This is a genomic window from Roseovarius sp. 217 (assembly GCF_000152845.1).
Lineage (GTDB): Bacteria > Pseudomonadota > Alphaproteobacteria > Rhodobacterales > Rhodobacteraceae > Roseovarius.
This window is the reverse complement of sequence record NZ_CH902584.1, coordinates 3188967-3243314: the sequence shown is the minus strand read 5'-3', so window position 1 is coordinate 3243314 and position 54348 is coordinate 3188967. Positions and strand designations below refer to the sequence as shown.

At 62.7% G+C, this 54348-nt stretch carries 62 protein-coding genes and 2 tRNA genes (2 of these 64 running past the window's edge); 28 read left to right on the top strand and 36 right to left on the bottom strand.

Annotation, left to right across the window (positions count from 1 at the left end; genetic code table 11):
* A protein-coding gene (locus ROS217_RS15555) for a hypothetical protein (protein WP_009818740.1) crosses the window boundary here: on the bottom strand, positions 1-153 show its 5' end (the start). Its footprint begins 1050 nt before the window's first position; 153 of the gene's 1203 nt are visible here — the first part of the coding sequence; it begins with the start codon at positions 151-153; the stop codon falls past the left edge of the window.
* A 54-nt stretch (positions 154-207) separates the two neighbouring features.
* On the bottom strand, positions 208-960 hold the full coding sequence (locus ROS217_RS15550; protein WP_009818739.1) for a cytochrome c biogenesis CcdA family protein: 753 nt from the start codon (positions 958-960) through the stop codon (positions 208-210).
* 87 nt (positions 961-1047) lie between these two features.
* Between ROS217_RS15550 and ROS217_RS15545 the strand changes: the two genes are divergently transcribed.
* On the top strand, positions 1048-1284 hold the full coding sequence (locus tag ROS217_RS15545; RefSeq protein WP_009818738.1) for a sulfurtransferase TusA family protein: 237 nt from the start codon (positions 1048-1050) through the stop codon (positions 1282-1284).
* Positions 1285-1387: 103 nt separating this feature from the next.
* Here ROS217_RS15545 and ROS217_RS15540 read toward each other — a convergent pair whose 3' ends face one another.
* From ROS217_RS15540 to purC, 6 genes are all read right to left on the bottom strand, one after another.
* Positions 1388-4129: an Rne/Rng family ribonuclease gene (locus ROS217_RS15540; RefSeq protein WP_040651562.1), complete on the bottom strand. Its 2742-nt coding sequence runs from the start codon at positions 4127-4129 to the stop codon at positions 1388-1390.
* A 402-nt stretch (positions 4130-4531) separates the two neighbouring features.
* Complete coding sequence (locus ROS217_RS15535; protein ID WP_009818736.1) at positions 4532-5854, bottom strand: sigma-54-dependent transcriptional regulator; 1323 nt, start codon at positions 5852-5854, stop codon at positions 4532-4534.
* A gap of 18 nt (positions 5855-5872) precedes the next feature.
* The gene (locus ROS217_RS15530; protein WP_040650650.1) at positions 5873-7633 is read right to left on the bottom strand and encodes a sensor histidine kinase; all 1761 of its coding nucleotides are present in this window, start codon (positions 7631-7633) and stop codon (positions 5873-5875) included.
* 47 nt (positions 7634-7680) lie between these two features.
* Positions 7681-8349 carry a phosphoribosylformylglycinamidine synthase subunit PurQ gene (gene purQ, locus ROS217_RS15525; protein WP_009818734.1) on the bottom strand — a complete coding sequence of 223 codons (669 nt, stop codon included), beginning with the start codon at positions 8347-8349 and terminating at the stop codon, positions 7681-7683.
* Positions 8349-8588: a phosphoribosylformylglycinamidine synthase subunit PurS gene (purS, locus tag ROS217_RS15520; protein ID WP_009818733.1), complete on the bottom strand. Its 240-nt coding sequence runs from the start codon at positions 8586-8588 to the stop codon at positions 8349-8351. The genes purQ and purS overlap by 1 nt, the downstream gene beginning before the upstream one ends.
* Before the next feature lie 13 nt (positions 8589-8601).
* Positions 8602-9363 (bottom strand): phosphoribosylaminoimidazolesuccinocarboxamide synthase, encoded by a 762-nt coding sequence (gene purC / locus ROS217_RS15515; protein ID WP_009818732.1) that lies wholly within the window; start codon positions 9361-9363, stop codon positions 8602-8604.
* 162 nt (positions 9364-9525) lie between these two features.
* Here purC and ROS217_RS15510 point away from each other — a divergent pair, with 162 nt between their 5' ends.
* From ROS217_RS15510 to ROS217_RS15500, 3 genes are all read left to right on the top strand, one after another.
* Positions 9526-9840 (top strand): DUF1476 domain-containing protein, encoded by a 315-nt coding sequence (locus ROS217_RS15510; RefSeq protein ID WP_009818731.1) that lies wholly within the window; start codon positions 9526-9528, stop codon positions 9838-9840.
* Positions 9841-10002: 162 nt separating this feature from the next.
* The gene (gene bmt, locus ROS217_RS15505; RefSeq protein WP_009818730.1) at positions 10003-11013 is read left to right on the top strand and encodes a betaine--homocysteine S-methyltransferase; all 1011 of its coding nucleotides are present in this window, start codon (positions 10003-10005) and stop codon (positions 11011-11013) included.
* 14 nt (positions 11014-11027) lie between these two features.
* On the top strand, positions 11028-11273 hold the full coding sequence (locus tag ROS217_RS15500; protein ID WP_009818729.1) for a hypothetical protein: 246 nt from the start codon (positions 11028-11030) through the stop codon (positions 11271-11273).
* Here the strand turns inward: ROS217_RS15500 and ROS217_RS15495 are convergent.
* Complete coding sequence (locus ROS217_RS15495) at positions 11255-12358, bottom strand: PA0069 family radical SAM protein (protein ID WP_083781589.1); 1104 nt, start codon at positions 12356-12358, stop codon at positions 11255-11257. The two genes, ROS217_RS15500 and ROS217_RS15495, sit on opposite strands and share 19 nt — an antisense overlap.
* A gap of 117 nt (positions 12359-12475) precedes the next feature.
* On the opposite strand from ROS217_RS15495, the gene ROS217_RS15490 reads away from it, so the two are divergent.
* Both ROS217_RS15490 and ROS217_RS15485 read left to right on the top strand, forming a co-directional pair.
* Positions 12476-13462 (top strand): SGNH/GDSL hydrolase family protein, encoded by a 987-nt coding sequence (locus ROS217_RS15490; protein ID WP_009818727.1) that lies wholly within the window; start codon positions 12476-12478, stop codon positions 13460-13462.
* A gap of 240 nt (positions 13463-13702) precedes the next feature.
* Positions 13703-14407, top strand: coding sequence for a corrinoid protein (locus tag ROS217_RS15485; RefSeq protein WP_009818726.1), 705 nt, complete (start codon positions 13703-13705; stop codon positions 14405-14407).
* A gap of 52 nt (positions 14408-14459) precedes the next feature.
* Here the strand turns inward: ROS217_RS15485 and ROS217_RS15480 are convergent, their stop codons facing one another.
* Positions 14460-14957, bottom strand: a complete 498-nt coding sequence (locus tag ROS217_RS15480) for a hypothetical protein (protein WP_009818725.1) — start codon at positions 14955-14957, stop codon at positions 14460-14462.
* 104 nt (positions 14958-15061) lie between these two features.
* Here ROS217_RS15480 and ROS217_RS15475 point away from each other — a divergent pair, with 104 nt between their 5' ends.
* The gene (locus tag ROS217_RS15475; RefSeq protein WP_009818724.1) at positions 15062-15721 is read left to right on the top strand and encodes a DUF1638 domain-containing protein; all 660 of its coding nucleotides are present in this window, start codon (positions 15062-15064) and stop codon (positions 15719-15721) included.
* Positions 15722-15779: 58 nt separating this feature from the next.
* Here the strand turns inward: ROS217_RS15475 and ROS217_RS15470 are convergent, their stop codons facing one another.
* On the bottom strand, positions 15780-16190 hold the full coding sequence (locus ROS217_RS15470) for a SufE family protein (RefSeq protein ID WP_009818723.1): 411 nt from the start codon (positions 16188-16190) through the stop codon (positions 15780-15782).
* 126 nt (positions 16191-16316) lie between these two features.
* Between ROS217_RS15470 and ROS217_RS15465 the strand changes: the two genes are divergently transcribed.
* Positions 16317-16835 (top strand): hypothetical protein, encoded by a 519-nt coding sequence (locus ROS217_RS15465; RefSeq protein WP_040650646.1) that lies wholly within the window; start codon positions 16317-16319, stop codon positions 16833-16835.
* A 52-nt stretch (positions 16836-16887) separates the two neighbouring features.
* On the opposite strand, the gene rnd is transcribed toward ROS217_RS15465, so the two are convergent.
* The 3 genes from rnd to purM form a co-directional block, all read right to left on the bottom strand.
* Positions 16888-18048 carry a ribonuclease D gene (rnd, locus tag ROS217_RS15460; protein WP_009818721.1) on the bottom strand — a complete coding sequence of 387 codons (1161 nt, stop codon included), beginning with the start codon at positions 18046-18048 and terminating at the stop codon, positions 16888-16890.
* Positions 18049-18154: 106 nt separating this feature from the next.
* Positions 18155-18748: a phosphoribosylglycinamide formyltransferase gene (gene purN / locus ROS217_RS15455; protein WP_040650644.1), complete on the bottom strand. Its 594-nt coding sequence runs from the start codon at positions 18746-18748 to the stop codon at positions 18155-18157.
* Positions 18745-19791, bottom strand: coding sequence for a phosphoribosylformylglycinamidine cyclo-ligase (gene purM / locus ROS217_RS15450; protein ID WP_009818719.1), 1047 nt, complete (start codon positions 19789-19791; stop codon positions 18745-18747). The genes purN and purM overlap by 4 nt, the downstream gene beginning before the upstream one ends.
* A 109-nt stretch (positions 19792-19900) precedes the next feature.
* Between purM and ROS217_RS15445 the strand changes: the two genes are divergently transcribed.
* Together ROS217_RS15445 and ROS217_RS15440 are read left to right on the top strand one after the other, a co-directional pair.
* Positions 19901-19977 (top strand) — tRNA-Ile (locus ROS217_RS15445).
* Positions 19978-19996: 19 nt separating this feature from the next.
* Complete coding sequence (locus ROS217_RS15440; RefSeq protein ID WP_040650642.1) at positions 19997-20335, top strand: TfoX/Sxy family DNA transformation protein; 339 nt, start codon at positions 19997-19999, stop codon at positions 20333-20335.
* A 46-nt stretch (positions 20336-20381) separates the two neighbouring features.
* On the opposite strand, the gene ROS217_RS15435 is transcribed toward ROS217_RS15440, so the two are convergent.
* Genes ROS217_RS15435 through ROS217_RS15425 form a run of 3 tightly spaced genes read right to left on the bottom strand, consistent with a single transcriptional unit; the run spans position 20382 to position 23385 of the window.
* Entirely contained in the window at positions 20382-21524 is a 1143-nt protein-coding gene (locus tag ROS217_RS15435; protein WP_009818717.1) for a trans-sulfuration enzyme family protein, read from the bottom strand.
* A gap of 17 nt (positions 21525-21541) precedes the next feature.
* Complete coding sequence (locus ROS217_RS15430) at positions 21542-22273, bottom strand: maleate cis-trans isomerase family protein (protein WP_009818716.1); 732 nt, start codon at positions 22271-22273, stop codon at positions 21542-21544.
* Entirely contained in the window at positions 22273-23385 is a 1113-nt protein-coding gene (locus tag ROS217_RS15425; protein WP_009818715.1) for an anhydro-N-acetylmuramic acid kinase, read from the bottom strand. Before ROS217_RS15425 ends, ROS217_RS15430 begins: the two co-directional genes overlap by 1 nt.
* Before the next feature lie 63 nt (positions 23386-23448).
* Between ROS217_RS15425 and tyrS the strand changes: the two genes are divergently transcribed.
* Positions 23449-24702 carry a tyrosine--tRNA ligase gene (gene tyrS / locus ROS217_RS15420; RefSeq protein WP_009818714.1) on the top strand — a complete coding sequence of 418 codons (1254 nt, stop codon included), beginning with the start codon at positions 23449-23451 and terminating at the stop codon, positions 24700-24702.
* Between the two features lie 40 nt (positions 24703-24742).
* On the opposite strand, the gene aroB is transcribed toward tyrS, so the two are convergent.
* Together aroB and ROS217_RS15410 are read right to left on the bottom strand one after the other, a co-directional pair.
* Positions 24743-25861 carry a 3-dehydroquinate synthase gene (aroB, locus tag ROS217_RS15415; protein WP_009818713.1) on the bottom strand — a complete coding sequence of 373 codons (1119 nt, stop codon included), beginning with the start codon at positions 25859-25861 and terminating at the stop codon, positions 24743-24745.
* Positions 25858-26439 carry a shikimate kinase gene (locus ROS217_RS15410; protein WP_009818712.1) on the bottom strand — a complete coding sequence of 194 codons (582 nt, stop codon included), beginning with the start codon at positions 26437-26439 and terminating at the stop codon, positions 25858-25860. The genes aroB and ROS217_RS15410 overlap by 4 nt, the downstream gene beginning before the upstream one ends.
* A 90-nt stretch (positions 26440-26529) precedes the next feature.
* On the opposite strand from ROS217_RS15410, the gene ROS217_RS24400 reads away from it, so the two are divergent.
* Genes ROS217_RS24400 through ROS217_RS15400 form a run of 3 tightly spaced genes read left to right on the top strand, consistent with a single transcriptional unit; the run spans position 26530 to position 29166 of the window.
* A complete protein-coding gene (locus tag ROS217_RS24400) occupies positions 26530-26679 on the top strand; it encodes a hypothetical protein (protein WP_009818711.1) in 150 nt (49 codons plus the stop codon).
* 34 nt (positions 26680-26713) lie between these two features.
* Positions 26714-28198, top strand: a complete 1485-nt coding sequence (locus tag ROS217_RS15405) for a hypothetical protein (protein WP_009818710.1) — start codon at positions 26714-26716, stop codon at positions 28196-28198.
* Entirely contained in the window at positions 28195-29166 is a 972-nt protein-coding gene (locus tag ROS217_RS15400; RefSeq protein WP_009818709.1) for a site-specific tyrosine recombinase XerD, read from the top strand. The genes ROS217_RS15405 and ROS217_RS15400 overlap by 4 nt, the downstream gene beginning before the upstream one ends.
* Here ROS217_RS15400 and ROS217_RS15395 read toward each other — a convergent pair.
* On the bottom strand, positions 29103-29921 hold the full coding sequence (locus ROS217_RS15395; protein ID WP_009818708.1) for a metallophosphoesterase family protein: 819 nt from the start codon (positions 29919-29921) through the stop codon (positions 29103-29105). The genes ROS217_RS15400 and ROS217_RS15395 overlap by 64 nt on opposite strands.
* Positions 29922-29991: 70 nt before the next feature.
* On the opposite strand from ROS217_RS15395, the gene ROS217_RS15390 reads away from it, so the two are divergent.
* A complete protein-coding gene (locus ROS217_RS15390) occupies positions 29992-31299 on the top strand; it encodes an HlyC/CorC family transporter (protein ID WP_009818707.1) in 1308 nt (435 codons plus the stop codon).
* Between the two features lie 9 nt (positions 31300-31308).
* On the opposite strand, the gene ROS217_RS15385 is transcribed toward ROS217_RS15390, so the two are convergent.
* Positions 31309-31884, bottom strand: coding sequence for a hypothetical protein (locus tag ROS217_RS15385; RefSeq protein WP_009818706.1), 576 nt, complete (start codon positions 31882-31884; stop codon positions 31309-31311).
* A 144-nt stretch (positions 31885-32028) separates the two neighbouring features.
* On the opposite strand from ROS217_RS15385, the gene ROS217_RS15380 reads away from it, so the two are divergent.
* The 8 genes from ROS217_RS15380 to ROS217_RS15345 all read left to right on the top strand — a co-directional run bounded on the left by ROS217_RS15380 (position 32029) and on the right by ROS217_RS15345 (position 37720).
* Entirely contained in the window at positions 32029-32466 is a 438-nt protein-coding gene (locus tag ROS217_RS15380; RefSeq protein ID WP_009818705.1) for a TerB family tellurite resistance protein, read from the top strand.
* A gap of 65 nt (positions 32467-32531) precedes the next feature.
* Complete coding sequence (locus ROS217_RS15375; protein WP_009818704.1) at positions 32532-32972, top strand: TerB family tellurite resistance protein; 441 nt, start codon at positions 32532-32534, stop codon at positions 32970-32972.
* Positions 32969-33724, top strand: coding sequence for a phosphate/phosphite/phosphonate ABC transporter substrate-binding protein (locus tag ROS217_RS15370; RefSeq protein ID WP_009818703.1), 756 nt, complete (start codon positions 32969-32971; stop codon positions 33722-33724). Before ROS217_RS15375 ends, ROS217_RS15370 begins: the two co-directional genes overlap by 4 nt.
* A gap of 123 nt (positions 33725-33847) precedes the next feature.
* A complete protein-coding gene (locus tag ROS217_RS15365; RefSeq protein WP_009818702.1) occupies positions 33848-34624 on the top strand; it encodes an ABC transporter ATP-binding protein in 777 nt (258 codons plus the stop codon).
* Between the two features lie 27 nt (positions 34625-34651).
* Positions 34652-35365: a transporter substrate-binding domain-containing protein gene (locus ROS217_RS15360; protein ID WP_009818701.1), complete on the top strand. Its 714-nt coding sequence runs from the start codon at positions 34652-34654 to the stop codon at positions 35363-35365.
* Positions 35366-35448: 83 nt separating this feature from the next.
* On the top strand, positions 35449-36330 hold the full coding sequence (locus tag ROS217_RS15355) for an ABC transporter permease (protein ID WP_009818700.1): 882 nt from the start codon (positions 35449-35451) through the stop codon (positions 36328-36330).
* Positions 36327-37133 carry an ABC transporter permease gene (locus ROS217_RS15350; RefSeq protein ID WP_009818699.1) on the top strand — a complete coding sequence of 269 codons (807 nt, stop codon included), beginning with the start codon at positions 36327-36329 and terminating at the stop codon, positions 37131-37133. Before ROS217_RS15355 ends, ROS217_RS15350 begins: the two co-directional genes overlap by 4 nt.
* Complete coding sequence (locus ROS217_RS15345) at positions 37133-37720, top strand: nucleotidyltransferase family protein (RefSeq protein ID WP_009818698.1); 588 nt, start codon at positions 37133-37135, stop codon at positions 37718-37720. The genes ROS217_RS15350 and ROS217_RS15345 overlap by 1 nt, the downstream gene beginning before the upstream one ends.
* On the opposite strand, the gene ROS217_RS15340 is transcribed toward ROS217_RS15345, so the two are convergent.
* Genes ROS217_RS15340 through ROS217_RS15325 form a run of 4 tightly spaced genes read right to left on the bottom strand, consistent with a single transcriptional unit; the run spans position 37717 to position 43213 of the window.
* Positions 37717-40371: a DUF2339 domain-containing protein gene (locus ROS217_RS15340; protein ID WP_009818697.1), complete on the bottom strand. Its 2655-nt coding sequence runs from the start codon at positions 40369-40371 to the stop codon at positions 37717-37719. The two genes, ROS217_RS15345 and ROS217_RS15340, sit on opposite strands and share 4 nt — an antisense overlap.
* A gap of 3 nt (positions 40372-40374) precedes the next feature.
* Positions 40375-41376, bottom strand: a complete 1002-nt coding sequence (locus tag ROS217_RS15335) for a YcjF family protein (RefSeq protein ID WP_009818696.1) — start codon at positions 41374-41376, stop codon at positions 40375-40377.
* Positions 41373-41819, bottom strand: a complete 447-nt coding sequence (locus ROS217_RS15330; protein WP_009818695.1) for a GNAT family N-acetyltransferase — start codon at positions 41817-41819, stop codon at positions 41373-41375. The genes ROS217_RS15335 and ROS217_RS15330 overlap by 4 nt, the downstream gene beginning before the upstream one ends.
* A complete protein-coding gene (locus tag ROS217_RS15325; RefSeq protein ID WP_009818694.1) occupies positions 41816-43213 on the bottom strand; it encodes a YcjX family protein in 1398 nt (465 codons plus the stop codon). The genes ROS217_RS15330 and ROS217_RS15325 overlap by 4 nt, the downstream gene beginning before the upstream one ends.
* Before the next feature lie 215 nt (positions 43214-43428).
* Between ROS217_RS15325 and ROS217_RS15320 the strand changes: the two genes are divergently transcribed.
* Positions 43429-44049, top strand: a complete 621-nt coding sequence (locus tag ROS217_RS15320) for a thiamine phosphate synthase (RefSeq protein WP_009818693.1) — start codon at positions 43429-43431, stop codon at positions 44047-44049.
* A gap of 58 nt (positions 44050-44107) precedes the next feature.
* Here ROS217_RS15320 and ROS217_RS15315 read toward each other — a convergent pair whose 3' ends face one another.
* The 3 genes from ROS217_RS15315 to ROS217_RS15305 form a co-directional block, all read right to left on the bottom strand.
* Positions 44108-44890, bottom strand: coding sequence for a lysophospholipid acyltransferase family protein (locus ROS217_RS15315; RefSeq protein ID WP_045681061.1), 783 nt, complete (start codon positions 44888-44890; stop codon positions 44108-44110).
* 47 nt (positions 44891-44937) lie between these two features.
* A complete protein-coding gene (locus ROS217_RS15310) occupies positions 44938-45705 on the bottom strand; it encodes a GNAT family N-acetyltransferase (protein ID WP_009818691.1) in 768 nt (255 codons plus the stop codon).
* 107 nt (positions 45706-45812) lie between these two features.
* On the bottom strand, positions 45813-45995 hold the full coding sequence (locus tag ROS217_RS15305; RefSeq protein ID WP_040651557.1) for a DUF3553 domain-containing protein: 183 nt from the start codon (positions 45993-45995) through the stop codon (positions 45813-45815).
* Between the two features lie 25 nt (positions 45996-46020).
* On the opposite strand from ROS217_RS15305, the gene ROS217_RS15300 reads away from it, so the two are divergent.
* The gene (locus ROS217_RS15300) at positions 46021-46620 is read left to right on the top strand and encodes a histidine phosphotransferase family protein (protein ID WP_009818689.1); all 600 of its coding nucleotides are present in this window, start codon (positions 46021-46023) and stop codon (positions 46618-46620) included.
* Here the strand turns inward: ROS217_RS15300 and ROS217_RS15295 are convergent.
* The 8 genes from ROS217_RS15295 to ROS217_RS15260 form a co-directional block, all read right to left on the bottom strand.
* Positions 46610-47875 (bottom strand): glutamate-5-semialdehyde dehydrogenase, encoded by a 1266-nt coding sequence (locus tag ROS217_RS15295; protein WP_009818688.1) that lies wholly within the window; start codon positions 47873-47875, stop codon positions 46610-46612. The genes ROS217_RS15300 and ROS217_RS15295 overlap by 11 nt on opposite strands.
* 22 nt (positions 47876-47897) lie before the next feature.
* On the bottom strand, positions 47898-49004 hold the full coding sequence (gene proB, locus ROS217_RS15290) for a glutamate 5-kinase (protein WP_040650638.1): 1107 nt from the start codon (positions 49002-49004) through the stop codon (positions 47898-47900).
* Positions 48992-50035, bottom strand: coding sequence for a GTPase ObgE (gene obgE, locus ROS217_RS15285; protein ID WP_009818686.1), 1044 nt, complete (start codon positions 50033-50035; stop codon positions 48992-48994). The genes proB and obgE overlap by 13 nt, the downstream gene beginning before the upstream one ends.
* A gap of 33 nt (positions 50036-50068) precedes the next feature.
* Positions 50069-50608: a GNAT family N-acetyltransferase gene (locus ROS217_RS15280; RefSeq protein ID WP_009818685.1), complete on the bottom strand. Its 540-nt coding sequence runs from the start codon at positions 50606-50608 to the stop codon at positions 50069-50071.
* A gap of 186 nt (positions 50609-50794) precedes the next feature.
* Positions 50795-51064, bottom strand: a complete 270-nt coding sequence (gene rpmA / locus ROS217_RS15275) for a 50S ribosomal protein L27 (protein ID WP_009818684.1) — start codon at positions 51062-51064, stop codon at positions 50795-50797.
* Positions 51065-51075: 11 nt separating this feature from the next.
* Complete coding sequence (locus tag ROS217_RS15270; RefSeq protein ID WP_009818683.1) at positions 51076-51690, bottom strand: 50S ribosomal protein L21; 615 nt, start codon at positions 51688-51690, stop codon at positions 51076-51078.
* Positions 51691-51890: 200 nt separating this feature from the next.
* Positions 51891-52697, bottom strand: a complete 807-nt coding sequence (locus tag ROS217_RS15265; protein ID WP_009818682.1) for a hypothetical protein — start codon at positions 52695-52697, stop codon at positions 51891-51893.
* A gap of 2 nt (positions 52698-52699) precedes the next feature.
* On the bottom strand, positions 52700-53488 hold the full coding sequence (locus ROS217_RS15260) for a DUF2059 domain-containing protein (RefSeq protein ID WP_254656437.1): 789 nt from the start codon (positions 53486-53488) through the stop codon (positions 52700-52702).
* 190 nt (positions 53489-53678) lie between these two features.
* On the opposite strand from ROS217_RS15260, the gene ROS217_RS15255 reads away from it, so the two are divergent.
* From ROS217_RS15255 to ROS217_RS15245, 3 genes are all read left to right on the top strand, one after another.
* Positions 53679-53768: transfer RNA gene (locus ROS217_RS15255), tRNA-Ser, on the top strand.
* A 189-nt stretch (positions 53769-53957) separates the two neighbouring features.
* A complete protein-coding gene (locus ROS217_RS15250) occupies positions 53958-54149 on the top strand; it encodes a YodC family protein (protein ID WP_009818680.1) in 192 nt (63 codons plus the stop codon).
* Positions 54146-54348, top strand: partial view of a DUF6953 family protein gene (locus ROS217_RS15245; RefSeq protein WP_009818679.1) — the 5' portion only. The gene runs 55 nt beyond the window's last position; only the first 203 of its 258 coding nucleotides appear in the window; its start codon is at positions 54146-54148; its stop codon lies beyond the right edge, outside the window. Before ROS217_RS15250 ends, ROS217_RS15245 begins: the two co-directional genes overlap by 4 nt.

Here is a 54348-nt window from a genome sequence, read left to right as displayed (position 1 = left end):
TTTGGCAGGCAACACACTGATTTCATATCCGGAAATAGAGGATTGCTCCGCACCTTCCTTGCGATAGAGCTCGCGGTAGCGGCGCGGTGGAATGGGGTCATAGCCCGGAATATAGAACACGCGCCGACGGCGCACGGGGGCCTTGCTGCTCATGTCCAACCTCTTGTTGAGCAGAGCCTAACGTGAAAATCGGGCAAGCGTAAGGTGTTATCCGAGCACCGCAAGGGCCGGGAATGTTTCCAGCAGCCAAAAGGAAAAGGCCGAGAAACCGCCGGTCAACATCAAGAGACCGATGGTCCAGAGCAGGAGGCCCATGACCCGCTCAATCTGCTCCATGTGGCGCTTCATCCAGCCCATAAGCCCTTGAAGACGCGGCAGAAATGCAGCGACCAGCAAGAACGGCACACCCAACCCGATGGCATAGATCGCCAAAAGCGCGGTGCCACGCGCAACCGATCCCTCGGAGGCCGCCAACGACAGGATCGCGCCGAGTTGCGGGCCGATACAGGGCGTCCAGCCGAACGCGAACGCAAGGCCAAGGACATAGGCGCCAAAGGACGATCCCCCCTTGTCCCCCGCATCAATCCGCGCCTCGCGGTCGAGGAATTTGATGCGGTAGACACCCACGAAATGCGCACCGAAGGCCATCACAAGAACGCCCGCTATCGTATTGAAATAGCTTTGATATTGCAGAAACACAGTCCCGATCGCCGAGGCGGTGAACCCCAAAAAGATAAAGACCGTCGACAGGCCAAGCACGAAAAACAGCGCCGGGACCACCGCGCGGGCGCGACTGCTGCCGCTTTCAGAGAGGTCACTCAGGCTGATGCCGCTCATATAGGCAAGGTAAGGCGGGACGATGGGAAGCACACAAGGGCTTAAAAATGAAATGATTCCAGCAGCTAAGGCCACGAACATGGCGGGCAACAGGGCTGCGTCTATGATTTCGATTCCAAACATGGGTCAGACATAGCCCGCCCGAGGACCGGCGTCACCACGCAAAAAGTCACATCCTTGTGGACAGGCTGTAACAAGGCCGCTATCTGAATGGCCATGATACCGAATGACACGCTCGATGCCTGTGGGCTGCTGTGCCCCCTGCCCGTTCTCAAGCTGCGCAAGCGCTTGAAATCATTGGGCATTGGTGAGGTGATCGCGATGCAGGCCGATGATCCGGCCGCCATTATCGACGTGCCGCATTTCTGCGCGGAATCGGGGCATGACTTGCTCTCGGCGACAGATACAGACGGTGTCCAAACCTACCTGATCCGCAAGACCCTCTAGCGCCCGCTTGATCCGACAGACAAACGCCGCGCCCCAGATCTGAGGCGCGGCGTATGTAAAGCCTGTACGCTGCGTACGCGCGTTGCGTACGCAGCGAGAGGGATCACCCCAGAGACCACCAACCGCGACGTTTCGGCTTGCTGTCTTCCTCAACGGCAGGCGCTTCTGCGGCGGGTGCCGGGGTCGGCGCTGGCGTTGGCTCGGGTTGCGTTTCGGTAACCGGCGCATCCACAACCGGCATCGGATCTGGTGCCACGACGTCGGCAACAGCCGGGGCCGCTTCGGCCTTGGGCGTTTCCGGCGCGGGTGCCGTCACCACGGCATCGGCATCCGCGACCGCCTCGGGTTCTTTCTTTTTGCGCGGAGTTGGCGTGCGCTTGGGTTTGGGCTTGGGCTTGTCATCTGCCTTTGCAGTAGGCGCATCCTCAGAGGTCGACGCGTCATTGACCGCCGGCTCTTTCTTCTTGCGCGGCGCGCGGGTGCGCTTCGGCTTGGGCTTCTCCTCAGAGGCGTCGTCACTCTGGGTCTCAGCATCGGTCTGCGCCTCGGCGGGGGCCGTAGTCACAGTCTCGGGCGTCTCAGTCTGAGTGTCCGTCGCATCCGAGGCGACATCCTCGTCGTCGTCCTTGCCGTCATCAGCACCGTCATCACCGCCGTCCCCATTGCGATCAGAGCCGTTACCCCCCTTGGGCTTGCGACGGCGGCTGCGACGACGGCGGCTTTTCTTGGGCTTGTCCGAGCCATCACCACCGGTCTCCGAGGGTGTCTTGCCCTCATCGCTCTTGTCGGTGTCCGCCTCGTCCTCGTCCTCGATATCCTCTTCGATCTCTGTATCGTCGTCGATGTCATCCATCAGCGCCGAACTCCCGGACACGAACTGCGCCATCGGCACTTCGGGAACATTGCGGGTCGCGGTCTTGAATTTCTCCATCGTGAAATCCGGGCTGACCAGACGCGGGTCGCCTTCGATTCGCACCGACAGGCCATAGCGGCCCTCGATTTGCGCCACATGATCGCGTTTCTGGTTCATCAGATAGTTGGCGATGCCCACCGGGCATTTCACCAACACCTCGCGCGAGCGGCGGCGCACGCCCTCTTCCTCGATCTGGCGCAGGATCGACAATGCGAGACTGTCATCCGAGCGGATGAGACCCGTGCCATGGCACGCCGGACAGGGCTGCGTCGTCGCCTCGATCATGCCGGGGCGCAAACGCTGGCGCGACATTTCCAAGAGGCCAAAGCCCGAGATGCGACCCACCTGAATACGGGCGCGGTCGGTCTTGAGCTTATCCTTGAGGCGCTTTTCCACCGAAGCGTTATTGCGGCGCTCGTCCATGTCGATGAAGTCGATCACGATGAGACCGGCCAGATCGCGCAGGCGCAATTGGCGGGCCACCTCTTCGGCGGCCTCGATATTGGTCTTGAGCGCGGTTTCCTCGATCGAGCCTTCCTTGGTGGCACGGCCAGAGTTGACGTCGATGGCGACGAGCGCCTCTGTCACGCCAATCACGATATAGCCACCGGATTTCAACTGCACGGTGGGGTTGAACATGCCCGACAGATAGCTCTCGACCTGAAAGCGGGCAAAGAGCGGCTGTTGATCCACGTAATGCTTAACGTTCTTGGCATGGGACGGCATGATCATTTTCATGAAATCCTTGGCGATGCGATAGCCACGCTCGCCCTCGACCAGAACCTCGTCAATATCGCGATTATAGAGATCGCGGATCGAGCGTTTTATCAGATCGCCCTCTTCGTAGATTTTCGCAGGCGCAATCGAGCGCAGCGTCAATTCGCGGATCTGCTCCCAGAGGCGTTGCAGGTATTCATAGTCGCGCTTGATTTCGGCCTTGGTGCGTTTCGCCCCGGCGGTGCGCACGATAAGACCCGCGCCGCGCGGCACGTCGATCTCTGTGGCGATTTCCTTGAGCTTTTTGCGGTCAACGGCATTGGTGATCTTGCGGCTGATGCCACCGCCACGCGCGGTGTTGGGCATGAGCACGCAATAACGACCGGCAAGGCTGAGATAGGTGGTCAGCGCCGCGCCTTTGTTGCCGCGTTCTTCCTTGACGACCTGCACCAGCATGATCTGGCGGACCTTGACGACCTCCTGGATCTTGTAACGCCGCGCACGGGGCTTGCGCACCGGGCGGATATCCTCGCTGTCGTCTTCCTCGGCGACGGATTCGATCTCGTCATCCTGGGCCGCATGATCGCGGGTATCGGTTTCCGGTTCCTCGTCGCCAGCCTCTTGCGAGGTCGGCGCAGGGCGGTCCTCGGGCTCTTCGACCGGGGTTTCGGGGACGCGTTCCATCGGCGATGTGCCTTCGGGCACCGCCGCAGTCGCCGCCTCATCCTCAAGGTCGATGGTTTCCATCCCCGAGATTTCGGACGTGGTCACGGCATCGTCAGACTGGGTTTTTTCCGACCGCGAACGCGAGCGGGACCGCGACCGCGAGCGGCCATTGCCATTGCCGTTGCGATTATCGTTGCGGTTGTCGCCGCCGCCACTGTTGCGGCGCGGACGATCCTCGTCCTCGTCGTTCTGGGCGTTGGCGAGGGCCTCTTCTTCGGCCATCAGCGCTTCGCGGTCAGCGACCGGGATCTGGTAGTAATCGGGATGAATCTCTGAAAAGGCCAGAAATCCGTGGCGATTGCCGCCGTAATCGACAAAGGCAGCCTGAAGCGAGGGTTCAACCCGCGTCACCTTGGCCAGATAGATGTTGCCAGCTAGCTGGCGTTTGTTTTCAGACTCAAAATCGAATTCCTCGACCTTGTTTCCGTCGACCACCACAACCCGAGTTTCCTCGGCGTGGGTGGCATCAATGAGCATTTTCGTAGCCATGTTTTCCGTTTGCATCGCGGCGCGGCGGCCGGCCCCGGAGGAGCGGCGCGTTGCGGCAAATGTCTGATAAGGGCGATAGCGGGCGCGCGTCGATCGGTGCCGGTTGCGGCCCCTGCTCTGACGTGGTGATGTCTCGCGCGCTTCATCGCGGTTCTTCTTCTCCGGCCCCTTGCGGCGCCAATTCAGAGCCTGTCCACCGATTTACAGGGTTCAGGCTTGTATGTGGCCCCGGAATCGGGGCCCAATCGGTCTGCCCAATCATGTCGGAGTGATCCTGACGGAGGATTGAAACAGCGAATCTCACCTGGCGCGGGGCGCATTTGCCCTTTTACCATACTGTCACAGTAAAGCGTCACAGGCGGCAATGACAATGGAGAAAATGAAATTGCCGCCCCGACTGCCTTAAAGATAATCAGAGCGCTGCAGGCTGTACTTGGCCATTTTTTCGTTCAGCGTGCGGCGCGGCAGGCACAATTCGTCCATTACGGCGGCAATAGAGCCCTTGTGGCGGCGCATGGTGTTGTCGATCAGCATGCGCTCGAACGCCTCGACATATTCCTTGAGCGGTTTGCCTTCGGTGGTCATCACCGGCTGCATGTCCTGATGGTCCGACATGAGCAGCGAGGTGATCGTGCCGGACCCGCGCCGCGCCTGAAGCACCGCGCGTTCCGCCACGTTGAAGAGTTGGCGGACATTGCCGGGCCAGGGTGCCTGCAAGAGCTGCGTGGCCTCCTGCGCGCTGACCTGCGGAGCCTCGCAGCCATAGTCATCGGCGAATTGCTCGGAAAACCGGGTGAACAGCGTGAGAATATCCTCGCCGCGTTGCCGCAACGGCGGCACGGTGATCCGCAGGCTGGCGAGGCGGTAAAAGAGATCAGGGCGCAGAGCGTCTTCGCAGGTGTGGCCCTCGTCCTGCATGTTCGAGATGCCCACAACGCGGGTCTCGGGCGGGTTGCCTTCGGCGTTGATATGGGTCAAGAGCCGCGCCTGAGCCGCGTCGTTCAGCGCCTCGATATCCTCGAGCACGAGCGTGCCGCCGCGCGCCTCTTCAAAGGCGGGCAAATGGGAGTCTTCGGGCTGCATCGGTCCAAAGAGGCGCTTGATCAGCCCCTCGTCATCAAAGGCGGCGCAGGCGATGGTGACAAATTTGCGTCCGGCCCGTGCCCCCACGGCGTGCAGCGCATGTGCCACAAGCGTTTTGCCGGTGCCGGTCTCGCCTTCGATCAGGACATGGCCATCAGCCTGCCCGAGATCCAGAATATCCTCGCGCAGCCGCTCCATCGCATTGCTGGTGCCGATGAGTTTCTTCATCAATTGCCCGCCGTCCGACAAATCCTTGCGCAGGGCACGCGCATCCAGCGTCATGCGCCGGGCATTGGTGGCCTTTTTCGCCAGTTCGGTCATCCGGTCGGGGTTAAACGGCTTTTCCAGAAAATCGAACGCCCCGATGCGCATCGCCTCGACCGCCATCGGCACATCGCCGTGGCCGGTGATCATGATGACCGGCAAAGAGCTGTCGGACCCCATCAGTTTCTTGAGGAACTGCATGCCATCCATACCGGGCATACGCACGTCAGTGACAACAATACCGGGGTAATCCGGGCCCAGAGATTTGAGCGCCTCTTCCGCCGAGGGAAACGCCTCTGTGTCATAGCCCGAGAGGGCCAGCCACTGGCTGATCGACTGGCGCATATCCTTTTCATCATCGACGATGGCGATTTTCATGGCTGCTGGCATTTCACTTTACTCCGCTGCACGAGTCTCTGCTGGCAATATGGGAAGCTGCATCTCGAATACAGCCCCCCCATCGGGCGCATTGCGCGCCACGAGACGTCCGCCAAGGTCGTTGACGATCCCCGAGGAAATGGCAAGCCCCAGCCCGACCCCGTCGCCGGGTTGCTTGGTGGTATAGAACGGCTCGAAGAGGTTCTTGAAATCGCCGATCCCCTCGCCGTTGTCGCGCACCGTCAGCACCGCCGTTTCCCCCGCCGCCAAGAGGATCTCGATGACGGCATCGGGCACCGTGTTGGTGGCGTCGATCGCGTTGCGCAAGAGGTTGACGATCACCTGTTCCACCCGCACCCGATCGCCCATGATCATCACCGGTTCATCCGGCAGGGTGCGGGTGATGGTGATCTTGCGCTGGCGCAATTGCGGCTCCATCATCGAGAGCGCAGAGGCCACGGCATCGGCCATGTTTACAGGGGAAAACTGCGTGCCAGACTGACGGGCATAGGACTTGAGCTGCTTGGTGATCGCCCCCATCCGTTCGATCAGATCGTCGATCCGCTGAAAGGCCGAGAGCGCCTCGTCGGGGCGGTTGCGTGACAGCAAGAGACGCGCCCCCGCAAGATAGGTTTTCATCGCCGCGAGCGGTTGATTGAGCTCATGGCTGACCGCCGCCGACATCTCGCCCAGCACCGCCAATTTCGAGCTTTGCTGGATCGTCTGTTCGGCCTGCGCAAGGTTCTCTTGCGCGCGCCTGCGCTCGGCGATTTCCCGCTGGAGGCGGGCATTCAATGCGCGAAGCTCTGCCGATTCCCGCTGAAAGAGCGCCATTCGGAGCGCCGCCTTGCGATTGAGGAAATAAAAGGCGAGCGCCAGAAGAATCGCGAATCCCATGATTTCGAGCGCGAGATAGCCGTTCACCTTGTCGCGCACCGCTGTGTAGGTGGTGAAACCGGCGATCCGCCAGCCGCGAAAGGCGACACGTCCTTCGACCCGCATCACCGCCTCGCCGCGCACATAGGCATCCGCCGGTAGCGCGGTCCAATCCGAGGTCGCCTGAATGGCGCGCTGGATGGCGCTGTTGACCGGCTCGCGGCGCAGCGCCTCGGCCTCTGTCAATCCGCGCCAGCGCGGTTCGGTGGCCAGAATGATCCGGCCTTCGGTATCCGTGACCATCACCGCATCGGAAATCCCGGCCCAGGCGCGTTCGTATTTGCGCAAATCGACCTCGACCACGATCACACCCAGCGTGCCATTCTGTGTCTCGATCCGGCGCGAATAGTAAAAGTTGAATTGCCCGGTTTCCTGCCGCAAAACATGGAAAATCGTATCGCGTGAGCGCATGGCATCAACGAAATAGGCCGCAGCCTTGTGGCTCTCGCCCAGACGCGACCGCTCTGTTGCCGCAACCGCGCGCCCGTCCTTGTCCAACAGCGTCAGACCCGCCGCACCGATTTCCTCGAGAAAGGAAATCAGGCGCTGCGTCGATTGCGCATAGTCCTGCGTGTTAAGCGCGGCAATCAACGCCGGATCGCGCGCCAGAAGCTGCGGCACGATGGCGTTCTGCCGAAGCTCCGACAAGAGGTTGCCGGAATAGAGCACCAGACGCAGTTCGGCACGATTGCGCGTGTTTTCGGTAAAGCGGTCAGTGAGCAGACGATTGGTCGTCAGCACCACGCCCACCGCCGCCACAAAGAGCAGGGCCAACACCAGCCGGGCGCGCCAGGATATGGTGCGCATACGAAGGCGTGTGCTGGACGGGACAGTCTTGCTCATGCGCTCAGAGTAAGCCGAGCCGCGCGGCACCTCAAGCGGTCACGCGCTCAGGCGTCGGCCAACTGGCCCACCACCCCGGCAAAAAGCGCCGCGCCATCGGTGCCCCCATGCAGCGGCTCTGCCATCCGCTCGGGATGCGGCATCATGCCGAGCACACGGCGGTTCTCGGACAGGATGCCCGCAATGTCGCGCGCCGAGCCATTGGGATTGTCGCAATAGGTAAAGGCCACGCGATCTTCGGCCATCAGCCGGTCGAGCGTGGCGTCATCCGCATAGTAATTGCCATCGTGATGCGCAATCGGCACGGTCAGATTGCTGCCCTTGGCATAGCCAGAGGTAAAGGCGCTGTCCGCGGTCGCAACGCAGAGCTCGACCGGCTTGCAGACATATTTCAGCCCGGCATTGCGCAAGAGCGCACCGGGCAGAATGCCGGTCTCGGTCAGGATTTGAAAACCATTGCAGACGCCCAGCACATAGCCGCCCTTGTCCGCATGCGTGATCACAGACCGGCAGATCGGCGAATTGGCGGCAATGGCCCCGCAGCGCAGATAATCGCCATAGGAAAACCCGCCCGGCACACCGACGATATCGACGCCCTGCGGCAGATCCGTATCCTTGTGCCAGACCATGGACACCTGCGCGCCCGCGCGCTCAAACGCCACGGCAAGATCACGGTCACAGTTGGAGCCGGGAAAAACGATGACGGCGGCGTGCATCAGGCGATCTCCACCGAATAGCTCTCGATGACCGTATTCGCGAGCAGCTTTTCACACATCGCGGTGACGGTGGATTTGGCCTTGGCCACGTCCGTCTCGGCCAGATCGAGTTCGATCACCTTGCCCTGACGCACCCCCTCGACCCCGTCAAAGCCCATGGAGCCCAGAGCGTGGCGCACCGCCTCGCCCTGCGGGTCTAGAACGCCGGATTTCAGCATGACATGCACGCGCGCTTTCATGGGAATATCCTCTTTAGTTGATCAGTTTGGGCCGGGCCATCGGCGTGCTGCCCTTGGGCATGACACCAAGGCGGGTGGCAACCTCAGTATAGGCATCGGTCAGACTGCCCAGATCGCGGCGGAACACATCCTTGTCGAGCTTGCGCCCGGTCTCGATGTCCCACAGACGGCAACTGTCGGGGCTGATTTCGTCGGCCACGATCAGGCGCTGGAAATCACCATCATAGACGCGCCCGATCTCGATCTTGAAATCAATCAGCTTGATGCCGACGCCGTACATGACACCCGTGAGGAAATCATTGACGCGCAGCGCGAGGCTCAGGATATCGTCCATATCCTGCTGGCTGGCCCAGCCAAAAGCGGCGATATGTTCCTCTGTCACCAGAGGATCGCCCAGCTTGTCATCCTTGAGGCAATATTCCACGATCGGGCGCGGCAATTGCGTGCCCTCGTCAATGCCCAGACGCTTGGCCATGGTGCCGGCGGCATAGTTGCGCACGATCACTTCCAGCGGAATGATCTCGACCGCGCGCACGAGTTGCTCGCGCATGTTGATCCGCTTGATGAAATGCGTCGGCACGCCGATGGCGTTGAGACCGACCATGAAATACTCGGACAGCATGTTGTTGAGCACGCCCTTGCCTTCGATCACGGCCTTCTTTTCGGCGTTAAAGGCGGTGGCGTCATCCTTGAAATATTGGATGATGGTTCCCGGTTCGGGGCCCTCATAGAGGGTCTTGGCCTTGCCTTCGTAAATTTTCTTGCGCCGCGCCATGGGAACTCCGTCGCTGAGGGTGGGGGGCGTGAGTCCCCCCATGCCGATGCGCTCTCATAGTGCATGGGCAATCACGTCGCAAGATGGCGTTGGCCCCTTGCCCTTTTGCCCGCCAGATTGCATATCGGTTCTGACGGCAACGCATGCAAGAGGACTGGCCCAATGACCACCTTTGACGACCGCGAGAAAGCATTCGAGAACAAATTCGCCCATGACGAAGAAATGGCGTTTCGCGCCGTCGCGCGGCGCAACAAGCTGCTCGGCCTCTGGGCCGCTGAACTGATGGGCAAGACCGGCGACGACGCCGATGCCTATGCCCGTGAGGTGGTCAAGGCCGATTTCGAAGAGGCCGGGCACGAGGATGTCGTGCGCAAGGTCGCCGTTGATCTGGGCGATATCGCCGATGCCGACACGATCCGTGGCAAGATGGACGAGCTGCTCAAGATCGCCAAGGGCCAGTTGGCCAAGGAAGTCTGAGCACCCTGATCTGACACCATATGGGCGTGCCACAGACTGGCGCGCCCTTTATTCTTGGCGCGTCAATTCATACGCGCCTCACCATTTACATGAAATTTATGCATTTGCACGCACGCGCCGTTAGTGGCACATCTGCGTGCTCAAAGATCACAGGACCATGACATGCCAAATGCCCTCACCAAGATGCTTGCCACGCGCGACTGGATTCTCGCCGATGGGGCCACGGGCACCAATCTCTTCAACATGGGTCTGCAATCGGGCGATGCGCCCGAAATGTGGAATGATCAGCATCCCGACCGGATCAAGCGGCTCTATACAGAGGCGGTGGATGCGGGCAGCGATCTTTTCCTCACCAATTCCTTTGGCGGCAATGCCGCGCGCCTGAAACTGCACGGCGCACAGGGGCGTGCGCGGGAATTGTCGCGCATCTCCGCCGAGATTGGCCGCGACGTGGCCGACCGCTATGACCGCCCGGTGATCGTCGCGGGCTCTGTCGGCCCAACGGGCGAGATCATGGCACCGATGGGTGCGCTCACCCACGCGCTTGCCGTCGAGATTTTCCATGAACAAGCCGAAGGCCTTAAGGAAGGCGGGGCCGATGTGCTCTGGCTCGAAACCATTTCGGCCCCCGAGGAATACAAGGCCGCGGCCGAGGCGTTCAAACTGGCCGATATGCCATGGTGCGGCACCATGAGTTTCGACACGGCCGGCCGCACCATGATGGGCCTCACCTCGTCCGATATGGCGACGATGGTGGAAAAACTGGGCAATCCGCCGCTGGCATTTGGCGCCAATTGCGGTGTCGGGGCCTCGGACCTCTTGCGCACCATACTCGGCTTTGTGGCCCAAGGATCTGACCGGCCTATCGTCGCCAAGGGCAACGCCGGGATTCCGAAATACCATGACGGCCATATCCATTACGACGGCACGCCCGATCTGATGGCGGATTACGCCGTGCTGGCCCGCGATGCCGGTGCCACCATCATCGGTGGCTGCTGTGGCACCATGCCCGAGCACCTGTCCAAGATGCGCGCCGCGCTGGAGAGCCGCCCGCGCGGCCCCCGCCCGACGCTGGATGAGATCACCGAGGCGCTTGGTGCCTTCTCATCCGGTGGTGATGGCACCGGCGACGATACCGCCGCCCCACGCCGCCCGCGCCGCAGACGGGCCTGAGCCTGCGACACGGGATGCTTCGCCTGATCTTTCTTGTCGCGGCTCTGCTGGCTCTGCTGGCATGGGGGCTGGGCTATCTCTGGATTTCCGGACTGGCCTGCGCCTTTGGTAGCCCGAGCGGCAACTGTTCGGTCCCGATGCCCTGGACCTTGCACGGCGAAGACCTGATGATCCTTGTCCTGATGCCCGGTGCCGTGGTCGCGGTCCTGCTTGGGCTGGCCTGTCTGAGCGGTCGGCGCGCTCAAAACAGCGACAACTGATCCCCCCGCGCCAAGGGCACTTCGAAGAGGTCAGAGCGTAACGCCCCCTGCGCCGCATCCAGCCCCAAACGCCGCGCCGCCAGATCAAAGCGGCGGGCGATCATCCGGGCATAGACCCCCTCGCCGCGCATCCGTCTGTGCCAGTCGGCGCTATACTCTTGCCCACCATGCATTTCCCGCAGCCGGTTCATCACGCGGCCCGCGCGGTCGGGATAATGCGTGGCCAGCCACTCCTGAAAGAGCGGCGACACCTCGCGCGGCAGGCGCAGCATGATCCAGCTCGCGGCCCCTGCCCCGGCCTCTTGCGCGGCGGTCAAAATCGCTTCGATCTCTGTATCCGTCAGACCCGGTATGACCGGCGAAACCATGACGCGCACCGGAATCCCCGCCTGTGCCAAGCGTCGGATCGTCGCCAGACGCCGCGCAGGCGACGGCGCCCGCGGCTCCAGCCTGCGCGCCAGCCCCTCATCCAGCGTGGTCACGGAAATCCCCACCCGAGCAAGCCCGCGCGCCGCCATATCGCCCAGAATATCCAGATCCCGCTCAATGAGCGTGCCCTTGGTCACGACCGCCACCGGATGGTTGAACCGGTTCAGCACCTCCAGACAGGCGCGGGTGATCTTGAACTGTTTTTCAATCGGCTGATAGGGATCGGTATTGGTGCCGATCGCCATCGTCGCCACCCGGTAGCTGCGCGCCCGCAATTCAGCCTCAAGCCGCGCCGGGGCCTCGGGGCGAGCGATCAACCGCGTCTCGAAATCGAGACCGGGGGATAACCCCAGATAGGCGTGGGTTGGCCGCGCAAAACAATAGACGCAGCCATGTTCGCAGCCGCGATAGGGATTGATCGAGCGGTCAAACGGCAAATCCGGCGAGCGGTTGTAGCTGATGATCCGGCGCGGACGTTCTTCGGTCACATGCGTGCGCAGCGGCCGCACCTCTTCGTCGCGGTCCCAGCCATCCGCCTCGTAGCTCACGGCATACGCCTCGAACCGGCCCGCCGCATTGCTGACAGCACCGCGCGCCCGAGGGCGCAGATCATGGGGCAGGCTGGGGTCCCGAGTCATGCTGCGAATATGGAACATATAGAGAACATACACAAGTGACGCAGCGGCCTGATGCGCAAACGGGAAATTGATTTGCGCTGCATCTGACGACCGTGTTCACTTTGCCGTGCAGAAATTTAATGTCTGGGAGGGATTATGATCCGCAATATTCTTATGGCCGGGGTGACAGCGCTGCTGCCGACGCTCGGCTCTGCTGCGCCCATTGGGCCGTTTTCCGATCTGGTTGTCTTTGGCGACAGTCTGAGCGATCCGGGCAACATATTTGCCCTCACCGGCGGCGCGGTGCCCGATTCCGCGCTCTATCCCAATGGCCAATTCACCAATGGCGACACCTGGGCGAGCAAGCTGGGCGCGAATTTCGCCTCGGGCACCAATTTTGCCTTTGGCGGAGCACGGGCCGTGGCAAACCCGGAACCCCTGGGCGGGGACACGGATGACAACACCGACACCATTCCCGATTTTGCGGCGCAGCGCGGTATTTTCAATGCGGCGAAGCCTGCTCTTGGCCTTGGACCCAACCCGCTGGCGGCGGTCTGGTTTGGCGGCAACGATCTGCGCGCAGGTCTGGCCAATCCGGCCAGTCTCGGCGCGGTCATCTCGGGGGCGGTCACCGAGATTGTCACCGGGGTGGCCGACCTCTTGTCGGGGGGCCTGACTGACGTTCTCGTCTTTGGCCTGCCGAACCTTGGGCGCATCCCCGAAGTGACCTCTCTGGATGCCTTTCTGGCCAGCATCGGGGCGGCCCCAGCCGGGACCGCAATTGCCGGCGCGACGGCTGCCACTCAGGGCTTCAATGCCGCGCTTCGATCCGGCCTCAACACCCTGACACCGCTCGGCAACGTGCAGTTTCTGGACACTTTCGCGCTGTTCGAGGACATCCTTGCGAATGCGAATGCGCTCGGGTTCACCAATACGACCGACGCGTGCATCCTGACGCTTGTCACGGCAAGCGACTGCTCCACGGATCAGGGGTTTGTCTTTCACGACAGCATCCATCCCACAGACCGGGCCCATGCGCTGATCGCGAGCGAGGTCCGCGCCGCTGTTGTGCCGCTTCCGGCAGGCGGGTTGCTGTTGCTGACGGCGCTCGGGGGCATAGCCCTCATACGCCGCCGCGCCTGACTACCCCGCCCCGCAGGACAGCCTGTCGGGGCGCATAGTCTGTCCGCACAGTCCCCATGTTGCGGAAATTCGAATATCTTCATGCCGACAATTCAGTCACATCCCGCGCGTTTTCCGGCTATAGGTCGGTTGCGGCGCGGGCAGCGTCGCAATTCGGAAAGTGGCCGAGGCGCAAATTGACGAAAGCTGCGCCCAGTCAACCCACGATGCGCGCGCGCAGAGAAACCAAGGATTCCCGCAATGTCTGACCAAGAAGACGAGATCATCCTCTCCGAGCTGGACGACGAAGAGCTTGTCCAACAGATGTTCGACGACCTCTACGACGGTCTGAAAGAAGAGATCGAAGAGAGCGTCAACATCTTGCTCGAGCGCGGCTGGGCCCCCTACCGCATCCTGACCGAGGCGCTGGTGGGTGGCATGACCATCGTCGGCAAGGATTTCCGCGACGGCATCCTCTTTGTTCCCGAGGTTCTCTTGGCTGCCAACGCCATGAAGGGTGGCATGTTCATCCTCAAGCCGCTTCTGGCCGAGACCGGCGCGCCGCGCGTCGGCAAGATGGTGATCGGCACCGTCAAGGGCGACATTCACGACATCGGCAAGAACCTCGTCGGCATGATGATGGAGGGTGCGGGCTTTGAGGTGGTCGATCTCGGGATCAACAACGCGGTCGAGAAATATCTTGATGCGCTCGAAACCGAACAGCCCGACATCCTCGGCATGTCCGCCCTGCTGACCACGACCATGCCCTATATGAAGGTCGTGATCGACACGCTGGTCGAACAGGGCAAGCGCGATGACTATATCGTGCTGGTGGGCGGCGCGCCGCTCAACGAGGAATTCGGCAAGGCCATTGGGGCCGATGCCTATTGCCGTGATGCCGCCGTGGCCGTCGAAACCGCCAAGGATTTCATGTCCCGCAAGCACAACCGGCTGGCTGCGGGCTGAGCCCGAAATCCCTGCGCGCCGACCGCTCGGCGCGCAGGGCTGACGGGCCGGATCAGCCGCGCTGAATGAGCCGCATCACGGCGACCATCACGATCCCGTAGACCACATGCCCCACCAGCGCCACCCAGGCGATGCCGGTGAAATTCAGGAACAGAGGCAGACCGGCAATCGCCGTGATGCCGCCAATGGCAAAGATCCACAGACCAAAGCCATAGACGAACGACGGAAGGAACCAGCCAGACCCCGGCCCGACAATCCTGTTCCAGAGCGGCGCAAAGATAAACAGCCAGCCCACCGGATAGCCGATCAGCCCAACCAGATAGAAATGCACGAAATAGCCTGCGAAATCGCCATTGGGCAGGCCCAGACTGCCAAGCAGGCTTTTGGCGAGCCCATGCGGCGAGAGGTTGGCAAAGCCAAGACCGGGGCTGATGACCTGGCCCCAGAGGTCGAAGGCATTTGTCGCGAAGAAACCCGCGATGAACATGAGACCCAAGGTCTGGAAATTGAGCGCCGGCAGTCCAGTGGACTTGGCAGATGATCCGATCATACGCATATGTCCTGTGTGAGAGTGCGTTAAGTTTCGGGTACTTTTACCCTGTTTCCCTACGCCGACAAAGCGATTGCGACACGATAACGAAAAGGTCAGACTCTGTGACAAACGCTGCCGCCCCCTTGCCCGATCCTGACCTGTTGACCTCTCAGGGGTTGGAGGCGCAGGGCAAGGGCCGCATCCTGCTGATCGCGTGCGGGGCGCTGGCGCATGAGATCCTCGCGCTCAAACGCGCCAATGGCTGGGATCACATGGACCTGCAATGCCTGCCGGCCAAGCTGCATCTCTACCCCGACCGGATCACCGAAGAGGTGGAACAGGCCGTGCTGGCGCATCGTGATGCCTATGACCGCATCTTCGTGGTCTACGCCGATTGCGGCACCGGCGGGCAGTTGCAGGCGAAATGCGCCGACCTCGGTGTCGAGATGGTGGCAGGCCCGCATTGCTATGCCTTCTACGAAGGTCTGGACCGCTTCGCCGCCCATGAGGATGAGATCAGCGCCTTTTACCTCACCGATTTCCTCGTGCGACAGTTCGATGCTTTCGTCTGGAAACCGATGGGTCTCGACCGGCACCCGCAGTTGCGTGACATGATCTTTGGCAATTACACCAAGCTGGTCTATCAGGCGCAGACCGACGATCCCGCCCTGCGCGCCAAGGCAAAAGACTGCGCTGCGCGGTTGGGTCTCGCCTATGAATACCGTTTCACTGGCTATGGCGATCTTAAAGCATCACTTGAGACACAGGCTACAACAACCTGATTCTAAATTCATCTTGCTTCAAATACTTCGGGGTATTGGGGGCAGCGCCCCCACGCTCTTAGGCCGCCTCTGCCGCGACCAGCCTGATCCGCTCGACCATCGCCCGCACCCCGTTCGAGCGCTGCGCCGAGAGGTGTTCATCCAGCCCAAGCCGTGCCAGTTCGGCCGGGGCATCGACGCGCCCCACCTCGACCACCGGCAACCCGTTGTAGAGCGCCCGCAACACCGCAATGAGGCCGCGCACGATCATGGCATCGCTATCCCCGTCAAAGCTGAACTGACCGGCCTCGATCCTGGGATGCAACCAGACCTGACTGGCGCAGCCATCGACCTTGGTCACCGGCACCTTGAGCGCATCGTCGAGCGCCGCCATCGCCCGGCCCCGGTCAATCACATAGCGATAGCGGTCTTCCCAATCCTCGAGAAACTCGAAATCTTCGACAATCTCTTCAAAGGCGGCGGTGGCCATGACACTCTCCCTGATCTCTGTCTCAGACCTAGGGCCGGTCCGGAAAAAGGTCCAGACCCCGCTTGCACCTTTTCAAGCTGGACGGGATAGGATAGTCGAAAGAAAAAGGGTACAGGGGCAGATGGTATGCAACGTCGGGTCTTTCTTTCATTGGTAGCAATGTCGGCTCTGGCAGGCTGTGGCGGTTATCGCCAGTCGCGCGCCAACCCACGCAATTGGTTCGGGCGCAGCCAGTCGCGCCCCCGTCCCACCGAAGCTGTGCCCGCCTCGACCAATCCGCTGATCCCCGAGCGCGAGGACACGATTTTCCGCCGCAACCGGGAAAGGGTCTACGAGGGCACACCCGTGGATCAAGTCACCCGCTTGGTGATCGAGCGCACCAGTGATGGTGCCATCCTGCGCGTCGAGGGGGTCAGCCTGCGTCAAGGTGCGTTTGACGTGCGTCTGGTCTCGGAGACCGAGAATGAGCCGGTGAATGGCGTGTTGGAGTTCCGGCTGATGGCCTTGCAACTCGAGGATCAGCCGCAGGGCTCAGAGCGCGCCCGCACCGTGACGGCAGCCGTCTTTCTGTCGAACCAAACGCTGCAGCGCTCGGAGGTAATCCGGGTCATCGGCGCACGCAACGAACAGGTCAGCCGACGCTGAACGCAGGCGGCGGTTTACCGCAGCACCGCCCGCCTTACCGGCTCAGAGAGGCTCAGAGATCCACCGTCTCGACGCCATGCCCCTTGACCGCCAGAGCCACCTCGCCCTTGCAGAGCCGGAGCGCATCGACCCCGAACACATCGAGCCGCCAGCCGCGCAAGGCGGGCAACTCGCGCGCCCCCGCCGCAATGGCATCGAGATCGGCAGCACTCGCAATCAGCTTGGCCGCCACGCCATAGCTCTCGCTCTTGGCCTTGAGCAGCACGCGCAAGAGATCGGCCAGCGCCGGGTTGACCTGTGCGCGGTCGTCCAGCACCTCGGGACGCGGCATCTGGTCGACGGGACATTCCAGCCCTGCCTTGACCGCCGCCAGAATACCATCGGCAATCTCGCCCTTGCGGGCCTCACGCAGCAACAGCCGTGACCGCCCCAGATCCTGATGCGTCACCGGCTTGGTCGAGGCCAGTTCCACCAGCGCATCATCCTTGTAGACCCGGCTGCGCGGCACATCGCGCGACTGGGCATACTCCTCGCGGAACCGGGCCAGTTCGCGCAGAATGGCGAGAAATTTGGGCGAGGTGTTGCGCGTCTTGATCCGCAGCCAGGCCTCGGCGGGATCGGTGCGATAGGTGGCGGGATCGGTCAGCACGCTGAGCTCTTCGGCCACCCATTTGTCACGCCCCGAACTTGCCAGTTTTTTGGCCAGAAATTCATAGACCACGCGCAGATGCGTCACATCAGCCAAGGCATAGGTTTTCTGCGCATCGGTCAGGGGGCGGCGCGACCAATCGGTAAAGCGCGAGCTTTTGTCGACGGTCTGCTTGGCGATCCGCTTGACCAGCGTCTCATAGCCCACCTGCTCGCCAAAGCCACAGACCATCGCCGCCACTTGGGTATCGAACATCGGATCGGGAATCACCCCGGCATCGACATAGAAGATCTCGAGATCCTGCCGTGCGGCGTGAAACACCTTGACCACCGACGTGTCGCGGAAAAGCTCATAAAGCGGCTCCATCGACATGTCCTCACCCTCGATCGGATCGACCAGAACGGCGCTGTCGTCGCCCTTGCCCGGCACCGCCAATTGCAAGAGGCAGAGCTTGGAGTAATAGGTGCGCTCGCGCAGGAATTCCGTGTCAACGGTGACATAGGAATGCGTGCGCGCCATGGCGCAAAATTCCGCCAGGTCTTCAGTCGTGGTAATGGTTTTCATAAGGGGTGATCTTTGCTCTTGTCGTTTATGCCCAGTCGTGTCCCCCACCCCAGCTATAGACCAGATTGGTCGAATTGCAAATGCTGGCAGAGGCCCCTGACCGGTCTCAGGGCAGATAAAGCGGCGTGCGGTTTCCGGCGGCAAACCGGCGCAGCACCGCCGGGTAGAGGATATGTTCCTGCGCCAGAACCCGGGCCGCCAGCGCGTCAGGCGTATCCCCGGCCAGCACCGGCACGCGGGCCTGTCCCAAAATTGGCCCCTCGTCCAGCTCCGCCGTGACCTCATGCACTGTGCAGCCTGCCTCTTGCTCGCCCGCCTCCAGCGCGCGGGCATGGGTGTGTAGCCCGCGATAGTTCGGCAAGAGAGAGGGATGAATATTGATCATCCGCCCCTGCCAAGGGGTCACGAACCCGGCTGTGAGAACGCGCATGAACCCGGCGAGGCAGATGATGTCGATGCCATAGGGGGCAAGACGCGCCTCGATCTCCGCTTCAAAGGCGGCGCGGTCGCCACCATGCGGGCGGTGATCCACCACCTCGGTCGCAATCCCCTGCCCTGCGGCCCAGGCAATCCCGCCCGCGTCACTGCGGTTCGACAGCACCAGCGCAGGCCGCGCCGGATGGTCGCCGGTCATGCTCGCCACCAGCGACCGCATGTTCGAGCCGCCCCCTGAGAGAAAGATCGCGACCCGCTTGCTCACAAAAGATGGCCCCGGTATGCCACGCCCGCGCCCGGCACCACCTGCCCCAGCCGACAGACCGTCTCGCCTGCCGCCTGCAACGCCGCCATGACCGCTTCGGCCTCGTCCGCCGCGACGACAGCGATCATGCCGATGCCGGAATTGAAGGTCTTGAGCAATTCCGCCTCGGCCATGTTGCCGGTCTCGGCCAGCCAGCGGAACACCCCCGGCAACGCCCATGCGCCAAGGTCAATCTCGGCCCCCAGCCCCTCGGGCAGAACCCGCGGCAGGTTCTCGGTCAGCCCGCCCCCGGTGATATGCGCAAGGCCATGGATGCCACCCAGCTTGAGCGCCTCCAATATGGGCCGAACATAGAGCCGTGTCGGCGTCAAGAGCACCTCGCCCAGACTGCCCTCGGCCCAGGGACAGGCAGCGTCCCACCCCAGCCCCGACATCTCGACAATTCGCCGCACCAGCGAATAGCCGTTGGAATGCACCCCGTTCGAGGCGAGACCCAGCAACACATCGCCCTCCGCCACATTGGCAGGCAATTCCGTGCCCCGCTCCATCGCGCCCACGGCAAAGCCCGCCAGATCGAAATCGCCCGCCGGATACATGCCCGGCATTTCCGCCGTCTCACCACCAATCAGCGCGCAGCCAGAGCCTTCGCAGCCCCGCGCGATCCCTTCGATGATCCGCGTCGCCTGATCCAGCTCCAGCTTGCCCGTGGCAAAATAATCAAGGAAAAACAGCGGCTCCGCCCCCTGACAGATCAGGTCATTGACGCACATCGCCACCAGATCGACGCCCACGCCCTCGACATGGCCGGTATCAATCGCGATCCGCAGCTTGGTGCCCACACCATCGGTCGCCGCCACCAGCACCGGATCGGTAAAGCCAGCCGCCTTGAGATCGAACAGCCCGCCAAAACCGCCCAGCCCCGACATGACGCCAGAGCGTTGCGTGCGCTTGGCTGCGGGCTTGATCCGCTCCACCAACGCGTTGCCCGCGTCGATGTCTACGCCCGCATCGGCATAGGTGATCCCGTTCTGTCGCTCGGTCATGGCCTGTCCCCATCGCTTGAATGCGCCACCCGTTAGCTGATTGGCAGGCCTCGTGCAATCTGAAAGCCTTGACCCTGCCCCGGCCCCGGCTTACCAACTGCCGCAGGTGGGGCCTGTAGCTCAATTGGTTAGAGCAGAGCGCTCATAACGCTTTGGTTGGGGGTTCGAGTCCCTCCGGGCCTACCAGATTAACGGAATGCCACCGATGCCTCTGCCCGTTTCCTCTATCCGCAACCTCGGTCCCGCCTCTGACGCAGGCTTTGCGCGTGCCGGCATCCATGACGCCGAGAGCCTGCGGGCAATGGGCGCAGATGTGGCCTATGAGGCGCTGTTGCGCGCTGGCACACAGCCGCATTTCATCGGCTATTATGCCTTGGTGATGGGATTGCAGGGGCGGCCTTGGAACGACTGTCAGGGCGCAGAAAAAGCAGCCCTGCGCGTCCGATTCGACGCAATCAAGGCGCGCGTCGCAGGCGAGATGACCGGACCAAACGCGACGCTTGAGGCGATTCTGAATGAGATCGGGACGGGGCTGCGGCGCTAGATTTGGTCTCAAGCCGCAACGGCGTGAGCCAGAACCCGGCGCGCGCCTAGCCCTCCAGCGCCTGCGCCAGATCGGCAATCAGATCCCCCGCATCTTCGATCCCCACCGAGAATCGCAGCAGGCCCTCAGGAATGCCGGTATGCGGCTCGATGGTGTGGCGATGCTCGACAAGGCTCTCGACTCCGCCCAGCGACGTGGCACGGTGGAAGAGCTGCAACCGCCCCGCCACCTCCAGCGCCCGCTCGCGCCCGCCCGCCACCACCGCCGACAAGAGATACCCATAGCCACCACACATCTGCCGCGCTGCAATCGCGTGACCCGCATGGCTGACAAGCCCCGGGTAATACACCGCCGCGATGCCCGCATGCCCCTCGAGATACGCGGCCACCGCCAGAGCATTCTCGCACATGCGCTCCATCCGCAGCGGCAGCGTGCGCATGCCCCGCATCAAGAGCCACGCCTCGAACGGCCCCATCACCGCTCCCGCATCATGCCGGTCGGTCACAATCTCCTGCCACATCGCATTGCCCGGCTCGCGGCAGGACAGCACACCTGCCAGAACGTCCGCATGCCCGTTGAGCGCCTTGGTGCCGGAATGCATCACAATATCCGCGCCCAGATCCAGCGCCCGCGTCAGAACCGGCGTCGCCGCCGTGCCATCAACCACCAGAATCGCCCCCGCCTTGTGCGACATCCCCGCCGCCGTGGCGATATCCACGGTCTTGAGCCAGGGATTTGACGGCGTCTCGATCCAGACCATATCCGCCGAAGAGCGACACGCCGCAGCCAGAGCCGCCGGGTCCGCCGCGTCGATCTCATCGAGCAGAATGGCCCGGCGTACGCAATAGGCCCGCACCCATTTCAGCGTGCCCCAGTAGATACCGGTCTGCATCACCACCCGCGCGCCCGAGGGCAGCGCGCGAAACACCGCCGCGACCGCTGCCATGCCGCTTGGGAACAGCAGCGCCGCCGCCGCCGCCTCCAACTGCCGGATCACCTCTTCGGCCTGCCGCACCGTGTCATTCTGATCGCGCCCATACATGTTGTCCGGTCGCAGCAGCGCATAGTCCGCATCGCGCCCATAGGTGGTCGAGAGCGAAATCCCCGGCACCACGCCTCCGGTCGCACTGTCGGTGGCCCCTGCCGCCTGTGCCGCAATCGTCGCGGGTTTCAGCTCGGTATTCTTCATCTGTCCTGTTCCCTTCTTTATATCGTAAAGAGCCGCCCCGGCCCCCAGCCGCGCGCCTCTACCCCGGCCCGGCGCAGCATGTCCCACAAGAGCGCCTGATTGGAGGTCACGACCGGCAAGCCCAACTCCGCCTCAACCGCGTCGATCACGCCAAATGTGCGCAAATTGGTGCAGCTGGCAAACACGGCTTCGACCCCCGGCACGCGCCCTGCCTCCAGCATCGCGCGCCGCGTGCTCGCTTCGGTGATCCGCGCCACCGTCCAATCCTCTTTTTGCCCATAGCTGACCGAATGGAGCACCTCGATCCCTGCCACACGCAGACACTCCGCCATCGGCCCGCTGACCGCCTCGACATAAGGCGTCACCATCGCGGCCCTTTTCACCCCAAGCGCGTGCAGCGCGTCAATCACCGCACTCAGCGGGTTCGTGACCGGCACGCCCGGATGCGCCAGATTGACCAGCCGCGCGACCTCCTGCGACCCGATGATCGTGGCCCCCGACGTGCAGGCATAGGCCAGCGCCCGCAAATCGCGTGGCAAGAGCGCCGCGGTGCGCGTCATCTCGGGCGCCATGCTCGCCAGATCCTCGGGCGTCACATCCGCCCGCGCCGGAATGCGCGCATGCATCAGGTTGACGTCACGCCCCGCCAGCACCATCCGCGCCTCATATTCCACGGTCTCATCTGTGCTGAGCAGGATCATCCCCAGCCGCAGCCCCGATCCCGCGCCCTGATCCAGTTCATACTCCATCACATCGCCTCCGATGGGTGGCCCAACCGACTGATCGTCCCGCCTGAGACAGCGGCGCGCACCCCCGTGGTGCTGGCACAAGACGTGGGCAAACCCCGCGCCACGCGAACGGCCAGATAGGCAAAGGCCTGCGCCTCCAGCATATCGCCATCCAGCCCCACCGCCTCGACCGGCTCCACGGGACAATCCAGCGCGGCACGCAGCATCTGCATCATCACCCCATTATGCCGCCCGCCCCCCGTCACCAACAGCCGCGCAGGCGGGCGTGGGCAATGTTCCATGCCCCGCAGCACCGCCGCTGCCGCCATGCCGGTCAACGTGGCCACGGCATCGGCATCGCCCAATTCCCCCACCAGACCGATCATGTCGGCAAAGGTGTCACGATCCAGCGACTTGGGCGGCATCCGAAGGAAATAGGGCTCATCAAGAAAAAGCTCCAACGCCCCCTGCACGACCTCGCCCTGACGCGCGAGCGCGCCATCTCGGTCAAAGGCTTCGCCGCGCCGCGTCAGCATCAGATCGTTGATCGGCGCATTGGCAGGCCCGGTATCAAACGCCAGAAGAGCGCCCTGTTCCTCCGGTCTTGCATAGCTTGGATCAATCCAGGTGATATTCCCCACCCCGCCAAGGTTCAGAAACGCCAGCGGCTCGGTCGCGCCGATCCACTTGGCACAGGCAAAATGAAAGAACGGGGCCAGCGGCGCCCCTTCGCCCCCCAGCCGGATATCCGCGCTGCGAAAATCCCACACCACCGGCAGGCCCAAATCCTCGGCCAGCCGCGCCCCATCGCCCAGCTGATGCGTGCCGCGCCCCTGCGGCTCATGCGCAAGCGTCTGCCCGTGAAACCCCACCAGTGCCGCGCCCTTGAATTGGCTCAAAACCTCCAGATGCGCGCCCTCAACCAGCGCTTGTGCCTCAGCCAGATCTTCGCCCGGCCATTTCCCCAAGGCGGCAGACAAAACCGCCTGCTCTTCGGCGCAATACCCACGATAAGCCGTTGGTCCAAAGGCAAATATTGTCTCGCCATCGGTCTCGACCATGGCCGCATCCACCCCATCCAGAGAGGTGCCCGACATCGCCCCCAACGCCCAGAGGCGTTCCGCCTTCAACATGGCCTTTTCCTTTGCCCACCGACTGCATATACATGCCGCGCAAACCAAGCCGGGACAAGCATTATGACCTATCGCCCCAAATCCGATTTTCTCAGCGTGATGATGTCGCGCGGCTATCTCGCCGACTGCACGGATTATCAGGGTTTGGACGAGGCCCTGAGCGCCGGAACCGTCACCGCCTATATCGGCTACGACGCCACGGCGAAATCCTTGCACGTCGGGCATTTGCTCAACATCATGATGCTGCGTTGGCTGCAAAAGACCGGACACCGCCCGATCACGCTGATGGGCGGCGGCACCACCAAGGTGGGCGATCCCTCGTTCCGCTCGGATGAACGGCCCCTGCTATCCCCGGCCCAGATCGACGAGAATATCGCCGGCATGAACCGCGTCTTTGCCCGCTACCTCGATTATGGCGAGGGGCCGCAGGATGCGCTCATGCTCAACAATGCCGACTGGCTCGACGGGCTGAATTACCTCGAGTTTCTGCGCGACATCGGGCGACATTTCTCGGTGAACCGGATGCTGGCGTTTGAATCGGTGAAATCGCGCCTCGACCGCGAGCAATCGCTCTCATTCCTCGAATTCAACTACATGATCCTGCAAGCCTATGATTTCCTTGAAATTAACCGCCGTCACGGCTGCCTCCTGCAAATGGGCGGCTCGGATCAATGGGGCAATATCATCAACGGCATCGACCTCACGCGTCGCGTGATCGACCATGAGGTGTTTGGCCTGACCTCACCGCTCCTGACCACCTCGGATGGGCGCAAGATGGGAAAATCGGCGGGGGGTGCTGTCTGGCTTTCGGCGGATATGCTGTCGCCTTACGAATTCTGGCAATTCTGGCGCAACACCACCGATGCCGACACCGGGCGCTTCCTCAAACTCTACACCGAATTGCCGATCGAGGACTGTGACCGCCTTGGTGCTTTGGAAGGCTCCGACATCAACGCCGCCAAAATCATCCTCGCCAATGAGATCACAACCCTCCTGCACGGGGCCGAGGCGGCACAGGCCGCTGAGGCCACCGCGCGCGAAGTGTTCGAACACGGCGGTGTGGGCGACGACCTGCCCACCATCGAGGTGACGGCTCAGGAGCTGGCCGAGGGGATTTCCATCGTGCAACTGATCGTGCGCGCCGGTCTTGCCAAATCCGGCAAAGAGGCCAAGCGCCTCATCACCGAGAATGGCGCGCGGCTGGATGACGAACCGTTAACCGACGCAGGATTGATGATCGACGCCGGCGCGCTCAAATCTCCCATCAAACTCTCGGCAGGCAAGAAACGTCACGCACTGGTCAAACTCGAAGGTTAAGATACCTCTAACCGTACGGTTTAACGCGAAAACCGTACGGTTATCCCCGCCCCCTGAGGGCATCGGTCAGCACGTCACGCACCACCTCCGGCGGCACGTCAGAGGTGATGAACGCCTCGCCGATGCCGCGCGCCAGAATAAAGCGCAGCTTGCCATCGACCACCTTCTTGTCCTGACCCATGAGCGCGATCAGCCCGTCGGCATCCGGCAAATCTCCTGCAATATCCGCAAGATCCACCTTCATCTTCATGTCCCGCAGATGCGCGCGAACCCGGCTCGGGTCTTCTTGGGAACACAGCCCCAACCGCGCCGACAGCTCAAATGCGAGCGCACAGCCAATGGCGACCCCTTCGCCATGCAAGAGCCGTGCGCCATCATACTGTGTGGCCGACTCCAGCGCATGACAAAATGTATGCCCCAGATTGAGCAACGCCCGGTCGCCCTGTTCGGTTTCATCGCGCGTCACAATCTCGGCCTTCATCTCGACCGAGCGTTTGACCAGATGGATACGCGCCGCTATATCCCCCGCTGCGGCGCGTGAGGCATTTCTTTCAAGCCATTGAAAGAATTCACTATCTCCGAGAAGCCCGTATTTGGCAACTTCGCCATATCCGGCCAGATAGTCGCGGTCTGTCAGCGTGCCCAGCACCTCTGTATCGGCCAGAACAAGGCTCGGTTGATGAAACGCGCCGATCAGGTTCTTGCCCTGCGGCGCATTAATCCCTGTCTTGCCGCCCACCGAACTGTCCACCTGCGCCAGCAAACTCGTCGGAACCTGAACAAACCGCACGCCCCGCCGCAACACCGCCGCCGCAAACCCCACCAGATCGCCGATCACGCCACCGCCAAAGGCGACCACCACGTCATTGCGCTCGACTTTCTGCTCCAGCAACCATTCCACCACCCGCTCAAAATGCGGCCAGGATTTGGTTGCCTCACCGGCGGGTAGCGTCATGTACACAGCCGAAATTCCATGCGTTTCCAATCCCTTGCAGAGCGACCCTAAATGCAGAGGCCCCACCGTGGCGTCCGTCACAATCGCCACGCGTGGACGCCGCAATAGCGGTGCAATCAGCGCCCCGGCCTGCCCCAACAGGCCCGGCCCGATATGAATGTCATACTCCCGCCCCGGCAGACCCACATGCACGATCTCGGTCATTCCACCAACTCCAATACGTCCTTGCGTTCGCTCAACGCCTTGAACACCTGCTCTGCCATCGCCTCGACACTATATTCGGTGCGCGCACGGACCCGGATTTCCGCAAGCGCATAGATCGGCACCCGCGCGTTATAGATTTCTGTCAGCGTCTCAAGTGGTTGAGCTGTGCGCAGTAAGGGTCTGGTATTCTTGCCCTTTACCCGCGACCACAAGAGCGGCAAATCGGCGTCGAGCCAGACCGAAACCCCCTTGCGCGCGACCAGAGCGCGATTGCGCTCGGCCAGAAACGCCCCGCCGCCAGTCGACAATATGGATCGTTGACCATCCAGCAGACGGTCAATCACCTCAGTCTCCCGCGCCCGAAAGAAAGCCTCGCCATCCCTTTGAAATATCTCGGCAATCGTCATATTCGCGGCTTTCTCGATCTCGGTATCCGAGTCGAGGAACGGCACGCCGATCTTCGCCGCCAGCGCCTTGCCCACGGCTGTCTTGCCTGCCCCCATCATGCCCACCAACACAACGGTTTTGCCCAGTTTCCAATGCCCCTTGGCCGACACGATCGGCGCTCCCTTGCCCATTCACAAAGTTTTTCACTCAATGACGTGATCTTGCACAAAAGGCCAGTTATAACTTGGGAAAAAGAACGGGCAAAACAGGCAGGGGATGACATGCTGCGATTGATCAAATGGCTGTTTTATTTGGCCATTCTAGGGTTTATCGCCCTCATGGCCTATGCGTATCTTGGCCCGTTTTTTGGCGCGGATTTCTCACCACCACAAACCGAGATTCGTCAGGACATCATACTTGAGACCGATTAGTGCGTTATTTTTGCTCGGATGTTGCGCGGCAAGCATGGCCGCAGCGCAGCAACCGCTGTCGGCGATTGACTGGTTGGATCAGGCCAGCACCGCCGCCGTGACCACCATTCCCCGCACGCCTCTGGGTGAACCACCCGCCAGCGACGGCGTGGATGTGCCGCCCGTGACCGTGACAGCCCTCGACGCGCCGCGCGCCGATGCGGTTGGCCTCTTGCCCAGCACGACCACCGGCCTGCCTGCGACACTCTGGGACAAGAGCGCCGCCAATGACCTCACCCGCGCCTTTGCCCACCTCGAGGCAGAGCCCATTCCCGCCATTCAGGCGCTCTATTACACGCTCCTTCTGGCAGAGGCGAATGCACCGCTGGATGCCGGCTCAGACGCAAAGTTTTTGCGTGCCCGCCTCGACGCCCTGACAGAGTTTGGCGCAATCGAGCCCGCGCAAGCCCTGTCAGAGCGCGCCGGGCCAATGACAGAAGTTCTTTTTGATCAATGGTTTGCCCTGTCACTCTTGCTGGGGCAAGAGGACGCCGCCTGCACCGCGCTGACACGCAAACCTCACCTGTCCTCGGATCTGAGCGCACGGATTTTCTGTGCGGCGCGTGGCGGTGACTGGAATACGGCCGCGCTTACCTATCACAGCGCCACCGCAATTAACGCTCTCTCAGAGACGGACGCGACCCTCCTCGCGCTCTATCTCGATCCCGCACTGATCGACGAGACAGACGCACCCGAGCCGCCACCCGACCTCACGGCGCTGCAATTCCGTCTCTTCGAGGCCATCGGTACGGCCCTGCCCACCCACAACCTGCCCCGCGCCTTTGCCATGGCAGATCTGCGCGGCACGTCGGGATGGAAGGCCGAGATCGAGGCCGCAGAGCGCCTTGCCCGCACCGGTGCCGTGCCCGCCGCGCGCCTGCTTGGCCTCTATACCGAACGCCGCCCGGCGGCCTCTGGCGGTGTCTGGGACCGGGTCGCCGCCGTGCAGGCGCTTGATCGGACGTTGAGCGAGGGTGCGACCGAAGCCCTGACCGAGGCCCTGCCAACCGCCTGGCGTGCGGCCCGCGAAGAGCATCTCGAAGTGGTCTTTGCCGAGCTATTTGCAGAGCGCCTCGCCGCGCTCGATATCCCCGTGAGCATTCGCTCCCAAGTCTTTGAAATAATGCTTCTTTCCTCCCAGTATGAACAGGCGGCGGCGTTGCTTGCAACACCCACACCGGACCAGACGTTCCTGATCGAAACCGCCCGTGGTAGCCCCCCGGCAGACACCGCGCTCAGCGCTCTCCAAGGCGCCATCGCCGCCGGATTTGCCAGCGAAGCGCCTGCGCCGGACCATCAGGCGCTGATCGACGCGGGCCGCTTGGGCGAAGCGATCCTGGCCGCAGCGCGGCAAATCAGTCACGGCGACGCCGCCCGCGACGCGTTGACCGGCGCCCTCGCCACCCTGCGCGCGGTTGGGCTCGAGGACACCGCCCGCCGTGCCGCCCTGCAACTTCTGCTGTTGGAGCGGCGCGGGTGACCCGCGACACCGCTTGGGTCGATCTCTTTCTCGAGGCCCAGGCGGCGGAGCTTGGAGCTGCGAAAAACACCCTGATGGCCTATGCGCGCGATCTGCGCGATTTTACGGATTGGGTTAAATATCAAAATCTTAGCCTAGATAACCTCATGCAACCCGACATCGAATCCTATCTGGTGCAGTGTGACGCTCAGGGCTTGGCACCGGCCACGCGGGCGCGCAGGCTCTCGGCCATCCGGCAACTCTACCGGTTCGCCTTTGAGGAACGGCTGCGCGCCGACAACCCCGCCATCCGCATCAAGGGACCGGGCAAGGCGCAGCGCCTGCCCAAGACGCTGACCGAGGATGAGGTCGGCCGTCTGCTTGAGGTGGCCCCCCAGCATGGCCGCACCGCCACGGAACGCTGCCGTAACGCCTGCCTCATGGCGCTGCTCTATGCCACCGGCATGCGCGTGAGCGAGCTGGTCTCGCTGCCCCTTGCCGCCGCGCGGGGCGACCCGCAGATGCTCTTGGTGCGCGGCAAAGGCGGCAAGGAACGCATGGTGCCCCTCTCGCCACCCGCCCGCACGGCGCTGGTTGACTGGCTGGCGCTGCGCGACGCCGAAGAAACCGCGCGCCGCAGCAAAGGGCTGGCACCCTCGCCCTTTCTCTTTGCTTCAGGCGGGACGGCGGGATATCTCACGCGTCATCGGTTTTACAATCTTATCAAAGAATTCGCGGTCAAAGCTCATGTTGATCCGGAGAAGGTCACACCCCATACCCTGCGCCACGCGTTCGCGACGCATCTTCTGGCCAATGGCGCGGATCTGCGAGTCATTCAGACCCTCTTGGGCCATGCCGATATCGCCACAACCGAGATTTACACGCATGTGCTCGAGGCGCGCTTGCAGGCGCTGGTGCAGGAACATCATCCGCTGGCACAGGCCGCCCGGCGCAAAACCGGCGGCAACACATCCTCCGACGGCCAATAGCCGCTCACGAGCGCGCGATCATAGCCCTGCACCAGCCCCGCCGCCTGCATCGCCGCATGGGCCGCGCTATGGTCATAGGCCAGCCGGTGAAACACCACGCCATCCGCCTCCAGAACGGCAAATCCGGTCTCGACCCGGCCATCATGCGGCGGCATGCCGATGGCCCCGGCATTGACCCAGGTCACCGCCCCGATCGCACGTTGGAACATCAGACCCGAGTGCCCCGCCAGAACCATATCAATATGGCCTGCAACCTCTTGAATAGCTGCGATTTCCTCTTGAAATACCGCCTCATCCGACACGGGCCATATAAAGCGGCTCACCTCCGACAATCCGCCGTGAATCACCGCCACCCGTCGACCTTCATGGGTGAAGAGGATGAGATCCGGCAAACCCGCCATCCACCCCCGTGGCTCGGCCCCGACAGACCGATCCGCATGGCGATACCATCCCGCCGACAAGAGATCACACTGTGTGCCCGCCTCGAATCCACAGCCGCAATCCATCGCATTCTCCGCCAACTGGCGCTCGCAATTGCCCGCGAGCACGGCACAGCCCGCCGCACGGATCATCCCCACGGTCTCAACCGGCTGCGCACAATAGGCCACGACGTCCCCGGTGCAGATCATCCGCTCGGGTGGGATGCCAAGGCCCCCGGCCTGTGCCAGAATCGCTTGCATCGCCTGCAAATTGGAATAGGGCCCGCCAAAAATCAGGACGGGACCGATCATCTCTCCCAATTCCGCGATCCGCATCGCCAATGCTCCCTTGAATGCACGAGGCGGACGCCTCATAACCCTGTAAACTACGAGGGACCGCACAAAGATGGAAGCCGCGCCAAGCGCAACCGACCTGACATTCTGGATCACCACCGGCGCGATCGTTGCGCTTCTGGTCATGTCCGCCTTCTTTTCGGGAAGCGAAACCGCGCTCACCGCCGCCTCGCGCGGCAAGCTGCGCGCGCAGGCCGAAAAGGGCTCGCGCGGGGCTGAAACCGCGCTTCGCATCACCGAGGATAACGAGCGGCTGATCGGCTCGGTGCTGCTTGGCAACAATATGGTGAACATCCTCGCCGCCTCGCTGGCCACCGCGCTCTTTACCCGCCTCTTCGGCGAGAGCGGTGTTGCCCTTGCCACGCTCGTGATGACGCTTCTGGTGCTGGTTTTTGCCGAGGTTCTGCCCAAGACCTACGCCATCACCAATGCCGAGGCCGCCGCCGCCCGCACCGCCCCCCTCATTGTGTGGGTGATCAAGATCTTTTCGCCCATCGTGACCGCCGTGCGCTGGTTCGTGCGCCGTATTCTGGCGCTCTTTGGCGTGCAGACCGACCCTGACAGCCATATCCTCGCGGTGCGCGAGGAAATCGCGGGCGCGCTCTATCTGGGTCAGTCCGAAGGCGTGGTCGAGAAAGAGGATCGTGACCGCATCCTTGGCGCGCTTGATCTGGGGGAACGCGCGGTCGAGGAAATCATGCTTCATCGCTCACGGATCGAAATGATCAACGCCGAGTCGGAACCGGATGCGATCCTCAACCAATGTCTTGAGAGCAATCACACCCGCCTGCCGCTCTACCGCGACGACCCCGACAACATCATCGGCGTGGTCCATGCCAAGGACCTCTTGCGCGCCATTCACAAACTGATCACCGCATCGGAACTGGGGGCCGCAGCCCTTAAGGATTTCGATGTCTGCAGCATCGCGCGCAAGCCGTATTTCGTGCCGGAAACCACCACGCTCGACGATCAGATGCGGCAATTCCTGCGCATGCGCAGCCATTTCGCCATGGTGGTCGATGAATATGGCACGCTTCAAGGGTTGATCACGCTCGAGGATATCCTCGAGGAGATCGTCGGCGAGATCACCGATGAATTCGACCCCGACGCCGAGCATGCGATTCGCAAGACCGAGGACAATCAGTTCCTCGTGGATGGGGCCATGACCATCCGCGACCTGAACCGCGCCACGGACTGGACCCTGCCCGACGAGGCCGCGAATACCGTTGCCGGTCTCGTGATCCACGAGGCCCAGATGATCCCCAAGGTGGATCAGGTCTTCATCTTTCACGGCTTCCGGTTTCAGGTCGTCGCGCGCAAGGACAACCGCATCACCAAACTCAAGGTGCGCAAGCTCTGATCGTCGGCTCTAGCGCGGCTCTTTGTATTTCAGAATATCGCGGTCCACGCCCAATCCGATGATCGGGCTCAGCAGATCACGCCAGAGACTAGGGCGCGCGGCCTTGACGGGGGCAAGGTCAGGCGGCAGCCGCAGGTCATTCTGCAACATCGGCGCAAGGATACGCTCGTCCAGCATCCAGCGCCCCCGCCGCCCCTCGCTGCGATCCGCCTGCTGATAGGTCAACCATGTCGACAGCTTGGCCTGACAGCGCGGGGACTGCCCCGGATAGACAAGGTAAAAGCCGCTGTTGATCCGCAAACAGATATTGTCCAGCACCCGTGCCACACCGCGCAGATCACCCGGAACATGGCTCTTGGGCATATAGTTGAACCGCGCCGGTTCGCCGTTGAAGAACACCGCCAAAGCGCTGCAAAGGTCAATCTCGCGTTGCGCCATGGCCCACCCCAGCACCGGCTCCGGCAGCAAGCACCAGTCATAGGCACAGAGCGCCTCACGAAAGGCCTCGCCGGACAGGGACCGCAGATGCGCGATCTGGTCTGCGGCTGTGCTTACGGACCAATCAAACGGACCGGGCTGCGGCATGGGAGGCTCCGTAAACTAAGGATAAGGCAGATCACACCCTTGTGAGTTCAGAAAGTGCGCTTTCTGCGGAACAACTGTGACACCATTTGGGCAGCCGCTAAATTCCACTTGGGATGGGCCAGTTTAGCGGATAGATTCAGACCCATGTTGACCCGCATTCTGCATGCCTTTTCCGCCACGAAACCGGCCCCCCTGCCAGAGCCGGACGAGAAACTTGCACTGGGCGCCCTTATGGTTCGGGTAGCGAAATCCGATCACCATTACGAGCTGGCAGAGATCAAGCGAATCGACCGCCTCCTGGCGCGCATTTACGGGCTTGGCCCGGTCGAGGCGGCCAAGATGCGCGCGCTCTCGGAACGGCTGGAACGGGCCGCCCCCGAAACCGACCGCTTTGGCCATATCATCCGCGAGACCGTCAGCCTCGAGGCTCGCCTGAGCGCGCTCGAGGCATTATGGGAGGTGGTCCTTTCCGACGGCGCGAGCCAGCCCGAGGAATTGCAGGTGATCGACGCCGCCCGCGAGACGATGGGTCTCAGCCATGCCGACAGCGACGCCGCCCGTTCCTTGGCCGAATCCCAGTAACGTCACGCGGATTTCCCTACGAATTCCCCATTGGCCTGCGCCACGTCGCCCCCTATACCTGTGCCATGTTTGCAGATTTCCTGAAGCGGCTGACTCAACCAGCCCCCGAGCCGATGACCGGCGGCGATGCCCGTCTGGCGCTCTGTGCCCTCCTTGTGCGTGTCGCACGCACCGATGGAGACTATTCCGCCTCCGAGATCATCCGCATCACGCGCATCATCTCTGCCCGCTATGGCCTGCCGCAGCCTCAGGCCGAGGCGCTGCGCCAAGAGGCCGAAACGCTCGAGAGCGAGGCCCCCGATACGGTCCGCTTTACCCGCGCGATCAAGGATGCGGTGCCACATGAGGACCGCATGGGCGTGATCGAGGCGCTCTGGCAGGTGGCCTTGGCCGATGGGCAGCGCGAGGCGGATGAGGACGCGCTCTTGCGGCTGGTCGCCAGCCTCTTGGGCATCACGGATCAGGAAAGCGCCCGCGCCCGTCACCGCGTCATGGGGCAATCATGATCGTCAGCCTGCCGATGTATGACCGCCCCGAGACGGCGGCAGCCAATGATGCGCTCTGGCAGGGCATACATGCGGTTTTGGGCGAGGGACCGGACACCCTCACGCGCGACGGCGAGTTTTGGGATCACTGGCTCAGCCCTGATCTGCTCCTCTCGCAAACCTGCGGCTATCCTTACCGCGCACGGCTGCATGGCCGCGTGACGTTGGTGGGCAGCCCCGTGCTCGACCTGCCCGACTGTCCGCCGGGGCTTTACTACAGCGTCTTTGTCGTTCGTGCCGATGACCCGCGCGAGCGTCCGGAGGATTTTGCCACCGCGCGCCTCGCCTATAACGACGCGCTCTCGCAATCCGGCTGGGCCGCGCCGCAAAACTGGGCCGCTGCGCGCGGATTTGCCTTTGGCAATCCCGTCCACACCGGCGCGCACCGCGCCTCGGCCATGGCCGTGGCCGAAGAGCGCGCCGACATCGCCGCGCTCGACGCGCTCAGTTGGCAATTAATGCAGGCCTATGACCCGTTCCCCAAACACCTGCGCGTGTTGGGCCGGACAGATCCGACACCGGCCTTGCCCTATATCACCGCACTCGGGCGCGATGCCGAACAGCTGCACGCGGCTTTGAGGGATGCAATCAATGCGCTCCCTGCCTCCTTGCGCACAACCCTTGGCTTAACAGGCGTGACCCATATCCCGGCTGAGGACTATCTTGCCTTGCCCAATCCCGCGTCACCACCTGCGCCACAGCCTCCGAATTGAGCTGACGGTACGTCAAATCGCACAAACCGTCCCCTAATCGCCCGTTTTGCAAGTTGCATCAGCCCATTTTTTCGGCCCTATTGTCACGGAAGCGTCAAAAACCACCGAAACGGAAGCACCCCTTTGTCCGACACGCCCCCGGTTATCGAGATCCGCAACCTGCACAAGGCTTATGGCGCGCTTGAGGTCATCAAGGGGGTCGATATTGCGGCCCGTCGCGGCGATGTGGTCTCGCTCATCGGCTCGTCCGGGTCCGGCAAATCCACCATCCTGCGCTGCGCCAACCTGCTCGAGGATAGCCAACAGGGCGACATCCTCTTTAAGGGTGAGCCGGTGCACTGGAAGGGGACGGGATTGGCCCGCCATCCCGCTGATCCCAAACAGGTGCTGCGCATCCGCACCAACCTCAGCATGGTGTTTCAGCAATTCAATCTCTGGGCGCATCTCACGATCCTGCAAAACGTGATGGAGGCGCCCGTCACTGTCTTGGGTCGAGATCGGCACGAAGCCGAAGGCGCGGCGCGCAAGTATCTTGACAAGGTGGGCATCGGCGACAAATGCGATGTTTACCCGGCGCAATTGTCCGGCGGCCAGCAACAGCGCGCCGCCATCGCCCGCGCCCTCTGCATGGAGCCCGAGGCGCTTCTCTTCGACGAACCCACCTCGGCGCTCGACCCCGAACTGGAACAAGAGGTGATCCGCGTCATCAAGGATCTGGCCAACGAGGGCCGCACCATGATGATCGTCACCCATGACATGCGCATGGCCGCCGATGTCAGCGATCATGTCGTGTTCCTGCACCAAGGCCTGATCGAAGAACAGGGCCCGCCTGACAGCCTCTTCGGCGCTCCGAAATCGGAACGCCTGCAACAATTCCTCAGCTCGACCAATCCGGCCTGAGGCGAAAACCAACCAAGGGAGAAAACCATGAAGAAACTGCTACTCACAACCGCCGCTCTGGCCCTCTCGACCGGCTTTGCCATGGCCGATACCGTCCGTCTCGGCACCGAGGGCGCCTATCCTCCGTATAACTTCATCAACGACAAGGGCGAGGTCGACGGGTTTGAGCGCGAATTGGGCGATGAGCTGTGCAAACGCGCCGAACTGACCTGCGAATGGGTCACGAACGACTGGGACAGCATCATCCCCAACCTCGTTTCCGGCAACTATGACGTGATCATCGCGGGCATGTCGATCACCGACGAGCGCGATCAGGTGATCGACTTCACCCAGAACTACACCCTGCCCGATCCCTCGGCCTATCTCGCCCCCTCGGCCGATGTCGATGTGAAATCCGGCGTCATCGCAGCCCAGTCAGGCACCATTCAGGCCTCTTATGTCGCCAGCAGTGGGGCCACTCTGGTCGAATACGCCACGCCCGAGGAATCCATCGCCGCCGTGCGCAACGGCGAGGCTGACGCCGTTCTGGCCGACCGCGCCTTTCTTCTGCCCGTCGCAGAAGAGGACGAAGGTCTGGAACTGCTCGAAGAGATGGTGATGATCGGCGGCGGCATCGGTCTTGGCGTCCGTGAGAGCGATGCCGAACTCAAAGGCAAACTCGACGCCGCCATCCAGTCGATGAAGGATGACGGCAGCCTGAACGCGCTGATCGAGAAATGGGAAATCGGCCTGACCTTCTAAATCTGACCTGAGGTTGACAATTACAGTTGACCGGCCGGCGGGGCCAAACGCGGCCCCGCCCCCCTCTGACGAGGCGCGATAGAATGTTTGCCTTTTGCTCCGATCCGGCCAGCCTTGACGGGTTTGCGTGGCTCACCTGCTACATTACCACGTCCAAACACCTGCAACTCTACTATGCGGTGGGCACGGTGCTCTTGCTCTTGGCGATCACGGCACCTGCGGCCCTCGCCTTTGGCTTTGGCGGGGCGATGGCCGCGCGGGCGCATATCGCCCCGGTCCGCTGGTTCGGCAAGGCCTATATCGCGGTCGTGCGCGGCGTGCCCGACATCGCGTTTTTCCTCTTTTTCGTCATCGCGCTCGATCAGGCCTTTGAATGGGCGCGACACAAGGTTCTTTGCCCCGATTGGGACCAACCGATCCGTCAGGGCAATGATTTCGTCGTCTGTCAGGCTGCCAAACTGCCGCTCGGCTCCGCACCGCAATGGGTGCATGAATCCTACGGCTTTCTGCTCGCCGTGCTGACCTTTGCCATCGTTTTCGGGGCCTTTGCCGCCAATGTGCTGTTCGGGGCCATGCGCGCCGTGCCGCGCGCCCAGATGGAAACCGCCGAAGCCTATGGCATGTCGCGCCGGCAGGCCTTCTGGCGGATCATGGTGCCGCAGATGTGGGTCTACGCCCTGCCCGGCCTTGGCAATCTCTGGATGGTGCTGATCAAGGCCACGCCGCTGCTCTTCCTGCTGGGGGTCGAGGATATCGTCTATTGGGCGCGCGAACTCGGTGCCACCGCCAACCCGCGTTTCACCGAATATCCGCATGGCGACTGGCGGATGTGGTATTTTCTGGGGCTGATGGTGTTCTACCTCGGCTTCACGCGCGTGTCAGAGGTGGTGCTGGAACGCCTCATGCAACGCCTCACGCGGGGTCAGGCCACCACCGGCGGCGAAGCGCAAAGGAAAGCGGCATGAGCTGCCTCGAGACCATTCAGGCCTATGGGCTGCGCGCCATTGGGATTGGTGAACGGCTCTTGCCGCAAGACAATTTCACCCTCTGCGAACAAGTCACCCTGATCGGTTCTGGCCTGATCTGGAACGTCTATTTCGGGTTTGTCGCCCTTGTCAGCGGTTTCATCCTTGCCACCGCCGTGGCGCTTGGCAAAGGCTCCAGCAACCGAGTGATCCGCAAACTCTCGGAATGGTTCATCTTTGTCTTTCGCGGCTCGCCACTCTTTATCCAGTTCTTCTTTGCCTATTTCTTCTTTCTCTCGCTCAAATCGGTCTCGCCTTTCTTTGACATTTTGACCGCAGCCTGGCTCGGCGCGCTGATCGTGCTGTTCCTCAACACCGCCGCCTATTCCGGCGAGATTTTCTATGGCGCACTGCGCTCCATTCCCAAGGGCGATGTCGAGGCGGCGGATGCTTACGGCTTCTCCGGCTGGCGCCGCTTTCGCCGGATCATCTGGCCCACGATGCTGCGGCTCGCCTGGCCCGCCTATACCAATGAGGCGATCTTTCTGTTTCACGCCACCACGCTGGTCTTCTTCTCGGGCTTTCCGGTCTGGCAACAGCGCGGCGATGCGCTCTACTATGCCAAGTATTTCGCGGACAAGACCTTTAACCCCTTCGTGCCCTACCCGATTCTCGCGGGCTATTTCATCCTTCTCACGCTACTGGTCATCAGCGTCTTTGGCCTGATCAACCGCCACCTCAATCGCCATCTGCCGCAGGAATACCGCCGCAAGCTCAGCCTGCGGATGAACCTGATCCGCTGATGGGCGGTGTGGCGATCCTCATTCCCGCCGCCGGGGCATCCTCGCGGATGCGAGGGGCGGATAAGCTCTTGCAAATGGTGCGTGGCCAGCCGCTCTTGCGCGACCGCGTGACACTCGCCCTTGGCACCGGCTGCGCCGTCGCCGTGACCCTGCCACTAGAGGCCGCCGCCCGCCGCGCCGCCCTGGACGGACTCAACGTCACCCTCCTGCCTGTGCCTGATGCGGCAACCGGCCTGTCCGCCTCGCTGCGCACCGGCGCGGCTTGGGCAATGGCGCAACACGCCGCCGCCCTGATGGTCCTCCTCCCCGACTTGCCGGACCTGACCGCAGAGGACATCAACACCCTCCTGCAAGCCAATGACTTCGAACACATCTTGCGCGCCTGTGACACGACTGGCACCCCCGGCCACCCGGTCATCCTGCCCGCCCGCCTGCTACCAGAGCTAACCCACATCACCGGCGACACCGGCGCGCGCGATCTCCTGCGCGCCCATCCCGTGACACCCGTTCCCCTGCCCGGTCAGCATGCCACAACCGACCTCGACACACCCGAGGCTTGGGCCGCATGGCGCGCCGCGCAATCCTAGGCCGGGTCACGCCCCATATGGTCTGCAATCCGCCGGTTGAGCCACGCCAGCCCCGCCAGCGACAGGCCGAGCCCAAGGAACGACGCCACCCGCACCAGCCCCGCCAGCCCCGCCATATCCACCAGAAACACCTTGGCCACAGTCAGCGCGACCCCCGCCATCGCCACCCGCCGCAAGGTCTCAGACCGCCGCGCCAAGGCAAGCACCAAGAGCAGCACAGAGACCAAGATGAGCGCGACCGTGTAACTGTAGAGCTCGCCATCGTTGACCCCCGGCACGCTCAGATCATCCCCCTGCCAGAGCCGCCGGATCTCGAGCCCGAGATACCACGCCCCATAGCCAGCCCCCGCCACGACCAAGCAATGCCGCAGCAACCGCGGCAGATGATCCAGCTTCCATGCCGCCAGCGCAAAGACCAGCGCCACAGGCAAATAGGCGGCAGCCAGCGAATCCACGATCAACGGCCCGCTGACGATCTCCTTGCGCCAGAACACCGAGATCAGCGGATTGGTCAGCACCGCCTGCGCCACCAGCGTGATCAGCGCCACCGCCCCCATGACACAGCCAAGGGCCAGCCGCAGGCCGCGCACAACACGCCCACCGGCGCGCATCCGCCAGAGCTGCACCATGGCTGAGGCCAGCCACACCACCGCCGTCAGGCCCAGCCCGGCATGCCCCATCGCCCCCGGTCCGCCCAGCCACCGCTGTATAATAACGCTGAGGAATATCGCCGTGATGCTCCAGACGGCGCTTTCGATCACCGCCCGCGTCGCCCCCCCGGCCCGCGCCGCCATCACCCGCCATGCCGCCGCCAGCAGGGCCAGCGGCCCCAGATGCGACAGCAGAACATCGCCCAGCCCCGCCTCGCGCACGGCCCAAGTCAGACCCGGATCAATCACCAGCCGGTAGCCGATCACCGCAACACCCAGCTGCGCGACCCCCCCGAGGAGCGGCAGATTGAACCGCCGGTCAATCAGCGCCGTGGCCAGCACCATCACACCTAGCGCCAGCGTCAGCGCCGCCTTGCTCAATACCACAAAGAGCGCCAGCGTGATCAGCACCAGCGCTGCCCCCGCGAACAGCGCCGCCGCAAGCAGCCTCTCCGACCCGCGTGCCCGCACTGCGAACCCCACCATCAGCCCCGCCAGCGCCATCACCTGCAAGGCCCAAGGATAGGCACCGATTACCGCCGCCGGAGTCCAGAGCAACTCAAGGATCAACGCCAGCCCCGGTGCCATCACCGCCGCGCCAAGGCTCCACAAGATCACCGGCACCGCCCCCGGCGCATAGCGGGCGCGAAGGGCAAAAAGGACCGAGGCCACCGCCCCGCCCGCCAAAAGCACACTCGCCGCAAGCGGCATCTTCGCCTCGGGCAACCGCTCGATCCCGGCCATGAACCCCGACCAGACCGGCCCCCGCCCGAACCCTTCGAGCGTCACCAGCACCAGCGCGGCCAAGGCCGGGACCAGCGGTACATCCTCCAGCGCCTCGGCCCGCCGCGTGCCAAGGACCAGCGCCACCAAAAGACCCGCAAGCAGGCTCAGCGCAGCCCAGATCACCCGAGCCTCGCGCGCATCCTGTGCCATCCAGAGGGCCGCAAGGCTTGCCAGACCCACCACACCCCAAACGAGCCGCACCGGGAAATCGGGATAGTCTCCGCCCGCCAACACGCGCCGCAGCAGCGAATTGCCGCTGTGCTGCGGCACCAGCCGTGCCTCGGGCACCAGCACGGTCAACACCACCAGCACCGCCCAGAACGCGAGATAGAGGAGCGCGCCCGCCTCTCCGAGATAGAGCAGCGTGGCACCCGCCATGCTGACCGCCAAGGCCAGCACCGAAATCCACGCCCACCGCCGCGCGGCATCCACCGCCAGCCCGACCGCCGCCAGCACCGCATAATAGCCGTAAAAAACCCCCGGCGTGTCCGACTGCCCGCCCACCATGAACGGCGCCACGCCCGCTCCGATCAGGCCGAGCGCGGTCAGAACCGGCCCATGGAACCAACCAAGGACCACAGCCCCCGCACCAACCCCCACCAAACCCGCCAGCGCCACACCCGGCCCGATCAGATCATAGAGGCCCCGCGCCGCCAGAACGCCCGCAAAGAGCGCGATCACCCCCGCCCCCGACAGAACCGAAGGCAGGCCGGTGACCGCGCCCGCCGCCTCATCGCCATAGCGCCGCCGCAGCCGCTCACCCGCCGCAATCAGCGCGGCCCCGAGCGCTAGCGCACCCATCACCCGCCAGAACGGCGTGAGCAGCCCTTGCTCGACGCCGTATTGCACCATGAAGACGCCTGCCAGGGCCAGCGACACGCCCGCCACCGCCAAGGCCCAATTCGCCCGGAACCACGCCATCAGCGCCGCGAGCCGGTCCGCCCGCAGCACAAAGGCGCGCGGCGGCGCGGTCTCCGGCGCCGTCTCTGTCTCAGACGCAACCACAGGCACTGCCGCCCAGGGGCCCGCCGGTTCCGCGACGACAGGCGCAACCACGGCCTCCGCCGCCATCTCTGGCGCACCAACGCTCCCCAACCCCGCCTCCAGCCGCGCCACCCGCGCTTTCAGCCGCGCATGCGACACCAAGAGATAGGGCACCCCGATGAGCAAGAGCGCCAGCACGCCCAGCCCGATGACAACCGCCAACGCGTCCATGGATTACCCCTGCCCGAAGAGACCGGTCAGCGCCCGCCGCACCAACCCTGTGACCGAAGGCCTGCGCCCCCGCTGAAACGGCAACGGCCGACAAACCTCGATCGCGGCCACACCCACCCGCGCCGTCAGCGCGCCATTCACCACACCTTCCCCAAACCGCCGCGACACCTTTGAGAGCACGCTGCCCCCCGCCACGCTGCTGATCATGTCATCGCCCACCGCCACAGCCCCCGTGGCCAAGAGATGCGCCATTACCGCCCGCGCCAGCCGCCAACTGCCCAGAAATCCCGCGCGTCCGCCATAAATCTCGGCCACCGCCCGGATCATTCGCAGATTGGCGACCAAGGCCCCCACGACATCGGCCAGCGCCAGAGGCACCAGCGCCGTGACCATCGCCACCTGCCGCGCCGCGCCCTCCACTTCGCGCACCGCCAGCGCATCGAGCGGCGCCAGAATCTCGATCTCGGCCAATCCAAGCAACGCCTCGGCGTCAAACTGCTCCGCCTGCCGTTCTGCCAGACGCTCCAGACCCCAGGCCGCCTCGGGCCGCACCGCATAGAGCGCGCGCAACCGCGTCACAACCGCCCGTGCCGCCTCCAGATCCCCCTCCGCCAGCGCCACCCCGGCCTGTCCGCGCAGGGCATCGAGCCGCCCCAAACGGGCAAACCCCGCCAACTCGCGCAAACCGATCATCACCGCCACCAGCAAGAGGCCCACGCCCATCGCCGCCACGCCGTAGCCCAGCACCGGCACCCGTGCGATCAAGCCAACCGCAAAATCCCACGCCGCCACCGAGACCGCAGCGCCCATCAGCCCAAGCGCCAGCCCCCAAAAGAGCCGCCCCAGCCAAGAGGGTCGCGCAGCGCCGCGTGCGATCACCGCGCGCATCGCCCGTCCCTCAGGCGCATCGGCCAGATCCGGGACCGGCGGCGCGCGGTCCGGCCCTTCGGCGGCGCGCTGTTCCATGTCGATCAGAACCGGCCCCTTGGCCTTGTTGCTGCTCACGCGCCTTCTCCTTCACCGCGCCAGACCATCAGGATATCCGGCAGACCTTCATCATTGCCAAGGCCCGCGCTGCGCGCCGCCTCGACAAACCCTTGTCGCGCATAAAAGCTCCGCGCCGCCGCATTGGCCTCAACCACCCAGAGCCGCAGAACGCCCGCCTCCGCCTTGGCCTCAGCCAAGAGCGTCCGGCCAAGACCCCGCCCGCGCCGCATCGGATGCACATAAAGCGCGTGCAGAATGTCACCGTCACGGACTAGAAAACCCGCGACACGGCCCTGCTCGCGGATCACCCGAACCCATCCCCAACGGATCACCGACCGCAGCGCGCGCAGGTCGTCCCAATGGCTGCGCACCTGCGGCAACCATGGCGTTGCGCGGGTGAACCCCCAGAGGATCACCGCCAGACGCGGCAGATGCCAGATTTGGGCCCGCGCCGTTCTCATAGCTTGTCCCCGATCAGGAATTGCGCGGCGCGGTCCAGCCGGATATGCGGCGGCCCCTCGCCGGGGCGCAGGTTGAGCGGGGCGGGCGCAAAGCGCATCACCCGGTAATCCTGACCCAGCCAGTCGGTCGCCCCGGCCCGCGCCGGGGCCAGCAATTGCCCCGGATCGTCCGGCAGATCGCCCGCATAGAACGCCGCCTGTCGGCCTGTCTCGAGCAACCGCCCGCGCACACAATCAAGCATCTCGCCGTTGTGACTGACCCGCTCCTCGACCGTGGCGCGCAGAGCGGCCAGCGCCATCGACTGAGTCGTGGCCCCGGCGAATTCCGCCCGGTCCCGCGCCTCACGCAAGAGGGCGGCCATGATCCCCGTCAGCCGCCCATGCTGCGCATGATGCAGATGATCCGCCTTGGTCGCGGCAAAGAGGATACGCTCGACCCGCCGCCCCAACAGCAATTGCGTCAGGAACGCATTGCGGCCCGGTCGAAACGCACCCAGAATATCCGCCATCGCCCGGCGCATATCCTCGACCGCCTGCGGCCCCTTGTGGATCGCATCCAGCGCGTCAACCAAGACCACCTGCCGGTCAATCTTGGCGAAATGGTCCCGAAAGAACGGTTTGACCACCTCGCGCTTGTAGGCGTCATAGCGCCGCGCCATCTCAGCCCGCAGGCTGCCCCGCCCCGCCTTGCCTTCCGGCAGGGGCGCAAAGGTCACCACCGGCGATCCCGCCAGATCCCCCGGCAGGATGAACCGCCCCGGCGTGCAATCATAGAACCCGGCGGCACGCGCGGCCTGCAAATAGCCCGTGAATCCCGCGGCCAGCGCCTGCGCCACGGGCTCGTCCAGCCGCGCAGTCGCATCCACCTGCCCCACCTGCGCCAGATAGGGCGCCGCCTCGGTGCGCGCGCTGATCCGCGTCAGAACGTCGGCCGCCCATTGATCATAACTCTTGTCCAACAGCGCCAGATCCAGCAGCCATTCTCCGGGATAATCCACGATATCGAGATGGATCACCCGTGGCCCCGTCAGGCCCGCCAAGAGCCCGGCAGGCCGCACGCGGAGCGACAGGCGCAATTCCGACACCGTGCGCGTGCTCTCGGGCCAATGCGGCTCGGGGCCGGTCAAGGCCGCCAGATGCGCCTCATAATCGAATCGTGGCAGGGTCACATCGGGCTGGGGTTGCAGATAGGCCGCCAGAATCCGCCCCTCCGCCTGCGCCAAGAGGCCGGGCATCCGCCCCCGATCCATCAAATTGGCGATGAGCGAGGTGATGAACACCGTCTTCCCCGCCCGCGCGAGGCCCGTCACCCCGACCCGGATCACCGGCTCGAAGAAGGTTTGGCTCACGCGGTCGCCCAAGCCCTCAATGCCGCGCACCACGCCCTCTGCCATGCCTGCTATCGCCAAGAACCGCCCCTTTTCCCGTTGCCCTCAAGATAGAGACCCGCCACCCCGGTTGCTAGGGGCCATTTGTCCGCACCCTGTCCCCCTAGGCCTCTGACGTCGCCGCGGATTTTGGTGTTTTCCCTGACCGGAACCCCGGCCTCCCCGATGGTCAAAGCCGATTTTCCACGCTATAGGGTCAAAAATCCATCAGGAGAGCCCCAATGGCCGAGACCGAGCAGCCTCAGATCTACCTCATAACCCCGCCAGACTTTGAACTCAGCGTCTTTCCCGATACGCTGGCCCGCGTGCTGGACAGTCACCCGGTCGCCTGTGTGCGCCTTGGCCTCGCCACCCGCGACGAGGACCGCATCGCGCGTGCCGCCGATGCCTGCCGCGAGGTGACGCATGCCCGCGACGTGGCGCTCGTGATCGACAGCCACCTGATGCTCGTCGAACCGCACGGGCTCGATGGTGTCCACCTGCCCGACGCGGCCCGCTCTGTGCGCGCCGCGCGCAAAGCTCTCGGCGAGGATGCCATCGTCGGCAGTTTCTGCGGCACCTCCCGTCATGACGGCATGTCCGCAGGCGAGGCGGGCGCGGATTACATCAGCTTTGGCCCGATCGGCGCGACCGCTCTGGATACCGGCGCTTGCGTTGATCTCGACGTGTTCGACTGGTGGTCAAAGGTGATCGAACTGCCCGTCGTGGCCGAAGGCGCGCTGAACGAGGCGCTCGTCGCCCAACTCGCTCCGATGACCGATTTTTTTGCCTTCGGTGACGAGATCTGGCGCGACGAGGACGCCGCTGCCGCCTTGGGCCGGTTCATCGCCGCGATGGGCTGATGTCGCGGGGCCGGGCTGTGTACATAACAGGCGTCCAAATTGTACGCCCTGTACACACTCACCGGCCCCGGCGATCCTCGGGCATGCCCGCCCTGACCTGATCCTCCGCCCAAGCGGCCAATGCTTTACGACTCTCAAATTCATCTACCTTTACAAAGGGATGATAGACGACTCTCACCTTGCCATTGCGCCGGACCGCCAGAACCCGCAGCAGATGCTCGCCAAACTCCATATCCCCCCACCACCCATAGAATCGCGGATCCCCCCCATTTGGGGCTTCATAGATGACACTCACCGGTTGAATGTGGATTTCACGCTGTAGTTTCTTGCTAAAGAACGCCTGAAAAAGCGTTGATTTAAAAGGTAAAACGCGCATTCCATCGGTCGAACTTCCTTCGGGAAAGAACAAGAGCTTATGCCCCGCCAGCAACCGCGCCTCAAAGATTTCGGTCTGCGCCTTCGCCTCTTTCGGGTCGCGCGTGATGAAAACCGTACCAACCAACTTGGCCAATCCACCAATCCCAGGCCATTTTGCCACCTCGGATTTTGACACAAAATACACACGCTTGCGGGCGTTGAGTGCGAAAATATCTAGCCATGACGAATGGTTAGCGACCACAGCTCCAGCGGCGCGCATGGGCGCTCCCACCACCTCATGCCGCATCCCCAACACCCGAAACACCGTCGCAGAGACCCACTGCGTCACATAGGGACTCCACGGTCTGTGCAGCCCATAGAACGGGCGCTCGATCAATCGCAGCCCAACCGATACGATAACCCCCCCAAATATAACGAGAAAAATCAAAGCGCCACGCCACCCGGCGCGAACCACCCCTGCCATCGACAGCGTGAACGCCGGCGGCGGCACCTCTGATTGCCACCTTAATTTCAACTTATAAGGTCCTGCTGGTAAATGGATTTATGTGTTTCCGTCATCCGGTCCGTATCAAGAATTAAACACACATCGGTTGTGTTGAATTGATGGTCGACAAAGGCACCGTCGCCCACAAACCCGCCCAGCCGCAGATAGGCTTTGATCAGCGCAGGCACCTGCCGCATCGCCATACGACGATCAAGATTATCCTCTGAAATCAAATCCATTCTCTGAAAGTGCTCGGCTCGTGCGCGCACACGCAACGCTTCCGGCACCAGATGTCGCGCATGCAAGAGGCTCAGCGGCTGCGCCAGTTCCGCGATGTCGGTGCCATGGAAACTCGCCACGCCAAACAGGATTTCTATTTTATGATCCGTGACATAGCGGCCTAAACCATTCCAGAGGTGATACATTCCCGGCCCGCCACGATAGGATTTCGCAAGGCAAGAGCGCCCCAACTCCATCAACCGCCGCCCGCTGGTCTTGAGGGCGGTCAGGTCATACTCATCCTCTGAATAAAACTGCCCGGCCCGCGCCGCCTGATCATCGCGAAGCAGCCGGTAAACCCCTGCCACATAACCATTTTTAGAATCATCGAGCAACAGCAGGTGATCAAAGAACGGATCAAACCGGTCACATTCCAGCCGTGCCACATGATCGACCAAAGGCCCGTCGCCCCCCAGTTCCGTGACAAAAACCTCATAGCGCAACCGCTGCGCAGCCCGCAGCTCTTCAGGTGACTCGGCCAGTTTCACACGAAATATTGGGGGGCTTGCGGTCATCGGCCTCGTCTCTGTGCTCTGAACGCGTTTTATGCAAGACCGCCTCCGAGTGCAACGATCCGACTGGTCGCAGCCTCTTGCGGCTGTTAACCTTTTGCTAACCCGGATCAGGGATCAAGGAGGGGTATCAGTTCCACGCGGTTGCCATCAATCACCACCTTGCCTTCCTCACGAAAGTTAACGGTGATCCGGCCCCCGATATTCGATTGCACCTGCCCCGTTCCCCAATCCGGCCTCTGCGGATGCAGCACCAGCATTCCCGGCTCCAGTATTGAATTCATATCCGTCATGCCGCATCCCGCCCCGGAGAGTCCCATGCCGCAGCATAGCCAACCCTTGGCCGCATTGATAGCCTCGCGTATCTGCCACGATCTTGTCAGCCCCTTGGGAGCGATTTCCAACGGACTGGAATTGCTGCATCTTTCTGGGGTGCCCCAGAGCCCTGAGTTGACGCTGATCACCTCAAGCGCCACGAATGCCACGGCACGCATCCGCTTCTTTCGGCTGGCCTTTGGACAGGCGGACAAAGGTCAGAGCATCCATGCAAAGGATCTGTGTGATATTCTCACGGCGGTGCATGTCGAAGGACGCATCACGCTTGATCTGCGCCTCTCGGATGACATCCCACATCCGATGGCGCAGGCACTTCTATTAACCATTCTTTGCGTTGAACAGGCGATGCCCTATGGCGGGCTGTTGCATGTGTCTCGACTGAATGACCGCTGGCACATCACAGCGACATCTGGGCGCCTCACTCCCGATCTCACACTCTGGGCAGCCCTGTCGGGTTCCGAAAAATGGCCGGACATTAGTGCATCACAGGTACACTTTTTACTCTTGTTTCAATGCCTTGAAAACCAAAGCTCGCACATTGATACGACGCTGTCAGACACTGAATTCCGCGTCAGCCTCTGATTGCGCCATCGCCTTCAACCAGATACTTGAAACTCGTCAGTTGGGCCGCCCCAACCGGACCGCGCGCATGCATCTTCCCCGTGGCAATGCCAATTTCCGCCCCCATGCCGAATTCGCCGCCATCCGCGAACTGGGTCGACGCATTACGCATCAGAATCGCGCTGTCGAGCCGGGCAAAGAACCGCGCAGCGGCCGCATCATCCTCGGTCACGATGCAATCGGTGTGATTGGACCCGAAATGCCGGATATGCGCAATGGCTTCGTCAATGTTTTCAACGACTTTCACGGCGATGATGCTGTCGAGATACTCGCGCCCCCAATCTTCATCTGTGGCCGGAACGGTGCCTGCAATCCCCAGCAAAGCCGCATCGGCGCGCACCTCAACCCCAGACTCCAAGAGCGCGCGGATCACGCCCTGACCGATGGTCTCGACAATATCGCGATGGATCAGCAGGCATTCCGCCGCCCCGCAAATCCCCGTGCGCCGGGTCTTGGCGTTGACCACGACCCGGAGCGCCTTGGCCGGGTCCGCCTCAACATCCAGATAAATATGAACAATTCCCTCAAGATGGGCAAAAACCGGGACCCGCGCCTCGCGCTGCACGAGGCCCACAAGCCCCTTGCCGCCACGCGGAATGATCACGTCAATCGTGTCGGTCATGGTCAGCATCGCCTCAACCGCCGCCCGGTCCCGCGTCGGCACCAGTTGAATCGCATCCTCCGGCAGGCCCGCCGCCCGTAACCCCGCCACCAGACAGGCATGGATTGCGCCCGAGGAATGAAAACTTTCTGATCCGCCACGCAGGATCACCGCATTGCCGGATTTCACGCAAAGCGCGCCGGCATCAGCCGTCACATTCGGGCGGCTCTCATAGATCACGCCCACCACTCCCAAAGGCGTGCGCACCCGTCGGATATGCAGGCCGCTCGGCCTGTCCCATTCCGCCAGAACCTCTCCCACCGGATCATCCTGCGCCGCCACGGCGCGCAACCCGTCCACGATTCCCTGAATTCGCGCCTCATCGAGCGCCAGACGGTCCATCATTGCCTCTGACAGACCCTTGTCGCGACCATAGGCCAGATCACGGGCATTGGCCTCCATGATCTCGGCCCGCCCGGTCCAGACCGCATCGGCTGCTGCCTCCAGTGCCGCGCGCTTTGTCGCAGAATCGGCAATCGCCAGCTCAGCCGAGGCCGCTCGGGCGCGCGCGCCGATCTCGGCCATTAGCGCGACAATCTCTGTCTGGTCTTTCATATCCCGCCCTCCGAAATCCGCCTCAGAATGCCATATCGTCACGATGCATCAAAGGTCCGCGCGCCGGATAGCCCAGCACCGCCTCGATCTGATCGGAACGCAACCGTTTGATCCGCTCCGCATCCGCAGCGTCGTACCGCGTGAGGCCCTGCCCCAGAACGCGCCCGGCCTCATCAGCCACTTCGACCGGATCACCCCGGCCAAACCGGCCCGCGACCTCTGTCACCCCGGCGGCAAGCAGGCTGCTGCCCGCCGACAAGGCACGCGCCGCACCGGCATCAACGATGACCCGGCCCTTGGGCTTCATCGCCGCAATCCAGGCCTTGCGCTTTTGCTGCGGATCGCCTTGGGCCAAGAACCACGTTGCCGCCGCGCCATCTTTCAGCGCCTGGATCGGATGCAGCACATCCCCTTGCGTGATTGCCATCACACAGCCGCCCGCCGTGGCGGTTTTGGCCGCCATCAACTTGGTCTTCATCCCGCCCTTGCTCAGGCCCGACACAGCATCGCCCGCCATCGCCTCGATCTCGGGCGTGATTGCCGCCACCACGTCGAACCGACGCGCTGAGGGATCCTGTGCCGGATTGGCGGAATAGAACCCATCCACGTCACTGAGCAGGATCAATTGATCCGCCCCCGCCGTGACCGCCACCTGCGCCGCCAGCCGGTCATTGTCGCCATAGCGGATTTCATCGGTGGCCACAGTGTCATTCTCATTGACGATGGGCACCGCCCCCAGCCGCAAAAGCTGTTCCAGCGTGGCGCGGGAATTCAGGTAACGCCGCCGGTCGGTGCTGTCCTCCAGCGTCACCAGAACCTGCGCCGCCGTCAGCCCATGCGCGGCCAGTGCCGCATCATAGGCCCCCGCCAGCCTGATTTGCCCCACGGCGGCGGCAGCCTGCGATTGCTCCAGCGTCAGAACGCTCTGCGGCAGGTTCAGCACCCGCCGTCCTAGCGCGATGGACCCGGACGAGACAAGGATCACATCCGTGCCGCGTTGGCGCAGCCTCACCACGTCCTCGATCAGAGCCGTCAGCCATTCGGCCCGCAAGGCCCCCGTCACCCGGTCCACCAAAAGCGCCGAGCCGATCTTGATCACCAACCGTTTCGCGTCAGTTACGGTTGCCACGGTGCATCTTCTTCGTCCTCGTCCACCACCTTGTGGCGCAGACGGTCGGCGTCGATTCGCGCCCTCAGCGCGCGCAGCACTTCTGTCACCCCTTCGCCCGATACGCCCGACATGAGCATGACAGGCGTGCCACAGGCCGCTTCCAGTTCTTCGCGCAGGAATTCGCGCTCTTCCTCATCCAGCGTGTCGACCTTGTTGAGCACGGTCACGCGCGGTTTGTCGGCAAGCCCGCCACCATAGGCTTCCAGCTCGGTGATGATGGTCTGATAATCGCCAACAATATCACCGGAACTGCCATCCACCAGATGCAGCAGCACCGCACAGCGCTCGACATGGCCTAGAAAGAGGTCGCCAAGGCCGCGGCCTTCGGATGCTCCCTCGATCAGGCCCGGAATATCGGCCACCACAAACTCGACATTGTCCACGCCCACGACTCCCAGATTGGGATGCAGGGTGGTAAAAGGATAATCGGCAATCTTGGGACGCGCATTGGACGTGGCCGCAAGGAATGTCGATTTCCCGGCATTGGGCAGACCCAGGAGGCCCACATCGGCAATCAGCTTCAACCGCAGCCAGATTGTGCGTTCGACGCCCTCTTGCCCCGGATTGGCACGACGCGGCGCCTGATTGGTCGATGTCTTGAAGTGCAGGTTGCCCCAGCCGCCATTGCCGCCCTGCGCCAAGAGCACACGCTGTCCCAGTTGGGTCATGTCGGCGATCACCGTTTCCATATCCTCGTCGAGGATCTCGGTGCCCACCGGCACGCGCAATACGATGTCATCGCCACTGGCTCCCGTGCGCTGACGGCCCATGCCGGGCGTGCCGCTATGGGCAAAGAAATGCTGCTGATACCGGAAATCAATCAACGTGTTCAGCCCATCGACGGTTTCCGCCCAAACCGACCCACCATTGCCACCGTCGCCGCCGTCGGGCCCACCGTATTCGATGAACTTCTCCCGGCGAAAGCTGACACAGCCACTACCGCCGCCGCCGGAGCGGATATAGACCTTTGCGAGATCGAGAAATTTCATATGCCGTCCTTACCGCAAAGGCCCTGTCGGACCTCAGATCATCTTTTTGCTATAGGTCCAGGTCAGCACCTTGGAGCCACGCGCGACGCTGAACGCCTCGGCATCTCCAAGATACTGAAACCCGCAATTCGTCAAGACCCGGGCCGAGGCCGCATTGTCCTGAAACACCGAGGCAAAGATCGTGCGCGCATGGTGCGGATTGGCCGCCAGCAGCACCTCGACTGCCGCCGAGGCGACGCCGGTGTTCCAATAGGCCGGGGCCACCCAATAGGCGATCTCGGATTGACCGTCGTCCACCCGTTCGAGGCTGATCAGACCCATGACCTCAGAGCCACCGGCTTTGGTGCCGTCAATCGCCCAGATATCCTCGGATCGGTCCTCGGCACGCGCACGCTCAATCATCGCCTCTGTCGCACCCGGCGGCAGAGGATGGGGAATGCTGCGGGTAAAGCGCGCCACGCGCTCATCCCCGGCATTCAGGCCAATCAGCCCGGCATCCGAACCACGCAGCGGGCGCAGATCGAACCGCTCCGCCGCGATCACCGGTTGGTTCAGGATTGTCTCGTCTTTCATGCGCTTACTCCTCCGATCAGCGCCCAAGTCATAGCAAGGAGATGGGCTTCCTCTGCCAAAGCACAACGGCTCACTCGCGCGATTGTGCAGCTCCCCGCCGGGGAAACATCATCTCTTGGTCCCAAAATCGAAAAGGGACCGGCGGTGTCGCCGATCCCCTTATTGTATCAAAACCCTAAGGACGGCTTATTCAGCGGCCTCCGCCACTGGCAGAACCGAAATAAAGGTGCGGCCCTTGAGGCCTTTGTGAAACTTCACAGCGCCTTCGGCGACGGCGAAAAGGGTGTGATCCTTGCCTTCGCCCACGTTCAGACCCGGCCAGAACTTGTTGCCACGCTGACGCACGAGGATATTGCCGGAAATCACGGCTTCGCCGCCGTATTTCTTGACGCCAAGACGGCGACCATCAGAGTCGCGCCCGTTACGGGATGAACCGCCTGCTTTTTTATGTGCCATTTGGTCTCTCCTTAGCCTTTGGCCAATTCTTTGGCCTGTTCGATCCAGCCTTCACGCTCGATGCGGCCTTTGAACGACAGTTTCTCGTCCATAGCAGCTACATCGGCATCCGTCCATGCCGCGACTTGGGCAAAGGTGGTCACACCGGCTTCAAGCAGCTTCTTCTCAAGAGCGGGACCAACGCCCGACAAACGCTTGAGATCATCGCCACTGGCAGCGGGTTTCGCGCTGGATTTCTTGGCGGGCTTGGCCACGGCCACAGCCGGAGCCGATCCGGTCCCAATCGCCGCTTTGATGCCTGTGGCATCCGCACCGCTCTCGAGGATCTCTGTCACCCGCAACAGCGTCAACTGCTGGCGGTGGCCCTTGGTGCGCTGCGAGCCATGCTTACGGCGACGTTTGACAAAGTTGATGACCTTGTCACCCTTGACCTGATCGACGACCTCGGCCTGTACCGCAGCACCGGCCACGAAGGGCGCACCGATGACCGGTGCGTCGCCGCCCAGCATCAGAATCTCGTTGAATTGAACTTTCTCACCGGCATCCGCTGCAAGTTTCTCAACACGAAGCATGTCGCCTGACGACACCTTGTATTGCTTGCCACCGGTCTTGAGGACCGCAAACATGGGCTCTTCCTTTTCTCTCCGCGCTCTGTGGTCCCCGGACAATCCGGGCGTTGTTGGCCCTCAGGCCACCTCGAACGGCGCACCCCTCAGGGGTGTATATCAAAGACAAACCCGGCAAGATCATCCCGCCGGGTTGCGCGCTATTGCCAAACTCCAGCCCCAGAGTCAAGGGCCGCCCCGGCAAAACCGTTCAAACCAGCCTATAAATCCTCGCCATCCATCTGCAAGGCGGTGGCCAGCCCCAACTGATACGACAGCTCTTCATACATCGCATCAAAAGCGGCGAAAAGCGCACGATTGAGATGCTTGCCCTCGGGGCTCTGGTAGAGGGCGATATAGGCGTCCATCACCTCGTGCGACAGCGGTTGATAGGCCATGGTCAGATAGGCCTGCATCCAGTCGCGCGTTTCCTCCCGCATCTCGGATTCCTGCGCCCAGATTTCGGCCAGCATCTCGTCCTCGGTCAGGTCCAGACCGCCCCCGTCAGCCAAGCCGCGATAGAACACCAGATTGGCGTTGAGCGCCCCCGCGACATTGCGCTCGATCAGATCACTGTCCGTGATCAGCGTCGTGACCTTTTCGACGATCGGGGCGCCCGCAGCGGCCAGTTCGGCATAGCGCACCTCAGCGGCGGCCTCGGTGCCATCGTCGAGCAGGGCCCGACGCCCGGCGATTTCCAAGCTGACGATCTCAGCCCCCTGCCCCTCGAAGAACGCGAGCAAGGACCCGGTATCAGCCCCCTCCATCGCCTTGGCGAAATTGGTCTGAACCTGTTTCAGCATCTGCTCGGCGTCATAAACCCCGGCCACCACCCGGTCCCACCGCGCGCGCTCGACCGGGCTCAGCATCTCCTCTCCCACATCACCGCCATAGCGCAGCCCCTCGGCGCGCATGATCTCAACGGTCTCTTCAAAATGCAACGCGCCCATCAGGCGATCCACCTCGCCCGCCCGCAGAGGCAAAGCGAGCAGGATCAACGCAGCACAGGCGACCAGAAACGCCCGCACCGCTACAACTCCTGCGCTGGTGTCAGGCCCCACATCCGCGCCGCCAGAACCTCGAACCGGTTCGCCATGATCTCGTATTGCACAGCATTCATCAGCTCATAGACCCGCGCCATTGTCGGCTGCTGCAACGCCTCCACATAGGCGCGCAGATCCGTCGTTGTCAGATCCTGATAGGTATAGGCCGCATTGGCCAGAGCCGAGGCACGCAAGCTCTCGCGCAACTCCTCCTCGCCCTCGGCCAAAACCGCCCGCAACATTCCCTCGTCAATCTCGCTCTCCAGCACTCCGGCATAAGAGGCCGCGAGGAGGAACCGCACCTGAATCTCCTGCACGGCGCGCACGCCGGTGCCGGCACTATCCACAGCGGCATTCATCTCGCTCAGAACCTCGACGCGGTCGGGCTCCATCTGCGCCAAGAGCGCCTCGCCCTCGGCCCGTTTGGCATCATCGTCCTCTTGCAGGTGCGAGGCATTCTCGACCGCGACCAGACGCTGTCCCAGATCCGAGGCATAGAATTCAGCAGCATGACCCAACATCTCGTCGTCCATCGCCTGCTCGAGAATACCAAGCCCCATCTCGCGCATCCGGGCCGTGTCAAACACCTCGTCCGCAATATCCGTCCAGCTCTGCCCGAAGTCACTGGCCGACAGCCCCAGCATCGCCGGTGCCCCAGAGGCCGAGAGCGCGATACTGTCCAGCGCCACGCCAAAGCCCGTCACCTCCAGAAACGCCTCGAGCCGCTCCCGCTCCGCCGCGCGCAGCGACCCCGCGGCCAGCGTCACAGCCATCATGGCCAGACACCCTACCGCGATACCACGCGCATATGACCGCAAGGGCCTCCCCATCATCACAAGCCGTCCTTTCAGAAACCATCCGATCCGCCGTGTCTCCAACCTAGGCAAATTATCCAGCGAAACAATGCAAATCCCCCTTGCTCCCCCCGCCAAAGGCAAATAAACGCTTCCTCCACCAGACCCCCGCGGAGAGGTGCCGGAGTGGTCGAACGGGGCGGTCTCGAAAACCGTTGAGGATGCAAGTCCTCCCAGGGTTCGAATCCCTGTCTCTCCGCCATAAATCATTGAAATCGTTGATTAATTTCCCCATCGGGGATTTCTATTGCCGATCTAGTGACAGTTTTTGCGCGATGGTTTTAAGGTGCCCACATCCTTTCCGTCACGCATTCGTGAACCTTCCGCTTGAAGCTTCGGCGAAGTTTGCTCAATATCGCGACGAAACAACTTCATAGAATGGAATGATATTATGGCAGCAAACTTCAAACCCGGCGACATTGTTCAACTAAAATCAGGCGGTCCTGCGATGACCGTTTCGAAGGAGACTGGCAATCCCGGAAGCTATGCTTATTATTGCGAGTGGTTCAAAGGTGCGTCGAAAGAGCGAGCGCATTTCGACGAACAAACGCTTCAACCTTATGTCGCCCCGAAAAAAGCATGACGGAAGACGAAGCGGCCCATTGGATGCTGGCCGAATACGAAACGGCGGGCTTTCTATATCAGGAAGGCGCGGCAAGTCATTTGTTCCAGCTTAGCGACGAAACGTTGGCATATTTCGACAAGTCTTCGAACCTGTGCATCGGCAAGGGCGTCTTGAAGATTTTCAACAAGCTTACGCCCGAAGCCGTTTACGAACGTTC

Excerpts from the sequence above, each read along its gene's own strand:
- ROS217_RS15550 (WP_009818739.1), bottom strand. The coding sequence starts at position 960 with ATGTTTGGAATCGAAATCATAGACGCAGCCCTGTTGCCCGCCATGTTC.
- ROS217_RS15545 (WP_009818738.1), top strand. The coding sequence starts at position 1,048 with ATGGCCATGATACCGAATGACACGCTCGATGCCTGTGGGCTGCTGTGC.
- ROS217_RS15540 (WP_040651562.1), bottom strand. The coding sequence starts at position 4,129 with ATGGCTACGAAAATGCTCATTGATGCCACCCACGCCGAGGAAACTCGG.
- ROS217_RS15535 (WP_009818736.1), bottom strand. The coding sequence starts at position 5,854 with ATGAAAATCGCCATCGTCGATGATGAAAAGGATATGCGCCAGTCGATC.
- ROS217_RS15530 (WP_040650650.1), bottom strand. The coding sequence starts at position 7,633 with ATGAGCAAGACTGTCCCGTCCAGCACACGCCTTCGTATGCGCACCATA.
- purQ (WP_009818734.1), bottom strand. The coding sequence starts at position 8,349 with ATGCACGCCGCCGTCATCGTTTTTCCCGGCTCCAACTGTGACCGTGAT.
- purS (WP_009818733.1), bottom strand. The coding sequence starts at position 8,588 with ATGAAAGCGCGCGTGCATGTCATGCTGAAATCCGGCGTTCTAGACCCG.
- purC (WP_009818732.1), bottom strand. The coding sequence starts at position 9,363 with ATGGCGCGGCGCAAGAAAATTTACGAAGGCAAGGCCAAGACCCTCTAT.
- ROS217_RS15510 (WP_009818731.1), top strand. The coding sequence starts at position 9,526 with ATGACCACCTTTGACGACCGCGAGAAAGCATTCGAGAACAAATTCGCC.
- bmt (WP_009818730.1), top strand. The coding sequence starts at position 10,003 with ATGCCAAATGCCCTCACCAAGATGCTTGCCACGCGCGACTGGATTCTC.
- ROS217_RS15500 (WP_009818729.1), top strand. The coding sequence starts at position 11,028 with ATGCTTCGCCTGATCTTTCTTGTCGCGGCTCTGCTGGCTCTGCTGGCA.
- ROS217_RS15495 (WP_083781589.1), bottom strand. The coding sequence starts at position 12,358 with ATGTTCCATATTCGCAGCATGACTCGGGACCCCAGCCTGCCCCATGAT.
- ROS217_RS15490 (WP_009818727.1), top strand. The coding sequence starts at position 12,476 with ATGATCCGCAATATTCTTATGGCCGGGGTGACAGCGCTGCTGCCGACG.
- ROS217_RS15485 (WP_009818726.1), top strand. The coding sequence starts at position 13,703 with ATGTCTGACCAAGAAGACGAGATCATCCTCTCCGAGCTGGACGACGAA.
- ROS217_RS15480 (WP_009818725.1), bottom strand. The coding sequence starts at position 14,957 with ATGATCGGATCATCTGCCAAGTCCACTGGACTGCCGGCGCTCAATTTC.
- ROS217_RS15470 (WP_009818723.1), bottom strand. The coding sequence starts at position 16,190 with ATGGCCACCGCCGCCTTTGAAGAGATTGTCGAAGATTTCGAGTTTCTC.
- ROS217_RS15465 (WP_040650646.1), top strand. The coding sequence starts at position 16,317 with ATGCAACGTCGGGTCTTTCTTTCATTGGTAGCAATGTCGGCTCTGGCA.
- rnd (WP_009818721.1), bottom strand. The coding sequence starts at position 18,048 with ATGAAAACCATTACCACGACTGAAGACCTGGCGGAATTTTGCGCCATG.
- purM (WP_009818719.1), bottom strand. The coding sequence starts at position 19,791 with ATGACCGAGCGACAGAACGGGATCACCTATGCCGATGCGGGCGTAGAC.
- ROS217_RS15440 (WP_040650642.1), top strand. The coding sequence starts at position 19,997 with ATGCCTCTGCCCGTTTCCTCTATCCGCAACCTCGGTCCCGCCTCTGAC.
- ROS217_RS15435 (WP_009818717.1), bottom strand. The coding sequence starts at position 21,524 with ATGAAGAATACCGAGCTGAAACCCGCGACGATTGCGGCACAGGCGGCA.
- ROS217_RS15430 (WP_009818716.1), bottom strand. The coding sequence starts at position 22,273 with ATGGAGTATGAACTGGATCAGGGCGCGGGATCGGGGCTGCGGCTGGGG.
- ROS217_RS15425 (WP_009818715.1), bottom strand. The coding sequence starts at position 23,385 with ATGTTGAAGGCGGAACGCCTCTGGGCGTTGGGGGCGATGTCGGGCACC.
- tyrS (WP_009818714.1), top strand. The coding sequence starts at position 23,449 with ATGACCTATCGCCCCAAATCCGATTTTCTCAGCGTGATGATGTCGCGC.
- aroB (WP_009818713.1), bottom strand. The coding sequence starts at position 25,861 with ATGACCGAGATCGTGCATGTGGGTCTGCCGGGGCGGGAGTATGACATT.
- ROS217_RS15410 (WP_009818712.1), bottom strand. The coding sequence starts at position 26,439 with ATGGGCAAGGGAGCGCCGATCGTGTCGGCCAAGGGGCATTGGAAACTG.
- ROS217_RS24400 (WP_009818711.1), top strand. The coding sequence starts at position 26,530 with ATGCTGCGATTGATCAAATGGCTGTTTTATTTGGCCATTCTAGGGTTT.
- ROS217_RS15405 (WP_009818710.1), top strand. The coding sequence starts at position 26,714 with ATGGCCGCAGCGCAGCAACCGCTGTCGGCGATTGACTGGTTGGATCAG.
- ROS217_RS15395 (WP_009818708.1), bottom strand. The coding sequence starts at position 29,921 with ATGCGGATCGCGGAATTGGGAGAGATGATCGGTCCCGTCCTGATTTTT.
- ROS217_RS15390 (WP_009818707.1), top strand. The coding sequence starts at position 29,992 with ATGGAAGCCGCGCCAAGCGCAACCGACCTGACATTCTGGATCACCACC.
- ROS217_RS15385 (WP_009818706.1), bottom strand. The coding sequence starts at position 31,884 with ATGCCGCAGCCCGGTCCGTTTGATTGGTCCGTAAGCACAGCCGCAGAC.
- ROS217_RS15380 (WP_009818705.1), top strand. The coding sequence starts at position 32,029 with ATGTTGACCCGCATTCTGCATGCCTTTTCCGCCACGAAACCGGCCCCC.
- ROS217_RS15375 (WP_009818704.1), top strand. The coding sequence starts at position 32,532 with ATGTTTGCAGATTTCCTGAAGCGGCTGACTCAACCAGCCCCCGAGCCG.
- ROS217_RS15370 (WP_009818703.1), top strand. The coding sequence starts at position 32,969 with ATGATCGTCAGCCTGCCGATGTATGACCGCCCCGAGACGGCGGCAGCC.
- ROS217_RS15360 (WP_009818701.1), top strand. The coding sequence starts at position 34,652 with ATGAAGAAACTGCTACTCACAACCGCCGCTCTGGCCCTCTCGACCGGC.
- ROS217_RS15355 (WP_009818700.1), top strand. The coding sequence starts at position 35,449 with ATGTTTGCCTTTTGCTCCGATCCGGCCAGCCTTGACGGGTTTGCGTGG.
- ROS217_RS15350 (WP_009818699.1), top strand. The coding sequence starts at position 36,327 with ATGAGCTGCCTCGAGACCATTCAGGCCTATGGGCTGCGCGCCATTGGG.
- ROS217_RS15345 (WP_009818698.1), top strand. The coding sequence starts at position 37,133 with ATGGGCGGTGTGGCGATCCTCATTCCCGCCGCCGGGGCATCCTCGCGG.
- ROS217_RS15340 (WP_009818697.1), bottom strand. The coding sequence starts at position 40,371 with ATGGACGCGTTGGCGGTTGTCATCGGGCTGGGCGTGCTGGCGCTCTTG.
- ROS217_RS15330 (WP_009818695.1), bottom strand. The coding sequence starts at position 41,819 with ATGAGAACGGCGCGGGCCCAAATCTGGCATCTGCCGCGTCTGGCGGTG.
- ROS217_RS15325 (WP_009818694.1), bottom strand. The coding sequence starts at position 43,213 with ATGGCAGAGGGCGTGGTGCGCGGCATTGAGGGCTTGGGCGACCGCGTG.
- ROS217_RS15320 (WP_009818693.1), top strand. The coding sequence starts at position 43,429 with ATGGCCGAGACCGAGCAGCCTCAGATCTACCTCATAACCCCGCCAGAC.
- ROS217_RS15315 (WP_045681061.1), bottom strand. The coding sequence starts at position 44,890 with ATGGCAGGGGTGGTTCGCGCCGGGTGGCGTGGCGCTTTGATTTTTCTC.
- ROS217_RS15310 (WP_009818691.1), bottom strand. The coding sequence starts at position 45,705 with ATGACCGCAAGCCCCCCAATATTTCGTGTGAAACTGGCCGAGTCACCT.
- ROS217_RS15305 (WP_040651557.1), bottom strand. The coding sequence starts at position 45,995 with ATGACGGATATGAATTCAATACTGGAGCCGGGAATGCTGGTGCTGCAT.
- ROS217_RS15300 (WP_009818689.1), top strand. The coding sequence starts at position 46,021 with ATGCCGCAGCATAGCCAACCCTTGGCCGCATTGATAGCCTCGCGTATC.
- ROS217_RS15295 (WP_009818688.1), bottom strand. The coding sequence starts at position 47,875 with ATGAAAGACCAGACAGAGATTGTCGCGCTAATGGCCGAGATCGGCGCG.
- obgE (WP_009818686.1), bottom strand. The coding sequence starts at position 50,035 with ATGAAATTTCTCGATCTCGCAAAGGTCTATATCCGCTCCGGCGGCGGC.
- ROS217_RS15280 (WP_009818685.1), bottom strand. The coding sequence starts at position 50,608 with ATGAAAGACGAGACAATCCTGAACCAACCGGTGATCGCGGCGGAGCGG.
- rpmA (WP_009818684.1), bottom strand. The coding sequence starts at position 51,064 with ATGGCACATAAAAAAGCAGGCGGTTCATCCCGTAACGGGCGCGACTCT.
- ROS217_RS15270 (WP_009818683.1), bottom strand. The coding sequence starts at position 51,690 with ATGTTTGCGGTCCTCAAGACCGGTGGCAAGCAATACAAGGTGTCGTCA.
- ROS217_RS15260 (WP_254656437.1), bottom strand. The coding sequence starts at position 53,488 with ATGATGGCTGTGACGCTGGCCGCGGGGTCGCTGCGCGCGGCGGAGCGG.
- ROS217_RS15250 (WP_009818680.1), top strand. The coding sequence starts at position 53,958 with ATGGCAGCAAACTTCAAACCCGGCGACATTGTTCAACTAAAATCAGGC.